Origin of the sequence: Streptomyces sp. NPDC048331 (assembly GCF_043201215.1) — a bacterium.
Taxonomy (GTDB): Bacteria; Actinomycetota; Actinomycetes; order Streptomycetales; family Streptomycetaceae; genus Streptomyces.
The window spans coordinates 1-56,677 of record NZ_JBICYT010000038.1; the positions used below are offsets into that span (position 1 = coordinate 1).

Genomic DNA, 56,677 nt, shown 5'->3' on the forward strand with positions numbered 1-56,677 from the left:
GGGGGGGGGGGGGCGGGGGGGGGGGGGGGGGGGGGGTGGGGGGCGGGGGGGGGGGGGGGGGGGGGGGGGGGGGGGGGGGGGGGCGGTTCCGTCGGGGCCGGGCGCGCGCCGGGGCGTCTCCTCGGGCGCCGAACGTGGCGAGGGGTCGCAGCGTCGGGCGGCAGTGTGTTCGGCGCCCTGCGGGGAGCGCCCCGACACACACCCGTCCCCGACGGAACCGCCCCCGACCTGGTCGGCCCCGGCCCCGGGCGCATCGGGGCCGGTCCCGGGATCGTCGGTGTCGGGTCCGTCGTCGTCGGTCCCGGTCTCCGGGTTTTCGGGGTCGGCGAGGTCTTCGGTTCTCGGGTGCAGGGTCATGTCAGGCGCCCTTGTTGTAGAGCTGGGTGACCAGGGAGGAGAGGACCTGGTCGGTGCGGGGGCCGTAGTTGAGGAGGACGCCGTCGTCGATCGTGACCACGCGGCGGTCCATGCCGGCCGGAGTCTGGGCGACGCCCGGGATCTTGACCAGGCCGTCGACGCCGCCGACCGATTCGAGGCCCTTGGACATGACGAGGATCGCGTCGGGGGCGGCGGCCGCCAGGGCCTCGCTGGTGATCGGGGTGAAGTCCTTGCCGAGTCCGGAGTCCTTGCCGGTGTCGACCGCGCCGGCCGCTTCGAGGAGCGAGGCCGCTCCGGAGTCCGAGCCGCCCAGCAGATAGACGGAGGCGGTGCCGCGGAGGTAGAGGAAGGCCACCCGGGGCTTCTTGCCGGAGGAGGCCGGGATGTCCTTGCGGACGGTGGCGATCCGGTCGGCTGTGCGCTGGTTCAGCAGCGTGCCGGCGTCCTTGACGCCGAGTGCGGCGGCCACGGCGTCGATCCGCTTCGGTACGTCGTCCAGTCCCTTGGCGGGGGCGATGACCAGGACGGGTACGCCGGCGTCGCGGATCTGCTGGATCGCTTCGCCGGGGCCGCTGGTGGTCTCCGCGATGACGAGGGTCGGGCGCAGCGACAGGACGCTCTCCGCGGAGACGTCGTGTCCACGTGTCACCACCGGTAGCTGGGCGGCCTGTTCGAAGGTGGTCGTGATGTCCCGGGCGACGACCTGCCGGCCGAGGCCCAGCGTGTGGACGATCTCGTTGAGGCTGCCGCTGAGCGGGACGACCCGGTCCGCGGAGGTGATCGTGACCTGGGCGCCGTCGACCGAGGGCACGGTGACGGGCAGGGCGGGCTGTGGCGTCGGGAGCGGTTCCAGCCGGTCCGGGACCGCGGCTGCGCTGGGCGCGGATGAGCCCGGGGTGGTGGCCGTACCTCCGCAGGCCGTCAGCGCGAGTGCCAGTGCTGCCACGGCAACTGCGAGACGGGAGAAGCGGGTTGACGCGGCGGGCGTAGGCACGAAGGCACCGTCCTGATCGTCCGACTGAGGTTCTGGAGACCGGGGGGTGTTCAACCGGCCGTGGTTAGCTTAGGTTAGCCTAACCTTGCTCGCTAGACCTGAGGAGGGGGCATTCATGCCCACGAGACCCGTCCGTACGTTCGCCGTCGCCCTGTTGGCGGCCCTGCTGGGCGCGCTGCTCCCGGCGACCGCCGCTCGGGCCGGCACCGTACAGGGGGGTCGACTCGACTGGGGCATCAAATCGTCTTTCCAGAGTTATGTCACGGGTCCGGTGGCAAAAGGCGGTTTCAAGCTGAAGAGCGGCGCGGCCACCGTGGGCGGCAGCCTCTTCCGCTTCCACTCCGCCGCCGGTTCCTACGACCCCGGCTCCGGTGCCTTCGAAGCCTCCTACTCGGGCGGGGTGACCTTCCAGGGCCACCAGAAGCCCGATGGTGTCCACGAACTGGACATGACCATCAGTCGCCCGACCGTCAAGATCTCCGGCGGCAAGGGCACCCTGTACGTCGACGTCTCCAGCAAGGCCAAGGACACTGGCGCGGTCACCAACCAGTCGCAGGTCGCCTTCGCCTCGCTCGGCGTCGGCGGCATCGACATGAAGGGCGGCAACAGCCCGCTGTCCCTCACGAACCTCCCGGCCACCCTCACCGCGGAAGGCGCCAAGGCCTTCGCCGGCTACTACGGCGCCGGCACCCAGCTCGACCCCGTCTCGCTCTCCGCCGACGTCAAGAACCAGCCGGCCGCCGAGCCCGCGCCGTCGGCCCCGGCCGCGCAGCCGAGCGCCACCGCGGAAACCCCCCAGGCGCAGGGCGCCTTCGCCGACGCCGCCGTCGACTGGGGGGTGCGCCGCACCTTCCGTGAGTACGTCACCGGTTCGGTCGGCCAGGGCGGGTGGACCCTCGCCGAGGGCGCCCAGGACGGTGGCGCGCTGTTCCGCTTCCCGCAGGGCAAGGGGTCGTTCGACGGCGCGAAGGGCACCCTCGACGCGGCCTTCGCCGGCACGGTCCGGTTCACCGGCGCCCACCTGGACCTCACCCTCGGCAGGATGAGCGTGAAGGTGGAGAACGGCAAGGGCGTCCTGTCCGCGGACGTCACCACCGGCGGCGCGACGAAGAACGCCGTCCCGCTCGTGGAGTTCGATGCCAAGGGCCTGAAGACCGAGGGCAAGCTGGCCACCCTGACCGAAGCCCCGGCCACCCTCACCGAGGGCGGCTCCCAGGCCTTCAACTCCATGTACAAGGCCGGCACCGAGATGGACCCCGTCTCGCTCGCCGTCGCCCTGGACACCACCGCCCAGCTGCCCGCCCTGCCCGACCTGGGCTCGACGGCCTCGCCCGCCCCCGCGTCCGCGTCGCCGTCCGCCGAGCCCGCCGCCGCGCAGGCCGCGGAGCCCTCGAAGTCCTCGAACACCGGGCTCTTCGTCGCCCTCGCCGTGGCCGTCCTGGTCCTGGCCGGCGGCGGCACGTTCCTGGCGGTGCGAAGGCGTCGTACGGCGGCCGCCGCGCCGACGCCGACCGACGCGCCCCGGTAGGCACCCCCTTTTTCCCTTCCCCGTCCCCCTGTTCCTTCAGGAGTACCCAGCCATGTCGTCCATCCGACGCCCGATCTCCCTCGCGGCCGCGGTCCTGACCGCCGCGGCGCTCGGCGCCACCACCTTCGCGCTGCCCGCCACCGCCGCGGGCGGCCCGCCCACCGAACCGATGAAGATCACCGGCGGTACCCTCGACTGGGGCGTGCTCGCGAGCTACCGCACCTACGTGACCGGCATGGCCAAGGGCACCATCACCGTCGCCGAGGGGGCGCAGCAGAACCAGGACGGCACCCTGCGCTTCATCCAGCCGACCGGTGCGTACGAGCCGGCCAACGGGCACGTGGTGAAGGCCGCCTTCAAGGGCAGTGTCACCTTCTCCTCCCCCGCCCCGCCGACCGGCCACGGCTTCGAGGTCAAGCTCTCGGACATCCGTATCGACACCGGCACCAAGAAGCTCACCGCGGACGTCACCAAGGGCGGCACCACCACCCAGGACGTACCCATGGCCACCGTGGCCTTCACCGGACCGTCGATGAGCAACCTGGCCACCACGCTCACCCAGGAGGCCGCGGACGCCCTCGGTTCGGCGAGCTACAAGGACAAGCCGGGCGACCCGCTCAACGCCAAGCTGGAGTTCGAGACACCGGCGCCCGAGCCGACCCCGTCGAACACCACCAAGAACCCGACGCCGCCGGCCGACGACACGCAGAAGGTGCTCAGCGGCAAGCTGACCTGGGGCGTGAAGGAGTCCTTCCGCAAGTACGTGCTGAGCGCGGGCTCGATCACCCCGGCGGGCGGCGCGGCCAAGAACGGCGACACCTTCGACTTCGCCTTCGGCAAGGGTGACCTGGACGTCAAGAAGCAGAAGCTGAACGCCTCCTTCCAGGGCAACCTCCGCTTCCGGTACGCGGCCCACGGCATCGACATGACCTTCGGCAACCCCCGGGTCGAGGCCACCGGCAAGACCGGCACCCTCTACGTGGACGTCAAGAACGGCTCCGGCACCAAGGCGGGCCTCCGCTTCGCCACGCTCGACCTGTCGAAGACCGACTACAAGACCAAGAACGGCGTCCTCGCCCTGAACGCGGTCCCGGCCGTCTTCACCGCCGAGGGCGCGGGTGCCTTCGCCAACGAGACCACCGGCTCCCTGTACAAGGCGGGCGACGCGATCGACCCGCTCACCTTCGCCGTGGCCGTCGACAAGGACGCGACCCTGCCGAGCACCGGTGGCACGACCGGCGGTTCGACGGGCGGCTCGAACGGTGGCACCACCGGCGGCTCGACCGGCGGCACCACGGGCGGTACGACCGGCGGCACCGTCGGCGGCACCGGAGGTACGGGCTCCACCGTCGGCGGCAACCTCGCGAACACCGGCGCCGGGGTCCCGGCCGGTGCCCTGCTCACCACCTCCGGCGTGGTGATCGCGGCCGGCGCGGGCGCGGTGTACCTGGCGCGCAGGCGGCGTACGTCCCAGGTCTGAGCCGTGTTTGAATTCCCGCGTGAACGATCTCGACGTGTTGAAGGTCTTCTGCGCGGGTGACGGCCGCTTCGGCAACCTGCTCGGTGTCGTACGCGACGGTCGGACCTGCCCCGACGATGCGTCGCGGCAGGCGCTGGCCGCCGAACTCGGCTACAGCGAGACGGTGTTCGTCGACGACCCCGAGCGCGGGGTCGTCGACATCCGCACCCCCGGCACGCGGATGTCCTTCGCCGGACATCCGCTGGTCGGGGTCGCGTGGTTGCTGGACATCGAGGAGCTCCAGCCGCCCGCCGGATCCGTATGGGCCCGGGACGACGGGGAGTTCACCTGGATCACGGCCCGGCCCGAGTGGGTCGAGGGCAAGCGCACCGAGCGGTACGGATCCGTCGCCGAGGTCGAGGCGCTGCCCGCCCCGCCGTCCGGCGAGGGCTGGTTGTACGCCTGGGCCTGGGAGGACGAGGCCGCGGGCCGCGTGCGCGCCCGGGGCTTTCCGCGCCGCCCCGACGGGGTCATCACCGAGGACGAGGCCACCGGCTCGGCGGCGATCCTGCTGACGGCCCAGCTGAACCGCGCCCTGAACATCACCCAGGGCGCCGGCTCCCAGATCCTCACCGCCCCCGGCCCGGACGGCACCGTGGAGATCGGCGGCCGCGTCCGCTTCGCCCCGCCCCGGGACGCCTAGGGCCCGCCCTGGAGGAGACCCCGGATTTTTTACCGACAAGGCGTCGGGAACTCATTGACTTAGGCAAACCTAAGTAGGAGGATCAGGCGTGGCGGCATTGCCGTCACGCCTGTTTCCTCTTCCAGGAGGTCCGCCTTGGACGCCTTCTCCACGGTCATCCGCGTCGCCTCGCACGAGCAGCACACGGAGGCCGAGACCTCGACCTTCATGAGCGACCTGCTGGGCGGACGACTCGGCGTCGACGCGTACACGCGCTACACCGAGCAGCTCTGGTTCGTGTACCGGGCCCTGGAGGACGCGGCCGAATCCCTCAAGGACGACCCGGTGGCCGGCCCGTTCATCCGGCCCGAGCTCATGCGCGTGGCCGAGATCGAGCGGGACCTCGCGCACCTGGTGGGCCCCGACTGGCGGGAGAGCGTGGCGGCCCTGCCCGCGACGCGCGCGTACGCCGACCGGGTGGCCCGGTGCGCCGCCGAGTGGCCGGGCGGGTACGTCGCCCACCACTACACGCGCTACCTGGGCGACCTCTCCGGCGGCCAGATCATCCGCGACAAGGCCGAGCGCACCTGGGGTTTCGAGCGCAAGGGCGACGGCGTCCGGTTCTACGTCTTCTCGGACATCTCCAACCCGGCCGCCTTCAAGCGGACCTACCGCGAGCTGCTGGACGCCATCGCCGCGGACGACCTGGAGAAGCAGCGCATCATCGACGAGTGCAAGCGTGCCTTCGACTTCAACGGCGCGGTCTTCCGCGAGCTGGGCGAGCAGTTCCCGCTCAGCGCGTAGCCCCCGGGGAGGTCCGCGGAAGCGACGGAAACAGGGCCGGGCCCGGTGCACAGGTGCACCGGGCCCGATCGCGTACCGGTAGAGCCGGAAGAGCCCCGAGGGACGGAAGGTCCGGAGGGGACGGCTTAGGGGAGGGTGAGGATCTCCGCGCCCGAGTCCGTCACGACCAGCGTGTGTTCGAACTGCGCCGTGCGCTTGCGGTCCTTGGTGACGACCGTCCAGCCGTCCTCCCACATGTCGTACTCGTGGGTGCCCAACGTCAGCATCGGCTCGATGGTGAAGGTCATGCCGGGCTCGATGACGGTGGTGGCGTGCGGGCTGTCGTAGTGCGGGACGATCAGGCCGGAGTGGAAGGACGAGTTGATGCCGTGGCCGGTGAAGTCACGGACCACGCCGTAGCCGAAGCGCTTCGCGTAGGACTCGATGACCCGGCCGATGATGTTGATCTGGCGGCCCGGCTTGACGGCCTTGATGGCCCGGTTCAGCGCCTCCCGGGTGCGCTCCACCAGCAGCCGCGACTCCTCGTCCACCTCCCCGCACAGGTAGGTCGCGTTGTTGTCGCCGTGCACGCCGCCGATGTACGCGGTCACGTCGAGGTTCACGATGTCGCCGTCGCGCAGGACGGTGGAATCGGGGATGCCGTGGCAGATGACCTCGTTCACGGAGGAACACAGCGACTTGGGGAAGCCCCGGTAACCGAGCGTCGAGGGGTAGGCCCCGTGGTCGCACATGTACGCGTGGGCGACCCGGTCGAGCTCGTCGGTGGTCACCCCCGGCGCGATCAGCTTCGCGGCCTCTTCCATCGCCTGGGCGGCGATCCGGCCGGCGATGCGCATGGCCTCGATGGTCTCGGCCGTCTGCACCTCCGGTCCGGTGTACGGAGTGGGCGCGGGCTTGCCCACGTACTCGGGCCGGCGGATGTTTCCGGGAACGGAACGGACGGGAGAGAGCTCGCCTGGTACGAGCAGCGACTGGCCAGACATGCGAGCGAGTGTATCCAGCGGGGATGGGGCAGCATGGCGGGACAGAGCGGTATGAGAGGAGCCCGACGACGATGGCCCTGTTCAAGAAGCGTCAGGTGGGGAAACCCGGCGAGTGGTACTACTGCCTGGTCCACAAGAAGGTCGAGGAAGGCCCCGACTGTCCGGCCAAGGACCGGTTCGGGCCGTACGCGAGCCCCGAGGAGGCGAACCACGCCATGGAGACGGCGCAGGAACGCAACCTCGAATGGCAGAACGACCCCAAGTGGAACGACAGGACCCGCGAGGACGAAGAGGGCGCCACGGGTACGGGCACGGGCGGGGCGTAGGCCGCCGGCTTACCAGCGGCTGGTCGGCGGCGCGGTCAGGTGGTCGGCCAGCCGCGCCAGCCGGTCCCGGAAGCGGCGCGGTCCGCGCTGCGCCGGCGTGCCGTTCTCCCCGGCCGCCGCGCTGACCAGGTGCTGCACGGTGTCCAGGTCCATCTCGCCGTCGGGTTCCGGTACCGACAGGGTGTCGTGCGCGAGCGTGCCCAGGTCCGGGTCCCCGCCGTCCAGGGACAGTACGGTCGCCCCCGCGCGCCGCGCGTCGTGGACGCGCTCCAGCAGACCCTCACCCGGCGCCCCGGGCGCCACCACCAGCAGCGTGTGCCCGCGTCGGGCCGCCGCCAGCCGGCCCAGGCCCACCGACAGGTGCGGCGGCTCCCCGGGCCGCACGTGGTGGCGTACGAGCGTGGGCGCCAGCTCCGGCAGCCCCGACCAGGCGGACTCGTCCACCAGGTGCGCCGCCAGATGCCAGGGCTCGTACCCCTCGGTCCCCACCAGCAGCAGCCGGCCACCGGCCGGTTCGACGGACCGGCGCAGCGACCCGGCGAAGCGGCGCGCGGCGCCCGGCCACTGCGTACCGGCGAGCACCTCGCGCAGCAGCGCGACCCTCACGGCGTCCATATCGGCATCCTGCCGCATGCGGGGGACATGGGGAGCGGTTCCTTCCCCTTCGACACACTTCGACTGTGGGCTACCCGGCAGTACCCTCGCCCCCATGACTTCCTCAGACAACACGCAGAAGCCGCCGGTCAAGGACCCGTGGGAGCTGCCGGACGTGTCCGGCCTCGTCGTCGGCGTCCTCGGCGGCACTGGCGACCAGGGCCGTGGCCTGGCCTACCGGCTCGCCAGGGCCGGCCAGAAGGTGATCATCGGCTCCCGCGCCGCCGACCGCGCGCGGACCGCGGCCGAGGAACTGGGCCTGGGCGTGGAGGGCGCGGACAACGCCGAGTGCGCGCGCCGCAGCGACATCGTCATCATCGCGGTGCCGTGGGAGGGCCACGCCAAGACCCTCGAAGCGCTGCGCGAGGACCTCGCGAGCAAGCTCGTGGTCGACTGCGTCAACCCGCTCGGCTTCGACAAGCAGGGCGCGTACGCCCTCCAGGTCGAAGAGGGCAGCGCCGCCCAGCAGGCCGCCGCCCTCCTCCCGGACTCCCGCGTCACCGCCGCCTTCCACCACCTCTCGGCCGTCCTGCTCCAGGACGAGTCGATCGACGAGATCGACACCGACGTGATGGTCCTCGGCGAGGTCCGCGCCGACACGGACCTCGTCCAGGCCCTGGCCGCCCGTATCCCCGGCATGCGCGGCGTCTTCGCGGGCCGCCTGCGCAACGCCCACCAGGTCGAGTCCCTGGTGGCCAACCTCATCTCCACCAACCGCCGCTACAAGGCCCACGCGGGCCTGCGCATCACGGACGTCTGACCCCGGTCCGTCCGGTCCCGCCCTTCCCGGCCGGGACCGGACCGCCCCGTACCCGGATCAGCCCCGGCGGCCGCCACGCGCCTCGACGGCGCCCAGGTGGGCCACCACGCCGTGGTAGAAGCGGTCGACCGCCGCGTCCACACCGCGGATGAACCCGGACTCCGTGTTGCCCCGGGTGCTTCCCATCCCCTTGATCAGCGACAACCGGAACCCGGTCGGCGCGGCCCCGTCCTTGGGCAACAGATCGCCGGGCTCCGGGCGCAGCCGTTCCAGGGTGCCGCGCGGCCCGTTCCCACCCTCCACCAGGCTCTGGACGTGCAGGTCCGCCGGCGCTTCGGCCAGTGCCCTCAGCAGTCGCTTCACCATCGCCAGCGGGTACGAGCCTTCCGGGGCGGGGATGTCCACGGAGGTCCGGACCTTGCCGGTCCGCAGGTCGGCGGTGACGGCGATGACGGAGCTCGTCCCGTCGATGCGCAGTTCGGCCGAAAGCCGCCCGTCGACGCAGAGCACCGAGGCCGCCGCTATCCGGCGGGCCCGCGGATCGCTGTCGCGCCGCGTCCGCTGCACCGGCAGGGCCTTCTGCCCCAACTCGCCGCCCAGGCGTAGGCAGACCTGGCGGATCAGCCGCTCCCAGCTGTTGATGACGTCGACGGCGCGCCCGTCGTCCGGGCTGATGGTCTCGTCCTCGATGCCCTTGCGTACGGGCACCCAGGCGGGGCCCATGTTCTGGAATCCGTGGCAGCCCGAGTTCTCGTGCTGGAGGTACTCCAGGAGTTCCTGGAGGAGCCAGGCGTGGGCGGCATTGCCGACCCCCTCGTGGCGGATCAGCATCTGGGCCTGGTGGGCCACCTCCGCCCAGGACAGGTGCCAGAGGCTGACCTTGTGCTTGCGTCGCCCGTCGATCTTGACGTCGACCACGGGTGAGCCGTCCAGGGCCACGTCGTTGGAGAGCGTGATCACCGCCTCGTAGCCGCGGCGTGCGGCGATGTCCATGTATTGCTGTACCTGCTCGTCCTTGAGCGGGTTGCCGTGCGTCTTCGTCTCCACGAGGGCCGTCCACAACTTGCCCGCGCGTTCGACCCGGATCACCCCGTCCGGCCGCCTCGGGGTGTCGCCGTGGGGGAGGGGGACCTCGGTGAAGGTCTGCATACGACCGGCGGGTGCCCCGAACCCGGCGGTGAGACGGCGGCCCAGCTCGGGGACCTCCGCCATGACCGACAACAGGACGGAGGTCGCCCGGACCTCGCGCTCCTTGTCGCTCTTGAGGGTCGGCACGGGGAAGAGCCGCGCCGTGCGCCACGAATCGTTCTCGGCGAGGGACTTCTTGGCCACCTTGGGCAGGGTGACCTTCTTCCTCGTCGTGCGGGGTGCGCGGCCGCGGGTCTGGGCGGGCACGGTGGCGCTCGTCGTAGCCGTGGCCGTGGCCGCGGGGGCGGGCGCGGGCACGGCGGCTGTCGCGGCTTCCGGCGCGGCCGTCGGCTCCGTTCCCGCTGCCGCCGTCGTCGCCGCCTCGGTCGCCGGATCGGCGTCCTCCAGTACCTCGATGCCGAAGTCCGTGGCCAGCCCGGCGAGGCCGGTCTCGTACCCCTGCCCCACGGCCCGGAACTTCCACTCCTCGCCGCGCCGGTACAGCTCACCGAAGATGAAGGCCGTCTCCACGCTCGCGTCCTCGATGGAATACCCGACGAGCGGCTCCCCCGACCTGTCCGCGATCGTCATCCGCAGATCGTCGAGATCCCCGAAGCGCGCCCCGCCGTACTGGCTGGCCGCCACCACGATCCGCGCCACGTCCTCGGGAACGGCGGTGAGGTCCACGCTGATGCGGTCCTCGTCGCCGTCCGAGGTCGGCGTCTTGCCCAGGAGCTGGACGCTTCCGTCCGCGGCGGCCGGGTGGTTGTAGAAGTAGAAGTCGTTCTCGCTGCGGATCTTGCCGTTCTCGTCCAGGAGCAGGACGGAAACGTCGGCATCGCCCGCTCCGGTGGCACTGGTCCAGCCCAGGCTCACGACGACCGCCCCGGCGTCCTCGCTGAGGGCGTTCAGGCTGACGTTCGCCCCCTTGGAGATCTCCTGCATGCGTGCTCCCCCCATCACCCGGCGTCGTCCGTCGCGGGCCGAGCGGACCGGGCTGTTCGTTCTGTGACGCGCGCAACACGGCGCGTATCCGCCGAACCGTAACGCCAAGGGATACAGAAGGTCAGGTAAAGCCGAAAACGAACCCGACGCGATCGCCGGTGCCCTTACGGCAGCACTGCGGGGCATGGGGGACACTGGAGGGGCTCGGCCCCGTTCAGTGTTTTTCGAGGAGCTCCCCCCATGCCCCGCCTTGCCGTCTTCGCCATTGTCGTCTGCGTCTGTGCGGTGGTCGCGGCCGTCGTCGCCTTCGTCGAGGGCAGCTTCCTCGGGATCGTCTGGGTGCTGCTGGCCGGCCTCACGTCCAACATGGCCTGGTACTACCTGCGCAAGGCGAAGGCCGACAAGGCCTCCGCCGCGCGCCAGGTCGGCTAGGGAGCGGGCCCGCAGGGTCGGGACGTCCTCCCCCGCGCCCGGTCCGTCCGGCATCGGCCCGTCAGTCCTGCGGGACCGCGCAGACGCCGTTGCTCTCCCGCCAGAAGGTGTAGAGGTCGCGGCCGCAGTACGTCTCCAGGTCGGACACGCCGAGCGCGGACATCAGGCCGTCCACCGCGCCGAAGAAGAACGCGTTGACCCCCGGGATCCACAGCAGCGCGAACACCGCCAGCAGGCCGAACGGCGCCAGCGGCTCCACCTCCCGGCGGATCCGGTACGACAGCCAGGGTTCGATCACCCCGTAGCCGTCCAGGCCCGGAACCGGCAGGGAGTTCAGGATCGCCGCCGTGACCTGCAGCATGGCGAGGAAGGCGAGCGCGAAGCGGAAGGCCAACGGCACCCCGTCGAGCGCGCCCAGCCAGAACGGGGCCGTGCACACCACGGCGAAGGCCACGTTCGTCAGCGGGCCCGCCGCCGAGATGAGGCTGTGCTTCCAGCGGCCCCGGATACTGCCGCGCTCGATGAACACCGCGCCGCCGGGCAGGCCGATGCCGCCCAGGATCACGAAGATCACCGGCAGCACGATGCTGAGCAGCGTGTGCGTGTACTTCAGCGGGTTCAGCGTCAGGTAGCCCTTCGCGCCCACCGTGAGGTCGCCGCCGTGCAGCGCCGTGCGGGCGTGGGCGTACTCGTGCAGGCACAAGGAGACGATCCACGCCGAGGTCACGAAGAGGAAGACGGCCAGCCCCGGGCTGGCGGCGTACCCCGTCCACACCGCCCAGCCGGTGACGGCCATGACCGCGACGATGCCGAGGAATACCGAACTGATCCGCCGCTCGCTGCGGCTGCCCTGATGACCCATGCGGGCAACCTATCCCGCGGGCCCGACGGAAAACGGTGCGGGTCCTGAGCCGGGTACGGGGACAATGGGCCGGTGCGTTACGCGATTCTCGGAACCGCCCAGGCCATCCACGACGACGGGACCCCCGTGGCCGTCGGCGGAGCACGCCTTCGGGCGCTCCTGACCGCGCTCGCGCTGCGGCCGGGGCGGGTGGTGCCCGCCCGGCTGCTCGTCGCCGAGGTGTGGGACGGCGACCCGCCCGCCGACGCGGTGGCGGCCCTGCAGGCGCTGGTCGCCCGGCTGCGGCGGGCGCTCGGTCACGCGGCCGTGCGTTCCGCGGAGGGCGGCTACCAACTGGCCGCCGAGCGGGAGGACATCGACCTCTACCGCTTCGAGCGGCTGGCCCGGGCCGGGGACACCGCGCCGGACCCGGCCGAGGCGGCGGCCCTGTACGAGGAGGCCCTCGCCCTGTGGCGCGGTCCGGCCCTCGCCGATCTGCCGGACCCGGCCGCGGAGGCCGCGCGCTGGGAGGCGGTACGGATGGACGCGCGCCGGGGTCGGCTCGCGGCGGCCCTGGCGCTGGGCGAGGCGGAGCGTTCCCTGCCGGAGCTGACCGCTCTGTGCGCGCGGCACCCGCTGGACGAGCCGCTGCACACCCTGCGCATCCGGGCCCTGCGCGACGCGGGCCGCCCGGCGGAGGCGCTGGCCGCCTACGACGGCGTCCGCCGGGAGCTGGCCGACCGGCTGGGCGCGGACCCGGGGCCGGAGCTGCGGGCCCTGCACGCCGAGCTGCTGACCTCGGACGCGCCGCCGCCGGCCGCTGCCGTCCCGGCCGCTGCCCTCCCGGCCGCTGCCCTCCCGGCCGCAGCCGTCCCGCCCGCGGCCGCCCCCGCCGCACCCGCCGCACCCGCCGCACCCGGCGCACCCGCGTCCGCGGGCAATCTGCGAGCCCGCCTGACCACCTTCGTCGGCCGCGAGGACGACATCCGCGTCATCGGGGACGATCTCGCGCGGGCCCGCCTCGTCACGCTCCTCGGGCCCGGCGGCGCCGGCAAGACACGGCTGTCCCAGGAGGCCGCCGAGGCCCAGGACGAGAGCGCCTGGCCCGACGGGGTGTGGCTCGTCGAACTCGCCCCCATCGACGGGCACGGCGACCCGGAGGACGTCGCCGAAGCCACCCTCGCGGCGCTCGGTGCCCGGGAGACCAAGCTGCGCGGCGCCGCCGCCGAGGAGTTGCGGGCCCTCACCGAACGCGCCGGCGACGACCCTCTCGACCGGCTCGCCGAGCACTGTGCACGCCGGCGGCTCCTGCTGCTGCTCGACAACTGCGAGCACGTCATCGGCGCGGCCGCCGCCCTCGCGGAGCGGCTCCTCACGCACTGCCCCGACGTCCGGATCCTGGCCACCAGCCGCGAACCCCTCGGCGTCCCGGGGGAGTCCCTGCGCCCTGTGGAACCGCTGCCCGACCCCATCGCGCTACGGCTGCTCGGCGACCGCGGGGCCGCGGCACGGGCCGGGTTCACCGTCGAGGAGGACCCGACCGCCGCGGCCGAGATCTGCCGCCGTCTCGACGGGCTGCCGTTGGCGATCGAGCTGGCCGCGGCCCGGCTGAGGCTGCTCACGCCGCGCCAGATCGCCGACCGTCTCGACGACCGGTTCCGGCTCCTGACCGGCGGTGCCCGGACCGTGCTGCCGCGCCAGCAGACCCTGCGCGCCGTCGTCGACTGGTCCTGGGAGCTGCTCGACGAGGCCGAACGCACCGTCCTGCGCCGCCTGTCCGTCTTCGCCGGCGGCTGCGACCTGGCCGCCGCCGAGGCCGTCTGCGCCGACCCGGCCGACCCCGACCCCTACGACGCCGCCGACGTCCTCGGCTCCCTCGTCGACAAGTCCCTCGTCGTGGCCGCCCCCGGACCCGACGGCGCCGGCATGCGCTACCGCCTGCTGGAGACCGTCGGTGAGTACGCCGCCGAACGCCTCGCCGAGGCCGCGGGCGACCGCGAGGCCACCGAGCACCGCCACCTCGTCCACTACCGCGAACTCGCCCGCACCACCGAGCCGCTGCTGCGCGGCCACGGCCAGCGGGCGGCCGCCGACAGGCTCGCCACCGAGTACGAGAACTTGCGTACCGCCCTGCGCCGGGCCGTCGCCGCCCGCGAGGCCGACGAGGTCCTGTGCCTGGTCCACTCGCTCGGCTGGTACTGGCACATGCACGACCTGCGCTCCGAGGCCCGGCACTGGGCCGAGGCCGCCGCCACCCTCGGCCCCAACCCCTTCGAGCCGCCCTTCGTCGCCGCCGAGCCCGTCCACGAACGGCTCGTCGACACGCCGCCGCCCTACTCCGGCGAAACACGCACCGAGGGCTGGCGCGCCCTCAACCTGGTCCTGCTGGCCTCCCGCGACCAGACCAACGAGACCTGGAACACCCCCTCGGTCCGTGCCCTGATCGACGGGGTCCTCGCCACCTACCGGCCCGGACTGCCGCAGACCTGCCGAACCCCCGCCTCCCTGTGGATCTACGCCGTCATGATCGCCGGCGACCCGGGACTGCTCCAGCGGGTCGTCGACGCGACCGTCGAGACCACCCGTGAGCTCGGCTACCGCTGGGAGCTGGCCTCCGCGCTCCAGCTGCGCGCCAACATCCTCGCGAACCGGGCCGACTGGGCCGGGGATGCCTCGCGCGACGCCGACGAGAGCCTGGCCCTGTTCCGTGAACTCGGCGACGCCTGGGGCTGCGCCGAAGCCCTGGCCGCCCGTGCCGAGGCCCGGGAGAAGCGCGGCGAGTACGCGCCGGCCGCCCGCGACTACCTGGAGGCCATCGCCTACGCCGAACGCCTGGGCGCCATGGCCCAGGTGACGGTGCTGCGCGTACGGATGGCCGGGACGCTGACCGAGGCCGGCCGGATGGAGGAGGCCGAGCGGATCCTCACCGAGATCAGCGCGACCACGCAGCGGTACGGCAACGAGGCCATGCCCGCCGCCCGGATGTTCCTCGCGGGCATCCTCGGCCGCACGGGACGGATCACCGAGGCGCGCGCCCAGTTGCAGGTCCTGCGGGAAGAGTTCGCCTTCGGCGCGTTCGCCATCTTCGACGGTTTCCTGCTCGCCACGATGGCCTGGCTCGACAACCGGCAGGGGCTGTACGAGGACGCCCTCGACCGGCTGCGCCAGGGCATGGCGACGGCCATGGACCCGATGGCACGGATGGTGGCCCCGCAGATGCCCGCGGTCTACCTGCTGACCGCGGCGCTGTCCCTGGTCTCGCTCGGGGGCGCGCGCCGGGAGTACGACGCGGCGCGGCTGCTGGGCGCCTACCGGGCGTTGCTGCCGCCCGCGCACTTCCCCGTGACGACGGAACGCGAGGACTACGCCCGTGCGGGGGAGCTGGCACGGGCGGCGCTGGGCCCCGCCGACTACGAGAAGGCGTACGCCGAAGGCGGCGGCCTCTCCCTGGAGGAGGCCACCGCCCTCATCTGACCCGGCCCCCGGCCGGTGTCCGTCCGGGACGCGATCCGAACGGATCGGTCCGCGGGTCAGGTCTTCTGGCGGAACTTCCGTACCGCGAGCGGCATGGTGACCGCGGTGATGGCCAGCGACCAGACCAGGGTCATCCACACCGAGTCACCGACCGGAGTGCCGTTGATCAGGGCGCGGGCGGCGTCCGCCAGGTTCGACAGCGGGTTGTAGTCCGTGAAGGACTGCAGCCAGCCCGGCATCGTGGTCGGCGGGGCGAAGATCGAGCTGCCGAACTGCAGCGGCATCAGGACCATCATCGCCATGCCCTGGACGGCCTGCGGGGTCTTCATGGTGAGACCGAGCAGGACGAAGATCCACATCAGCGAGGCGCCGAAGACGGCCGACAGGCCGATGGCGAGGAACAGGCCCATCACCGGACCCTTGATCGACAGGCCGAGCAGGAAGCCCACGGCGAGCAGGATGGCGATGGCGACCATCATCCGGCCGAGCTCGACGACGATCTTGGCGATGAGGACCGACGACCGGGCGATGGGCATGGACCGGAACCGGTCCATCACGCCCTTCTTGAAGTCGTCGTTGACGCCGGTGCCGACACCCATGGCGATGTTCATGCCCATCATGGCCATGAGGCCCGGGACCACGTAGTTGACGTAGTCCGCCTGGTTCCCCTTGCCGGAGATCGCGCCGCCGAAGACGAACACGAACAGCAGCGTGAAGATGATCGGCATGAACACGACGTCGAACATCGACTCGGGATCCTGCTTGATCTGCAGGGCGTTGCGGCGCACCAGGGCGCCGATGTGCCGCAGGTTGCCCCGCAGGCCGATCCGACCCTCACCGTGCGGGGCGGCCACCGAGGCCGGACCGGTCGCGGTGGGAGCGGGCTTCGTCGTGGTTACGGTGCTCATGCCGCGACCTCCTCGATCTTCTCGGTGGGAACGCCCGCAGGTGTCGTCGCCTCGACGGAGGTGGGCTTCTGGCCGGTGATGGCCAGGAACACCTCGTCGAGGCTGGGCAGATAGGTGCCGAGGTCGGCGATCGCGTACCCGCGGGCGGCCAGCAGGCCGACCACGGCCGTCAGCTGCTCGTCGCTCAGGATCGGGACCAGCAGCACGCCCTCGTCCGGTACGGCCTGGCTGCCGGCCACGCCGTCCAGTCCGGCCTCGGCCAGCGAGCGGGCCATGCCCGGCAGGTCCGAGGAGTCCACGGGGCGGATCCTCAGGGTGCGGCCGCCGACGCGCGCCTTCAGCTCGTCGACCTTGCCGTTGGCGATGACCTTGCCGCGGTCGATGACCGTCAGCTCGCTCGCCAGCTGCTCGGCCTCCTCCATGTACTGGGTGGTGAGCAGCACGGTGGCGCCCTCGGCCACCAGGCGCTGGACCTCGTCCCACACCTCGTTGCGGGTGCGGGGGTCGAGACCGGTGGTCGGCTCGTCCAGGTACAGCACGGCCGGGTTCCCGATCAGGGAGGCGGCGAGGTCGAGCCGCCGGCGCATACCGCCGGAGTAGTTCATGACGGCCTTCTTGGCCGCCTCGGTCAGCGAGAACCGCTCCAGCATCTCGTCCGCGCGGCGGCGGGAGTCCTTGCGGGAGAGGTCGAGCAGCCGCCCGATCATGTAGAGGTTCTCCCAGCCGGAGAGCTTCTCGTCGACCGAGGCGTACTGGCCGGTGAGCCCGATGGTGCGGCGCAGCTGCCGCGGCTGGCGGACCACGTCGAAACCGGCGACGGTCGCCGTTCCGGAGTCCGGGACGATCAGGGTGGAGAGGCAGCGGACCAGCGTGGTCTTGCCGGCGCCGTTGGGGCCGAGGACCCCGAGGACCGTGCCCTCCCGGACGTCCAGGTCGACACCGTCGAGGGCCTTGGTCTCACCGTAGTGCTTGACCAGCCCCCGTACCTCCACGGCGTTGGGCTTGTTGTCGTTTCGCGTCATGCCCCCTATGGGAGCAGCCGCCACTGACAAAGCACCGACAGCCGACCGACAAACGTACGACAGACATACGACAGCCCGCCGGCACGCGGCCGGCGGGCTGTCGGGACGTCGCTCACCTCATCAGTGGAAGGCGTGCTCCGCCTGCGGGAACGTTCCGCCGACCACGTCCTCGGCGAAGGCCCTCGCCGCGCCCGTCATGGTCTCGCGCAGCTGCGCGTACTGCTTGACGAACTTCGGCATCTTCCCGCCGGTCAGGCCCATCATGTCGGTCCACACCAGCACCTGCGCGTCGCACTCCGCGCCCGCGCCGATGCCGACCGTCGGGATGTGCAGGGACCGCGTGACCTCGGCGGCCAGCTCGGCCGGGACGAGCTCCAGCACCACCGCGAACGCGCCCGCGTCCTGCGCCGCCTTCGCGTCGCGCAGCAGCTGGTGCGCGGCCTCGTCGCCGCGGCCCTGCACCCGGTAGCCCATGGCGTTGACCGACTGCGGGGTCAGGCCCAGGTGGGACATGACGGGGATGCCGGACTGCACGATCAGCTCGGTCTGGGCCAGCGAGCGCTCGCCGCCCTCCAGCTTCACCGCGCCGACCCCGGCCTCCTTGACGAGACGGGTGGCGCTGCGCAGGGCCTGCACGGCGCCTTCCTGGTACGAGCCGAACGGCATGTCGCCGATGACCAGCGCACGGCTCGTGCCGCGTACGACGGCCGCCGAGAGCATGGTCATCTGGTCCATCGTCACCGGGACGGTGGAGTCGTAGCCGAGGTGGCAATTGCCCATGGAGTCGCCGACGAGGATGACCGGGATACCGGCCTCGTCGAAGACGGACGCGGTCATCGCGTCGTAGGCGGTGAGCATGGGCCACTTCTCGCCGCGTTCCTTGGCGAGGGTCAGGTCGCGGACGGTGATGCGCCGGGTGCCCGTGCCTCCGTACAGGGTGGGGGAGGCCGCGGCGGCGGGTTCGCGGGCAGGCGAAACGGCATGCGTCATTGCAACTGCTCCTTGTGTCATCTCGAGGCGCCCTTACGACGTCCCCGGACTCACCCCCCATGGTGGCATCCGCGCGGGCAAAGGCGGAAGTGGTCCGTGGTGCGAGCCTGACCACGGGATCCAATGTGCGCGTTTCGTGACAAGCGGAACCCGCTGCGTACGGCCGTTCGTCATCCCGGACACACGACCGTGACCGATGGTCGTGACGTACGGCACGGAAGGCTCCGGTTCATCGCCTAGGGTCAAGGGGCGGGGACGGAGCGCGAGCGCGGCAGTGAGGGCAGTGGTATGGCACAGGCGTACATGACGGAGTCGGGGAACGGCGGCTCGGAACCCGAGCCCTCCGGATCCCGCCTCCGGCGCCGGCTGACCGTACTGCGCAAGGATCCGGGGATCTGGCGGCGCGGCTGGGTGCTCGCCGGGATCGCCGTGCTGATCTCGCTCATCATGATCATCCACGCGGACCTGCCCAACGACGTGGGCAACCTCGGAAGCCTCACCGAGACCTTCCTGCCCTGGTTGGGCCTCGCCGTCCCGCTCCTGGTCGTCGGGGCCGTCTACCGCAGGTCCGCCACCGCGCTCCTCGCGATACTGCTGACGGCCGCGGTCTGGGCGAACCTCTTCGGCGGCCTGGTCACCGACAAGTCCGGCTCCGGCGGCAACCTGGTGGTGGCCACCCACAACGTCGACGCCGACAACCCCGACCCGCACGGCACCGCCCGGTCGGTGGCCGGGTCCGGAGCCGACGTGCTGGCCCTGACCGAGCTCAAGGGCAGTGCCGTCCCCGTCTACGAGAAGGCCCTCGCGGCCACGTACAAGTACCACTCCGTCGAGGGCACCGTCGGCCTGTGGAGCAAGTACCCGCTCACCGCGAGCGCGCCCGTCGACATCCGGATGGGCTGGACCCGGGCCATGCGCGCCACCGTCACCACCCCCCAGGGGCCGGTCGCCGCCTTCGTCGCCCACCTGCCCTCCGTCCGGGTCAAGCTGAACGCCGGCTTCACCGCCAATCAGCGCGACGACAGCGCCGACGCGCTGGGCGCCGCGCTCGCCGCCGAACCGCTGAAGAAGGTCATCCTGCTCGGCGACCTCAACGGAACGATGAACGACCGTGCCCTGTCCGAGGTCACCTCGCAGATGCGCTCGACCCAGGGCGCTGCGGGCGACGGCTTCGGCTTCAGCTGGCCGGCGCAGTTCCCGATGGCCCGGATCGACCAGATCATGGTCCGCGGGATCAGGCCGGAGGCCTCCTGGACCCTGCCCCGCACCGGGAGCGACCACCTTCCCGTGGCCGCCCGGGTCACCGTGAAGCCCTGACGGACGCGGCGCCGCGAAGGCCCCGGTCGCTCTCCTGGGAGAGCGGCCGGGGCCTTCGCCGTCCTACGCCTGCTCGCGCCAGCCGTTCGTGATCGGCAGCCGGCGGTCCTTGCCGAAGCCCTTCGCGGAGATCTTCGTGCCCGGCGGGTACTGGCGACGCTTGTACTCCGCCGTGTCCACCATCCGCAGGGTCCTGGCCACCAGCTCCGCGTCGAAGCCCGCCGCCACGATCTCGTCGAGGCCCTGGTCACGGTCCACGTACATGGCCAGGACCGCGTCGAGCACCGGGTAGTCCGGCAGCGAGTCCGTGTCCACCTGGCCCGGGCGCAGCTCGGCGCTCGGCGGCTTCACGATCGAGTTCCGGGGGATGGGCGGGGTCTCGCCGCGCTCGACCGCGGCCCGGTTGCGGTACTCCGCGAGCCGGAAGACGTCCGACTTGTAGACGTCCTTGATCGGGCCGTACGCACCCACCGAGTCGCCGTACAGGGTGGAGTAGCCGACGGCCAGCTCCGACTTGTTGCCCGGGGCCAGCACGATGTGGCCCTCCTGGTTGGACAGGGCCATCAGCAGGGTGCCGCGCAGCCGGGACTGGAGGTTCTCCTCGGCCAGGCCGGTCAGGCCCAGCGAGCCCATGTAGGCGTCGAACATCGGCTCGATGGAGACGGTCCGGAAGTTCAGCCCGGTGCGCTCGGCCAGGTCGGCCGCGTCGCTCCGGGAGTGGTTCGAGGAGTACTTCGAGGGCATCGAGACGCCGTACACGTTCTGCGCGCCGATCGCGTCGCAGGCGATGGCGGCGACGAGCGCGGAGTCGATGCCGCCGGAGAGGCCGATCAGGACGGAGCGGAACCCGTTCTTCCTGACGTAGGCGCGCAAGCCCACGACCAGCGCGTCGTAGACCTCCTCGTCGGCGTCGAGCCGGTCGGCGTATCCGCCGGTGACCACCGGCTCGTACGGCTCCACGGGCTCCTCGGAGAGGATCACGCGCTCGATGCGCAGCCCGTCGTCCACCACGCCCTCGGGCGCGTCGGCGCGGGCGGCCGGCAGGTCGAGGTCGACCAGGACGCACCCCTCGGAGAACTGCGGGGCGCGGGCGATGACCTGCCCGTCGGCGTCGACGACGATCGAGTCGCCGTCGAAGACCAGCTCGTCCTGGCCGCCGATCATCGCCAGGTAGGCGAGGGTGCAGCCGGCCTCCTGGGCCCGCTTCCGGACCAGTTCGAGGCGCAGGTCGTCCTTGTCGCGCTCGTACGGGGACGCGTTCACGGAGATCAGCAGACCGGCCCCGGCGGAGCGGGTGGCCGGGACCCGGCCGCCCTCCTGCCACAGGTCCTCGCAGATGGCCAGGGCGACGTCGACCCCGCCCACCCGGATCACCGGCTGCGTGTCACCCGGTACGAAGTACCGGAACTCGTCGAACACGCCGTAGTTGGGGAGGTGGTGCTTGGCGAAGCGCAGGACGACCTGCCCGCGGTGCAGCACGGCGGCCGCGTTCTCCGGGGAACCGGCCGGGCGGCCCAGGCGGGGTACGGCCCGCTCGGTGCGGTCGAGGTAGCCGACGACGACCGGCAGTTCGCCGAGGCCCTCGGCCGCCAGCCGCTCCGCGAGCTCGCGCAGGGCGGTGCGGGAGGCCTCCACGAAGGAACCGCGCAGGGCGAGGTCCTCGACGGGGTACCCGGTCAGCATCATCTCCGGAAAGGCCACCAGGTGGGCGCCCTGCTCGGCGGAGTGCCGGGTCCAGTGGACGACCGAGTCGGCGTTGGCGGCGATGTCGCCGACGTGCGAGTCGATCTGATTCAGAGCGAGTCGAAGTTGAGGCACGGATCCAGTGTAATCGTCTTTCTGACGCGATGTCCTGGGTGCCGCCTGTTTCCGGCGTGGTGAGGCTCCGTCAGCCGATGGGGCCGGCGTACTTCACCTTGTCCATCAGGAACCCGGGGGAGAAGTCCACGGTGACGCGTTCGGTGCCCTTGGGGAGCTCGAACGACTCGACCCCGTCTGCGGTTTCACCCGGCATCAGGGCGCCCGAGATCGTCTTCGGCATGTCGAAGCCGTACACCGGTTCGGCGGGCACCCCCCGATCGTCACGGACGTCGGGGTGGACGTACCTCACGTCGAACGGGGCGGTCGAGTGGTTGGTGACGGTGACGGTGAACTGGACCGCGTTCTTGACGCTCTTGCGGTCGTACGCGTTCTTCGGCACGTACTTCGTCGGAACGGAGAGGCTCACCTTGACGCCGTTCGGGTAGGTGAAGGTCTCGCCGAACGGCAGCGGGCTGGTCAGTCCGGGGACCTGGGTGGGCGTCGCGGACGGGGACGACCGGGGCTCGATGCCGGGCGGCCGCTCGTCCGTCTGCCCTTCCTCCTCGACCTGCCGGTCGCTGCGACTGTCGACCTTGTCGACGATCAGGACGGAGAGGAAGAAGCCGCCGACCGAGGCGAGCAGGCCGAGCACGGAGAGGACGACGCCGACGACGGCCGTCGACTTGTTCGGGGCGCCCTGGTTGGCGCGGACGACGCCCCCGATGCCGAGGCCCAGCCCGACGGCGGCGATCAGGGTGCCGGCCCAGAAGAAGAACGGGAGGACGCCCAGCACGATCCCGAAGCCGCCGGTGACGAGGGCGGCGACGGCCAGGCCGTTGCCGCTCCGGGCGGACTGCGGGTAGCCGGGGCGTCCGGCGGGGCCGGGATACCCCGGGTGGCCGGGATACCCGGGGTGGGAGGCTCCGGGGTCGTGGGTGGTGGGCCCGCCCCACGGGTTGTCCGGTGCGGTGGGAGGGCCGGGGGCGCCGGGGGCGCTGAAGCCCGTGGCCGCGGGGGTGGGGGTCGACGCCGGGGCGGCCGCCGAAGGCGCCTCGGGGGCCTCGGGGGTGGCGGGTGCCTGGGGTGCCGCGGGGGCCTTCGCCGGCGCGAGCGGCTGCGCGGGCGCCGGTACGGATTCCACCTCGGGGGCCGCGGGTACTGCGGTCCCTCCGTGTGCCGCGGGTATCTCCGGTGTCCCGGGTGTCGGAGTGCCCGCCGGCTCGGTCGGCGGACCGACGGAGGTGCTGGGCGGGTTCGGCGGGGTGCTCATACCGGCGGGGTCGTCCTCTTGTCGCGGCAGTCGTGATCCCCGCAAGAGTGCCATGCCCGCGCCCGGGGCCCACCCCGCTTCCGGCCCGCCCGGCACCGGGCCCGGCACCGGCCCCGGTGTCGGTGCCGGGGCCGGGCGGGCGGCGGTGCCTACAGCTGGTAGCCGAGCACCGTCATCATCCCGGACTCCGAGTGGTAGACGTTGTGGCAGTGCGTCATCCACAACCCGGGGTTGTCCGCGTCGAAGTCCACCGTCAGCCTGCGTCCCGGCAGGAGGATCGCGGTGTCCTTGCGCGCCCCTCCCTCCTGATCGCCCAGCGCGAAGGTGTGCCCGTGCAGGTGGATCGGGTGCCACATGGGCGTGTTGTTGGCGAACACGAGCCGGACCCGTTCGCCCGCCTTCACCGGGTGCCGCTGGTCGGGGGTGTACGGCTTGGCGTCGAAGGCCCAGTTGTACGCGTTCATGTTGCCGGTGAGCCGGATCTGCACCGTACGGTCCGGATCCCGCGGGGCCAGCGCGACCGGTCCGGCGGCCTTGAGCGCGTCCGCCATCAGCGGCGGCGCGTCCAGTTCGGCCGGTCGGGTCGCGGCCGTGGGCGCCGTCCCCGATCCGGTGCGCAGCACCGCGAGCGCCGAGCCCTCCTTGCCCTCGGCCAGCGCGGTGAGGGGGAAGACCCCGTCCTTGGCGGTGACCAGCACGTCGTACCGTTCGCCCATGCCCAGGAGCAGCGAGCCCGTCCTCGTCTGCGCCACCGGGTAGCCGTCGGAGTGGGTGACCGTCAGTTCGTGGTCGCCGAGGGCGATACGGAAGGCGGTGTCCCCACCGGCGTTGATGATGCGCAGCCGGATCCGGTCGCCGGGCTTCGCCGTGAGGACCGAGGGGTCGTCCGCCACCCGCCCGTTGATCAGGTAGTGCGCGTAGACGACGTCGCCCGCGTCCCCGCCGAGGTAGTCGCTGTGGCCGCCCATGGCGACGTACGAGCGCTTCTTGCCGGCGCCGGGGGAGGTGGAGGTGGGAGCGGAGGGGGAGGCGCTCGGGCCGTGGGCCGCGTGGGCCCCGCCGTTGCCGCTCATGCCCTTGCGGAGCTCGGCGAGGACCGCGTCGGGGGTGGCGCCGTCCACCCCGTCGATCCAGTCGTCCAGGACCACCACCCACTCCTTGTCGTAGGAGAGGGGCTCCTTGGGGTCCTCGACGACGAGCGCGCCGTACAGGCCGCGGTCCTGCTGGACCCCGGTGTGCGGGTGGAACCAGTACGTGCCGGGGGTCGGGACGGCGAACCTGTACGGGAAGGACCCGCCCGGGGCGATGTCCCGCTGGGTCAGTCCCGGGACCCCGTCCATGTCGTTGCGCAGGGCGAGGCCGTGCCAGTGCATGGAGGTGGCCTCGGGGAGGTTGTTGGCCAGGGTGAGGGCGAGCGTGCCGCCCGCGGTGGCCCGGACCTCCTGGCCCGGCAGCTTGTCCCCGTACGCCCAGGAGCGGACGGTGATGCCGGCGCCGAGGTCGAGCGGGGTCGCGGTGGCGGTCGCCTTGACCTCGGTGAGGGGGCCGGTGGCCTTGCGGGCGGCCTCGGCGGCCCGCACCTCGGGCCCGGCCGGGTCGACGTACCCCTCGGGCAGGCCGGCGGCGGAGCCGCCGTGGTTCATCGAGCCGTGGCCGGTGGCCCCGGATCCGCCGGAGTGCCCCGAGGACCCGGAGGATCCGGCCGATCCTGAGCAGGCGGTGAGCAGTCCGGAGCCGAGGACGGCGGTGGACGCTCCGAGCACGGTGCGACGGGTGGGAAGAGAGCGCATGGGAGCACCTCATGGGTGTGGTGTTGCGGGTACATGGGCACGGTGGGCGCCACCCCGGGCACGCGCGGGCACGCAGGCACGCAGGGGCGTGCGGGCACGCGCGGGCATGCGGGGGCGGCGCGGCCGCCCTATACCCGCAGGACCGCCAGCCGGGTGAGGAGCTCTCGGGCCGTGGGCGGGTCCGGACCTCCGCCGGACCGGCCCGGTATACGGGCCGCGCCCCCGAGCGGCGCGGCGCGTCGGGATCCGGTCCGGCCGGTGCCGATGAGCAGCACGACGAGCCCCGCGAGCACGGCGAGGCAGACCGACATGGGGTCCATCTCGGTCGCGGGCATCTCGTACCCCCACGCGGGGAACGCGGGGGAGGGCACTCCGGCGGCCGTGGCCGCGGTGTGGCGAGTGCCACCGTGCGGGGGCGGGGCCGGCTGCTCCGCCGAGGCAACGGAGTGGGCCGGGGACACGTCTTGCATGGCGTGGGACTCAGTCGGATGCCCCAAGGTGTGCATGGTGACGATGCCCAGCAGCAGTGCGGCGAGCAGCAGCAACCGGGATCCCGGGGCGGCTCGCCGAGCACTGCGCGTCATGACGGGAACCCTACCGGGGGTGGGTATCCGATCGGAGGACCGACCCCGAGTCTGCTTAGGATTAGTCACACTATGTCCGCACATGGACTCTCATCGCGAACCGCCTGGCCGGTCGCCACCCTGATCGGGCTCGCCGCCGCGGCCTACACCGCGTGGGTGCTCGAAGTCGTCCTCTCCACGGGCCTGAACCCCATCGAGACGTACGTCAGCGAGCTCGCCGCCCAGGACCAGCCGCTCGGCGGCCTCTTCCGGGCCACCGACTTCACCGCCGGGCTGCTCGCCTGCTCCGGAGGGCTCCTGGCCCTGGTCCGGCTGCTGAAGTACGCGGAGTCCCGCCGCTCCTGGGCGGTCATCGGCTGGGCCGGCGTCGCCCTCTTCGGCGCGGCCACCGCCGCCGACGCCTGGCTGCCGCTGAGCTGCACCCCCACCGTGGATCCCGAATGCGCCGCCCGGGAGACCGCCGGACTGGTCCCCGCGACCCACCAGGCCCACGCCGTCAGCAGCGGCCTCGCCATGACCGGAGCCCTCGTCGGCCTGGTGGCCCTCACCGTCGCCGCCCGCCGCTACGGCTGGTTCGCCCCGCTCGCCCGCTACGGTCCCGCCCTCGTCGCCCTCGAACTGCTCGCCACCGTCTGGACGCTGTCCGCGATAGCCCTGTTCACCGCCGGGCGCGGGACCTGGGCCCTCGGCGCCGGCCAACGGCTCCAGGTGCTCCTCGTCGCGCTCTGGCTGGGTCTGCTCGCCTATTCCGTCCACAAGGAAGGCCGTACGTGAGTGTCACCGGCCGGTTCGTCCGCGTCGGCTCCGGGGCCGACGGGGTTCCGCTGCATGTCGTCGTCGAAGGCCGCGGACCCGTGTGCGTGCTCAGCGCCGGGCTCGCCATGGCCTGGTTCGACTGGGACCCGGTCGTCGCGCCGCTCGTCGCCGCGGGCCGCACCGTCGTCCGCTTCGACCGCCCCGGCCACGGTCTCAGCGGCCCCGCCACCGAGCCGCCCACCACCGCCGGGGAGGCCCACCGGATCGCCGGGCTGCTGGACGCGCTGGGTCTCGGCGCCCGCGACGCCGGCCCCGTCACCGTCGTCGGGCACTCCATCGCCGCGTTCCACGCCGAGGCCTTCGCCCGCCTGTACCCCGAGCGCACCGCCGCACTGGTCCTGGTCGACGGCAGCGTCGAGGAATCCCCGCGTACGGCCCTGCCCGCCGCCCTGCGCACCGGCGCCACCCGCGCCTTCGGCCGGGCCCTGACCGCCGCCGGACTACCGGCCGCGCTGGGACCGGCGGCCCGGCGCGCCACCGTACGGGCCTCCCGCACCGGCGGGTCCGACCCGGCCCCGCGGGACCTCGTACGCCGCTGCTACCGCACCGGCCGGGTCTGTCGCGGCATCCTGCTGGAGAACTCCCGCTACCTGGACATGGCCGCCGAGCTGCGGACCCTGCGCGGGACGCACGCGCTCACCGCACCCACCACCGTCCTCGCCGGCCACGACGGCTCGGCCGGGCGCTCGGCCCTGCGCTGGCTGTCCCGGCAGGCGGACCTGGCCGACCTGCTCGGCGCCCGCTTCGAGGTCGCCGAACCCGCCGGACACCTGGTCATGCTGGACCGCCCGGGCCAGGTGGCGCGGACGGTCCTGGCAACGGCCGGGCAGGAGGTTCCCCGTCCCGGTCAGACCCGGGCGTAGACCTTCTCCACGAAGGTGGCCATCTGGGGGTCGGTGAGGTGCACGGCGAGGTCGGCCTCGCTGATCATGCCCACCAGCTTCTTGTTCCGGATCACCGGCAGCCGGCGGATCTGGTGGCTCTGCATCTCGTCCAGCACGTCGCCGACGTCCGCGCTCGCGTCGATCCAACGCGGGGTGCCCCGGGCCATGTCACCGCAGGTGACCTTGGCCGGGTCGTGGCCCCTGGCCACACAGTTCACGACGATGTCGCGGTCGGTGATGATGCCGCACAGCCGCTCCTCGGCGTCACTGATGGGCAGGGCGCCCACATCGAGCCGGGCCATCAGCTGGGCTGCCCGGTCGAGGGTCTCGGTGGCGGCAATCCACTGGGCCCCGGGGTGCATGATGTCTGCGGCGGTGGTCATCGCTGAACCTCCTGAGCACGCCGTCCGACACCGGGCGCGGACGCGTCCGGTGCGGCGTCCCCACCGGCGGAGCACACGCCCGTACGGGTGAGAGGGCGCCTCTCACCACGGTACGGGCGTGTCCCGTCACCCGCGCGGCGCGGCTCCGCGCTGCCGCAGCATGTCCTCCATCAGGGTGAGCTCCGAGCGCTGCGCGTCGACCATGCCCTGCGCCAGCGCCCGCTCGACCGGGGTCTCGCACTGCTGCGCACAGCCCTCGGCCATCGCGACGCCGCCCTTGTGGTGGTCGGTCATCAGCTGGAGGAAGAGCACCTCCGCGTCCCGGCCGGAGGCGGCACCCAGTCGGCCCAGCTCCTCCTTGGTGGCCATGCCGGGCATCAGCGCGCCGGGCTTGGCGCCGCTCGCGCCCGCGCCCGCGGCCGCGCCTGTGCCCGCGCCGTGTCCGGCGTGGCCGCCCGAGGACCCCATCCAGGACATCGGCGGCTCGTCGGCCACCACCTTCGGCAGCCCCCACAGGTCAAGCCAGCCGAGCAGCATGCCCCGCTGGTTGGCCTGGGTGTTGGCGATGTCGAAGGCGAGGGTGCGTACCGCCTCGTCCTGGGTGCGGTCGCGGACGATGAAGGACATCTCCACCGCCTGCTGGTGGTGCACCGCCATGTCCCGTGCGAAGCCCGCGTCCGCGGACCGGAGCCCCGGGGTGCGGGGCGCCGCCTTACCGGCCGACGGACCGGAACCGGCGGAACCGCCGCCGTTCGCGGCGGCCACCGTGGCGGCCGCCGCGAACAGCAGGGCCAGCAGGACGGCCGTGCCCGCGACCCAGTACGTACGGGGGACGGGGCGGTCGGAGCCGGCCGGGCGGCTCACTTGCCGGCCAGCCCGCTCGTGCAGGCCGCGCCCGGCTCCGGGGTCTGCTCACCCTGCACGTACTTCGTGAAGAACTTCGACACCCGCGGGTCGTCCGCGCTGTCCACGGTCAGCTGCTTGCCCCACGCGCTGAGCATGATCGGGCCGGTCTGCTCCTTGACCGGGCTCATCAGCGTGTACGGGGTCTTGCCGACGGTCGCGGCGAGCTTGTCCACGTCGGCCTGGGGAGCCTTCTCGTTGTACGTCACCCAGACCGCGCCGTGCTCCAGCGAGTGCACGGCGTTCACCTCGGGCACCGGGTTCTTGTAGACGTCACCGTCGCAGTTCATCCAGCGGGGGTGGTGGTCACCGCCGACCGGCGGGTTCATCTCGTACTTCACCGGCGTCTCGACGTGATTGCGGCCGAGCTTCTTCACGTCCCAGAGCTGCTCGCCCTCGACCGGCTGCTTACGGATCTCCTCGGCCTCCTCGCGGATCTTCGCCGCGGCCGCCTCCTTGCGCTGCTCGGCCTGCTTCTGGTCGATCAGCACCCAGGCGCCGAAGCCGACGAGGCCGACGACGACGGCCGACGCGGCCGTGATCGCGATGGCCTTGTTGCGCCGCTCCCGGATCTGCTCGGCGCGGCGCATCTCGGCTATGCGCGCCTGGCGTGAGTTCGGGTCGGTGTGCTGGTTGGTCCTGCCGGACTTGCTGGCCATGTGCCCTGGTTCCTTCTGCTGAGGGGGGTGGATGAACACGAAACCGAACCGGACCGCTCAGGTCCGCAGCACCTGGAGGGCATACAGGTCAGGGGCGCGCGGCGGAGCCCCGTACAGCGGGATCCGCGACGCCCCGGAGACGATCGCGGCGAGCGCCGGCGCGCCCACGGGGCCGGTCACGGCGGGCGGCGGCACCGGCAGCACACCCGGAGTGACGCGCCCCAGCGGCAGGCAGCCGGGCAGGTCGTACGGAGACACGCAGACGGCGTGCGCCGGCGCCCCCGCCCGTACCTCCGGACCCGGCGACGCGACGTGCGACTCGCCCGAGCGCGCGCACAGCAGCACCACGCCGGCCAGCACCCCGAAGACGATCAGCAGGACGGCACGCCGAAGCTCGGGACGTCCGCGACGCCCCGGCCGCGTGTGCTGCCGACCCCCCATGGGCGCAGATGGTAATGCTCATGACGGCTCCCAGGTCAGTGCGGGGTGCCGCGAGCTTTACCAGGTGCGTAATGTGGCGGAAACCACGACTGGCGATACTGGGCGCGCCCGACTGTGCCCCGACTGTCGAGGCGGTGGTGCACAGGCCGTCTGAACTGCGAGGATGAAGGCATGGACAAGCAGCAGGAATTCGTCCTCCGGACGCTTGAGGAGCGCGACATCCGCTTCGTGCGCCTGTGGTTCACCGACGTACTGGGCTTCCTCAAGTCCGTCGCGGTCGCGCCGGCGGAGCTGGAGCAGGCCTTCGACGAGGGCATCGGGTTCGACGGCTCCGCGATCGAGGGCTTCGCCCGGGTCTACGAGTCCGACATGATCGCCAAGCCGGACCCGAGCACGTTCCAGATACTGCCGTGGCGCGCGGAGGCACCCGGGACCGCCCGGATGTTCTGCGACATCCTGATGCCGGACGGCTCGCCGTCCTTCGCGGACCCGCGCTACGTCCTCAAGCGCATCCTGGCCAAGACCTCCGACCTGGGCTTCACTTTCTACACCCACCCGGAGATCGAGTTCTTCCTGCTGAAGGACAAGCCGCTGGACGGCACCCGCCCGGTCCCGGCCGACAACTCCGGCTACTTCGACCACACCCCGCAGAACGTGGGCATGGACTTCCGCCGCCAGGCGATCACCATGCTCGAATCCATGGGCATCTCGGTGGAGTTCAGCCACCACGAGGGCGCCCCCGGCCAGCAGGAGATCGACCTCCGCTACGCCGACGCGCTCTCCACGGCCGACAACATCATGACGTTCCGCCTCGTCATGAAGCAGGTCGCCCTCGAACAGGGCGTCCAGGCCACCTTCATGCCGAAGCCGTTCTCGGAGTACCCCGGCTCGGGCATGCACACCCACCTCTCGCTCTTCGAGGGCGACCGCAACGCCTTCTACGAGTCGGGCGCCGAGTACCAGCTCTCCAAGGTCGGCCGCTCCTTCATCGCGGGCCTGCTGCGCCACGCGGCCGAGACGGCGGCGGTCACCAACCAGTGGGTCAACTCCTACAAGCGCATCTGGGGCGGCTCCTCCCGCAGCGCGGGCGCGGGCGGCGAGGCCCCCTCGTACATCTGCTGGGGCCACAACAACCGCTCGGCCCTGATCCGCGTCCCGATGTACAAGCCGGGCAAGACGGGCTCCTCGCGCGTCGAGGTCCGCTCGATCGACTCGGGCGCCAACCCGTACCTCACCTACGCCGTCCTCCTGGCGGCCGGCCTGAAGGGCATCGAGGAGGGCTACGAACTCCCGGCGGGCGCCGACGACGACGTCTGGGCCCTCTCGGACGCCGAACGCCGCGCGATGGGCATCGAACCCCTGCCGCAGAACCTCGGCGAGGCCATCTCCCTGATGGAACGCAGCGAACTCGTCGCGGAAACCCTGGGCGAGCACGTCTTCGACTTCTTCCTGCGCAACAAGAAGCAGGAGTGGGAGGAATACCGCTCGGAGGTCACCGCCTTCGAACTCCGCAAGAACCTCCCGGTCCTGTAACCGCAGGTCAGAGCGCCTGCGGGCAGCGTCCGACAATCCGGGCCGGTGGTCACTGACCACCGGCCCGGAGTCGTGTCGGACGTCCGCCACCCGGCGGCCATGACCCTCCGACCGCCCGCGGCCGCCGATGCCCACGAGAAGCCGGGGTATTTCGTTTCTGTGCGTTCGGGGGGTGGGGGACCATGGGCGGTGTGGAGATCCTTTCGTCCGTCAGCGACTTTCGTGTCATGTTCGTCGCGCCGCATCCTGACGCCGTCATCAGCCCGTGGGGCGAGCTGCGGGTGGTGATCGACGGGCGGGACGTGCTGGCGGAGATCCATCCCGACGGGGTGTCGAGCTGCACGCGCGGGGAGTGGTTCGGGCCGGCCGAGGAGTGGCCGTTGGCTGCCGCGGACGAGCCGCGCAGGGTCGAGCTGAGCAACAACGACTGCGTCACCGACTGTTGCGGGGGCACCTTCGTCACCATCCGACGCCGGGCTGATCGGGTGGTGTGGACGGGCTGGGAGAACACGGAGGACGTCCGGGTCCCCGTTCCCCTCGGCGACTTCCATTTCGACGCCGCCCGGTACGACGCCGAACTGGCGCGGGCCGTGGCGGACGACAGCTGGGAGGAGCCCGTGGACGGTGTCGCTCGGCTGCTGACCCTGGGGCTCACCGAATCCGACTGCTTCGCGCGGTGGGGGTGGGGCGTGAACCTCGTCCTGCCGCAGCGGCGGCATCGGCCCGCACGGGTGGAGGTGCACTTCAGCCCTCTTGAGGCGCCGTACTCGATCGGGAGCATCTTCGTGGACGAGGTTCCGGTGGTGGGCGATGTGCCCGCCGAGGAACAGGTGCGGCGGTACATCGACAGGGTCATGGCCGACGACCCTCGGAAGACGGCCAGGCCCAGGGGTTGAGTCTCCCGTCGGGGGAGACGGCAGGCTGGGGGCCATGGACGGCAAGATGTTGTATTCGATAGGGGAGTTGGCCCGGCGGACCGGTCTGACCGTGAAGACCGTCCGGTTCTACTCCGACCAGGGCATCGTCCCGCCCACCGAGCGGAGTCCGGCGGGATACCGGCTCTACGGGCCGGACGCGCTCGCCCGCCTCGACCTGGCCCGCACGCTGCGCGAGCTCGGCCTCGATCTGGAGACCGTACGCAAGGTGCTGGACCGGGAGGCCTCCGTACCGGAGGTCGCGGCAGCGCACGCCGACGCCCTGGACGTACAGATCCGCACCCTCCGCCTGCGCCGCGCCGTGCTCCGCGCGGTTGCCGGACGCAGCGGCCCCACCACCATGGAGATGGACCTCATGCACCGACTCGCCGCGCTCTCCCGGAACGAACAGCGCCTTCTGATGTCCGACTTCGTCGAGGGAGTCTTCGAAGGGCCCGCCACGAACGCGGAGTTCGTGGATCTGATGCGGTCCGTCGTGCCCGAGTTGCCCGACGATCCCACGCCCGAACAGGTCGAGGCCTGGGTGGAACTCGCGGGGCTCTGCCAGGACGAGGAGTTCCGGGCCGTCATCCGCCGCATCGCCGAGGACCAGGCGGTGGAGCCCGACCAGCGGGACATCGGCAGCGTGCAGGACGCGCTCGACCGGACCGTGCGGGAACGGATCGACGAGGCCGTGTCCGTCGGGCTCGTGCCGGCCACGGCCGGGGGCGCCTCGCTCGGCAGCCTCTATGCCCACGCGTTCGAGCACGCCGACGAAGGCGGACTGCGCCGCTGGCTCCTCGCCCGCCTGCAGGCGACCGCCGACCCGCTCGCCGAGCGGTACTGGCTGCTGCTCGCCGCCGTCAACGGGTGGCCCGCCGCGCCGGCGCTCGCCCCCGTGCACGCCTGGTTCACCACCGTCCTCGCCCCGGGGGCGATGCGATGAGAACGCGCGTGGTGCGGTTCGGCCTGTACGCGGACGAGCGGGGCCTGGCCTGGGTCCAGGGGCTCGTCGCGGACGCCGTGGGCTCGCGGAGCGCCCGGATCACGCGAACGAGCGTCCTGCGGACCCTTCCCGGGAGCGGGATGCCGGCCGCCGAGATGTACGAGCACCTGGTGGAGCAGTGGGGCATCGAGCATCCCGGTGAGGGGAGTGGGGCGCGGGAGCCGGTCGAGCTGCGGGTCGACCTGGACTGCTCCTTGCGGACCTGGCGGGCTGTGCGTGCCACGGTCGTCAAGGGGCTGTGCCCGGAGGGGACGGCCCCGCACACCTGCCGCGTCCCCTGGGCGGTCGGCTGACACCGATCGGCCCCGCCGTCGGTGATCGCCCGCCGTCAGTGGACCGCCCGGTGCCAGGTGGGGCGGTCGGGGGTGAGGGGGGTCGTCGTCGTGTGGAGTTCGGCGTCCAGGCCCAGCACCGCCGTCGTGGTGGTGCCCGAGGGTTCCAGGACGGCCGACGGGGCGCCCGCGAAGAGCATGCGGGACTGCTCCCACGCCGGGGGGCCACCGAGGCCCGTGGTGCTGACGGTGCCGCTGTCCGCGCGCCCCACCATGAGGCGTCCCGCGGCGCAGACCGCGCCGTATCCGGCGCGGCCGCCCGCCTCCGTGACGCTGGAGACCTGGGGCCGGACGGAGGGGCCCGCCGTGACCAGGGCGGTACGTACGACCCCCGAGTCCGGGCGGCGGAAGAACAGGCGCACGCCCGCGCCGTCCGGGGCCGCCGTGAGCGGGACGGTGGTGGCGGGCAGGCCCGTCGGTGCGGGGCCGAGCAGGGGGGTGTCCGGGGTGCGCTGGGTCCAGGCCAGGACGGACGTGGTGGTGGTCGCGTACACGTGCCGCCGCCCCGCCGCGTCCAGCGCCGTCACCGGGTCGCTCTGCAGGTCCTCGCCGCCGAGCCGCTCCCACGGAGAGAAGCCGCCGTCCGGCTGCTGGGTGGTCGCGCGCAGGGTGCGGCGCGCGTCGCGGACGTAGACGGTCAGGCCGCCCCGCGCGTCCACGGCCACCGCCGGGGCACTGATCGCCGAGGTGCCCTCGTCGTCGGTGCGCTCCGGGGTGCCGAGCGATCGCCACGGGCCGAACGGGCCGTCGGGCGCGGACTGGACGGCGTACACGACCTCGCGCCGGTACTCGGCGGGCGCGGAGCCGAGGGTGGTGCGGGTGGCGAGGACGCCGACGCGGCCGTCGGGGAGGCGGGTGGCGGTGGCGCCCGGGTCGATGCCCGAACCCGGAAGGAACATCGGGCCCGCCCAGTCGCCGCCGGCGGTGCGCGTCCAGTACGCCGTCCGGCCGTCCAGCGTGGCGAAGGCCCACAGTCGGCCGGGTGTGCCCTCCGTCAGCCAGGAGGTGGTCTCGGCGCGGGTGTAGCGCAGCGACTGGGCCCAGTTGCGCCCGGTCGGGTTGCCCGCGACCTTGCGGTCGCCGCAGCCCGACGGGCTGCCGCAGTAGTCCTGGCGGTCCTGCCAGGCGTAGGTCTTCAGGAAGCCGGTCTTGGTCTCGGCGGTCTGCGGGTCCAGCGAGTGCGGGAGGGTGCTGTTGTGGTAGCCGAGGTAACTCTGGACCGTGAAGTGCGGGCGCCTGCTGACCTGTTCGGCGTAGGCGGTGGTGGCGGCCTGCACGAAGCGGGCGCCGTACATGTGGTCCTGGTGGTCGGTGTACCGGCCGGTCCCGTTCTCGCCGTACCGGTTCGGCGTCGGGTCCTGCATCCGTATCGTCGTCGGCCGGTACTGCTCCAGGACCCCGGCTATCGTCCGGACGAGCTGGTCCTTCGTGTACGTGAACGGCTGCTTGACCGGGGTGCCGGAGGTGAGCTGGGCCTCCAGCGCGGGTATCCGGCCGTTCCACAGGCCGCGCAGGCTCTCGGGGGTGTCCTCGCCGGTGGTGCGGGCCTCGCGCAGCATCAGCCACACCAGGTTGACCTGCGGCTTGGCTATGAGGACGTCGACCTCGGCCCGCCCACCCCCTTCGGTGGCCATGACCGTACGCTTCCACGCGCTCGTGCGGTCGCCGGTGGCCATCTGCGCGTACGCGGAGCGGATGCCGTTCTGCCGGGCCTCCGCGTAGTGGGCGCGGTCGGCGGGCTGTTCGGGGTCGGTGGCGGCACCGCCGTGGGCCTCGTTGCGGCCGTCGGACTCGCCGGAGGTGAGGTAGGTGGTGGTGACCTGGGTGCCGGACAGCAGGGACCGGCTGAGGTCCGGGTTCATGAAGAACAGGTCGTCGTCGGGGTGGGCGACGATCTGGACGACCGAACCGGAGGTGACGCTCGCGGGCCGGGCCGCGGCCGGGTTCTTCTCCTGGGTGGCTTCGGCGGTGGTCTGTTGGCCGGCCACGGAGAGCACACCGGTGGCGCCGGCTGTCAGCACGGTGAGCAGGGCCGCGAAGCGGCGACGGGTCACAGGCATCGGGTCACGCCCCGGATTCGGTCTCGCTCTGACGGAGGAAAGCGCGCGGAGGGAAGCACGGAGAAAAGCGTCGAACAGTCAGAGAGAGGGGAAATCGGCGGACTTGGTTCACCGAATCCGCAGATGAACGGCGCTGTTCCGGTACCGGATGCGGACGTTGTCCGTCCGCCTACGGAGCCGCGGGAGCCGCGGGAGCCGCGGGAGCCGAGGGCGTCGAAGCGGCGGGGGACGAGACCGGCGCCGGGGACGAGACCGGCGACGGGAGCGACGGGGGCGCGTTGCGCGGGCCCACCGGCTGCCACGGCGCCAGGTGCGCGTTCGGCACGTCCGCCGAGGAGGTCACGTACAGCCGTGCGTCGAGCCCCACCACCGCCAGGCTGACCAGGCTCTTGCCGGTCATCGTGGAGGAGGGCGCGCCGACGAACATCAACGGGGACCGTTCCCACGGCCGCCCCGACCCGGCCTCCGAGCCCAACTGCCCACCGGCCGTCCGGCCCGCCAGTACGTGCCCGCTCGCCGTCACCGAGCCGAAGCCCTGGAGGCCGCCGAGGTCGGTCATCTGGCTCACCTTCAGTCCGCCCTCACCCGTGATCAGGGCGGTACGGACATTGCCCGAGCCGGGCTTGCGGAACCACAGCCGTACGCCGCCCTCGCGACCGTCCGCGGTCAGCGGGAGGGTGGTGTCCGGCAGCCCGGTGGCCGTGACCCGGCCCAGCGGGGCGCCCGGCGCCGGCTGCGCCCAGCCCACCACCGACGTGGAGGTGGCGGAGAACACCATGCGCCGTCCGGCGCCGTCGGTCGCGGTGGCCGGGGAGCCGTGCAGGTCGGTCCCGCCGTACTTCTCCCAGGGCCCCCAACTGCCGTCCGCCTGCTGCACCCGGCCGCGCAGGCTGTATGCGCCGTCGCGGACGTACGCCGCCAACTGCCCGGTGCCGTCGATCGATACGGCCGGGGCGCTGATGTCGGAGGTCCAGGTCTCGTCCGCGGTCTCGGGCGTGCCGAGCGACTGGCACTCCGTGAACTCCTCCGATCCCGGTTGCTTCTGGACGACGTGGACGACCTCGCGCTTGTAGTCGGTGGGCTTCACACCGAAGGAGGTACGCGTACCGAAGACGGCGATCCGGCCGTCCGCCAGCGTCACGGTGCTCACGCCCGGGTCCATGCCGGTACCGGGGAGCAGGCTCGGGCCCTTCCAGCGGCCGGTGGGACCGGGCCGGTGCCAGACGGCCACCTGGCCGTCGAGCGTCTTGAAGGCCCACAGTCCCTGCTGGGCGTCGGAGGTCAGCCAGTCGGTGCTGGTGCCGCGGGCGTAGTTGATGGAGTCCGACCACCGGTTGCCGCCCGGCTGGTCGGAGATCTTGAGGTCGCCGCAGCCGGCGGGGCTGTTGCAGTGGTTCTGCCGGTCGAGCCAGGCGTAGGTGCCGAGGATGTCCAGCTTCTCCCGGGCCTCGTCCGGGTCCAGGGCGCTGGGGAGCGAGCCGTTGATGTAGCCGGCGTAGTTCTGCACCGCGAAGTGCGGGCGGTCCGTGACGTCCTTGGCGTACGCGGCGGTGGCGAGCTGCACGAACCGGGCGCCGTAGAAGTGGTCCTGGTGGTCGGTGTATCGCTTGGTGTCGGGATACCGGCCGGGGGTCGGGTCCTGGGAACGGACGATGGTCGGCCGGTACTGCTCCAGGATGCCGACGAGGGTCTGGACGACCTGGTCCTTGGAGTACGAGAACTTCTGCGTGACCGGGGTGCCGGACGCGAGCATGGAGTCCAGGCGGGGAACCTTGCCGTCCCACAGGCCGTGCAGGCTGTCCGGGGCGTTGTCGTAGACGGTGCCGGCCTCACGGAGCTGCAACCAGACGAGGTTGACCTGGGGCTTGGCGACGAGGACGTCGATCTCGGCGTGGCCGCCGCCCTTGGTCGGGACGACGGTACGGGTCCAGGGGCTGCCGCGGTCGCCGGTGGCCATCTTGGCGTAGGCGGCGCGTATGCCGTTCTGGCGGGCTTCGGCGTAGGCGGGCTTGTCGGCCTTGGTGGTGGCCGCCTTGGCGGCGCCGGCGTTGATGCCGTCGGCCTCGCCGGACGTCAGGTAGACGGAGGTGACGGGGCTGCCGGCGGATATGGAGTACCGCAGGTCGGGGTTCATGAAGTACAGGTCGTCGTCGGGGTGCGCGATGACCTGGAGCACCCGGCCGGGGTCGGGCGGCTCGGGGGCGGGCGTGGGGGTGCCGGCCGGCTTGTCGGGGACGGTGGAGGAGCCGAGGTGGCCGAGGAGTTCGTTGCCCCGCAGGAGGAGCAGGCTGCCGGTGGCGGTGACCACGCAGAAGGCGACGACCTTGACGAGGGCGGCCCGGCGTCGTCGCCGCCGGGGACGGGGAGCGGCGCCGACCTGGGCGCCGTCCTCGGCCGCATCCCGCGCGCCGTCCTTGGCACGGGCCCGGCGGCGCGCCTGACGGCGGCTACCGGACGCCTCGGCCTCGGGGGCTTCGGCGGCGGGGGCTTCGGCGGCAGAGGCTTCGGTCTCGGGCCCGGCCTCGGGAGCCGGGAGTTCCGCAGGCTCCGCGGGTTCCACGGGGGCCTCGGACGCTTCGGCGTGCTCGGCCGCGGCCGGCGGCTCGGATCGGCGCTCGGCCGACTCCGCCTGCGGCCGCACCTGGTGCCCGTGCCGGGGCGGGTGCGGGTGCGGATACGCGTGCTGCTGGGGCGGGTGCGCGTAGCCGTGCTGCTCCCACGGGTCGCCGCCCTGGTAGGGCTGCTCCGCCGGGTGTGGCTGCCCGCCCTGCCGCTCCGCCGGGTGCGACCGCTGCCGCGCCGGCTCGGACGGCCGGGCCTGCTGACCCCACCCCGATCCGGTCGGCCCACCCTGTGGGCCCCAGGCCTCGGGGCCCTGCCAGGAGTCGGACACGTGGCTCCTCCCGGCCGGACGGCGGGGTATACCCCCATGACGCGCTAAGTAATCCGATGATCAGATGAACCTTGGCATCGTATGCGCCGCCGGTCGAACATTTGCTCCGGACACGCCTAAATCTCCACCGCGGCCAGGGCGGCACTCCGCCGACAGGTCCCACCCCCTACGCTCAGGAGAGACTGGCATGCAGTGGCAGCGACAACCGCGGGAGGCGGCGGGATGACGGTCCCGGGACGCAGGAGCAGCACCTTCATCCGACTGCTCCGCAGCGGTTTCACCGACCCCTCCACCGCCGCCCGGCTGCTCGAGGCCGACGCGCTCGCGGCCGTACGCACCGATCCCGTGCTGCTCGACGCCCTCGGCGCGACCGCCGACCCCGACCTCGCCCTCCTCGGGCTGGTCCGGCTCGCCGAGGCCCAGCCGGACGGCGAGCTGCCCGGGCTCCTCGACACCCTCGTCAGCGCCAAGCCGCTGCGCGACCGGCTGCTCGGTGTGCTCGGCGCCTCCGAGGCCCTCGGCGACCACCTCGCCCGCCACCCCCGCGACTGGCTGAGCCTCATCACGTACGAGGCCGCCGACCTGCACCCCGGACTAGCGGAGTTCGAGCTCGGCCTCGCCGACGCGCACGACCCCGTCGGTCTGCGCGTCGCCTACCGCCGCTGCCTGATCTCCATCGCCGCCCGCGACGTCTGCGGCACCATCGACGTCGCCCAGACCGCCGCCGAGCTCGCCGACCTGGCCACCGCCACCCTCCGCGCTGCCCTGCGCATCGCCTCCGCCGCCGCCCCCGAGGACGCCGCGCTGTGCCGCCTCGCCGTCATCGCGATGGGCAAATGCGGCGGCAACGAGCTGAACTACGTCTCCGACGTCGACGTCATCTTCGTCGGCGACGCGGCCCCCGGTGCCGACGAGGCCAAGGCCCTCCAGGCCGCCACCCGCCTCGCCTCCCACCTCATGCGGATCTGCTCGGAGACCACCGTCGAGGGCACCATCTGGCCCGTCGACGCCAACCTCCGGCCCGAGGGCCGCAACGGCCCCCTCGTCCGCACCCTCGCCTCCCACCTGGCCTACTACCAGCGGTGGGCCAAGACCTGGGAGTTCCAGGCCCTCCTCAAGGCCCGTGCCGTGGCCGGTGACGAGGCCCTGGGCGCCGAGTACATCGCCGCCATAAGCCCGCTGGTCTGGCAGGCCGCCGAGCGCGAGAACTTCGTCGCCGACGTCCAGAAGATGCGCCGCCGCGTCGTCGACAACATCCCCGCCGCCCAGGTCGACCGCGAACTCAAGCTCGGCCCCGGCGGCCTGCGCGACGTCGAGTTCGCCGTCCAGCTCCTCCAGCTCGTGCACGGCCGCAGCGACGCCACCCTGCACTCCGGCACCACCCTCGACGCCCTGCACGCCCTCGCCGCGGGCGGCTACGTCGGCCGCGCCGACGCCGCCCAACTGCACGACGCGTACCGCTTCCTGCGCGCCATGGAACACCGCATCCAGCTCTACCGGCTGCGCCGCACCCACCTCGTCCCCGAGGACGAGAACGACCTGCGCCGCCTCGGCCGCTCCATGGGCCTGCGCACCGAACCCGTCGCCGAGCTCAACAAGGCCTGGCGCCGGCACGCCTCCGTCGTCCGCCGCCTGCACGAGAAGCTCTTCTACCGGCCGCTGCTCGACGCCGTCGCCCAGCTCACCCCGGGTGAGACCCGGCTCTCGCCGCGCGCCGCCGGCCAGCGCCTCGAAGCCCTCGGCTACGCCGACCCGGCCTCCGCCCTGCGTCACCTCGAAGCCCTCGCCTCCGGCGTCACCCGCAAGGCCGCCATCCAGCGCACGCTGCTGCCGGTCATGCTCGGCTGGTTCGCCGACTCCGCCGACCCGGACGCCGGCCTGCTGAACTTCCGCAAGGTCTCCGACGCCCTCGGCAAGACCCCCTGGTACCTGCGGCTGCTGCGCGACGAGGGCGCCGCCGCCGAGAACCTCGCCCGCGTCCTGTCCGCCGGGCGCCTCGCGCCCGACCTGCTGATGCGCGCCCCCGAGGCCGTGGCCCTGCTCGGCGACCCCGAAGGCCTGCAACCCCGTACGCACGAGGCCCTGGAGCAGGAGGTCCTGGCCGCCGTCGGCCGTGCCGAGACCCCCGAGGCCGCCGTCGCCGCCGCCCGAGGCGTGCGCCGCCGCGAGCTCTTCCGCACCACCGCGGCCGACATCATCGGCTCGTACGGTACGGAGGACAATCCGGCCGAGGAGGACCACGGAGCCCTCGTCGACCGGGTCGGCGGCGCCGTCTCCGACCTCACCGCGGCCACCCTCGCCGGGGCCCTGCGCGCCGCCGTGCACAGCCACTACGGGGACACGCTGCCCACCCGCTTCGCCGTCATCGGCGTCGGCCGCTTCGGCGGCCACGAACTCGGCTACGGCTCCGACGCCGACGTCCTCTTCGTCCACGAACCCCGCGAGGGCGTCGACGAGCAGGAGGCCGCGAAGGCCGCCCAGACCGTCATCGCCGAGATGCGCAGGCTGCTCCAACTGCCCACCACCGACCCGCCGCTGCTCATCGACGCCGACCTGCGCCCCGAAGGCCGCTCCGGCCCGCTGGTGCGCACGCTCGCCTCCTACGCCGCCTACTACCGGCGCTGGTCCCTGACCTGGGAGAGCCAGGCCCTGCTGCGGGCCGAACCGGTCGCGGGCGACGCCGACATCGGCGCCCGGTTCATCGAGCTGATCGATCCGCTGCGCTACCCGGTGGAGGGGCTCGGTGAGGACGCCGTACGCGAGATCCGCCGGCTCAAGGCCCGCATGGAGTCGGAGCGGCTGCCCCGCGGGGCCGACCCGACCCTGCACACCAAGCTCGGCCGCGGCGGCCTCAGCGACGTCGAGTGGACCGTCCAGCTGATCCAGATGCGGCACGCCTGGGCCGAACCGGGCCTGCGCACCACCCGTACCCGCGAGGCCCTGGCGGCCGCCCACGCGGCCGGGCTGATCCCGACCGAGGAGGCGCAGATCCTGGACGAGGCCTGGGTGCTGGCGACCCGGGTCCGCAACGCCGTGATGCTGGTGCGCGGGCGGGCCGGGGACACCTTCCCGGCCGAGGCCCGAGAACTGGGGGCGGTGGGCCGCTACCTCGGCTACGCCGAAGGCACGGCCGGCGAGATGCTGGACGACTACCGCCGCATCACCCGCCGGGCCCGGGCGGTGGTGGACGAACTGTTCTACGGGGCGTAGGCGCGAGCGGGGCCCCGGAAGTCACGCACCGAGCCGCCCGACCGGCCGGGGTCGCCCCGGCCGAGATCGCCGACGCGTCGCCGGAGCGACTGCGCGCGTTCGCCGAAGCGGTGGAGGTGGTCCACCGGCCGGCTGGACCTGGCGCGGAGTGCTGTTCACGCTGTGACAGCCTCGGACGCGGCGGACCGCGAACCCTTCGAGGGTCCGCGGTCCACCGTGCGGCGTCGGGCAGGCGTCGGCGTCAGCGGGCGGTGCCGAAGTCCTGCGTCCAGTAGTTGCCGGGCTGCGCCAGGCCGATACCGATCTCCTTGAAGGAGCAGTTCAGGATGTTCTCCCGGTGGCCCTGGCTGTTCATCCAGCCCTCCATGACCTTCTCGGGAGTGCTGTAGCCGTAGGCGACGTTCTCGCCGTACGTGCTCCACGTGTACCCGGCGCGGGTGATCCGCGCGCCCGGGTCCGAGCCGTCGGAGCCGGTGTGGGACATGTTGCTGTGGGAGGCCATGTCGGCGCTGTGGTCCTGCGCGGCCTTCGTGAGCTTCGCGTTCAGGGAGACGGCCGAGCACCCGGCGGCGGCGCGCTCCTGGTTGACGAGGGCGAGGACCTGGGCGACGGAGCCGCTTGCCGGCGGGGCGGCGGGCTTGGACGGCTGGGGCGCCGTCGTCGGCTTCTTCGTGGCGACCGGCGGCTTCGCGGGCTTGGGCTGCGCGGGCGGGGTGGTCTCCTCGGCCGGCTGCGCGGGCGCTTCGGTGGGGCTGGGGGCGGCCTCGGAAGGGCTGCTGCTCGGCGTCTCGCTCGGGAGCGGCGCGTCCACGGGTGCCAGGGTGGTCGGCGCGGCCGACGGCGTCTGCTGCCACTGCCACGGCCGCTGCTGCTGGTGGCTCGCGGTCCGGGTCCGACCGTTGCCGTCGTCCTGACCGTCGAAGCAGGCCATGGCCGCGGTGGGAACACCCACGATGGCGAGCGCGCCGACACCGATGACTATTTTTTTGTAGGACGTCTTCTTCCGATGCTTCTGCATGCCTGACCTCATTCAGTGATCGCGAAGCTTTCGGCGCCGGAATCGCAGGGCACCGAAGAGGCCGCCATTCTTAAAAGCCTCTGAATGGCCTGGCAAGTTTCCGCTGATCACGAGCTCGCGGCGGTCGGCACGCGGCTTGAAACAGGGCAGTGATCGTGCATCATCACGATTTGGTCACTCCCGCAACCGTCTGATGAGAGATCAGAAACGGCTGTGACCTGGCCGGTCGGGGGCGGGCTCCTCGGCGTCGCACATTCCGTTTTCCGGCGGAGAGGGGAATGTCGATTCCAAAAGGGACAAATATCGAAATGTCGGCGGGTTAACGCTCCGTCAAGAGAGCCCGGCGCCGACGGACACACCGTGACGCATGTCACTGTTTCCCGCGCGCGTGCGCCCGTTTCCCGAGGTCGCCCGCGTCTTGCGCCGATGACGACGACGTACGCGGGTGGGGAGGGGAACGGGCGCTGCGATCGTGCGATCGATCTACCGCGGTTCCAGGGCCGCCGACCGGCAGGCGCCGTTCGCGGCGCCACCCGGCACCCCGGCCCCGGTCAGGCCGCTCACGCAACCCTGGAGATCACCGCTCACGCCCTGCCGACAGGACGCCGAGACGGCGTCCGTGACCTCGGCGCCCGCCTGCGCGGCCATGTTCGTACAGGCGGGGATGTCCGCGTGAGCGGCGGGGGCGATGAGGGCCGCGCCGGTGAGGGAGAGGAACAGGCCGGTGAGGACACCGGCGATACGGGTCGACGCGCGCGTGGAGTACACGGCACACACCTGCTCTCGGAATCGACGCCTGGGGAAGGAGCGACTAGGGCCTGTCCTGCGGATCAGGCCCTAGTCGGGGGCCACCCGGCAGGCGCTCACCGCGGTCCCGTTGGTGACACCTGATCCGGTCAGGCCGGACACGCACTGCTCGTGGTCGCCGGTCAGGCCGACGTAGCAGGCCTGGCGGACGGAGTCCGGGGCCTCGCCGCCCCGGAGCTCACGCTCGACCTGGTTGATGCAGGCCGTCACGTCCGCGTGGGCGGCGGGAGCCGCGAAGGCGGCGCCGCCGAGGGCGAGCGTCAGGCCGGTGAGGACACCGGCGATACGGGTCGACATGCGCATGGTGCGTACCTGCTCTCCGAATTCGTGCCGGATCGGTGGTCGGCGCGAGCCACGGGGCCACCGTCAGGGGCCGGCAACCCGCCTCGGCCCGCTCGGCGTCGACGGGCGGCGGCGCACCTACGACGGATCCGGCTCCCGCTGTTCGTACGCGCGCATCAGAGCTTTCCCCTCGTCGGGGGTCGTGGCGAGCCGCCCACGACACCCGGCTTTCGGGGGTGGCCGCCGTGGCGGCGGCCACGGGTGCCGCGGCCTGCGGAGGGGACGTGCCGCTGCCCACAGGCTCCTGCGTGGGGCACGCGCCTGCTTCCACCGTACGACCGGTGACACCTCCCCACGACCGGGGGAGGTCGGGAGGCCGGGAGGTCGAGAGGCCTGGGCGTCTTCGGTCATGGACGGCCGCCGACCCAGGCGGCCCGGCACGGCCCTCAGTCCGCCTTCGCCGCGGTGCGGGCCACGCCCGCCAGGTCGAGCAGCCGGTGCATCGCCTCGGGCGACAGCGTCGGGTTCGCCGCCGCGTACCAGGCGGAGCCGGGGACGGTGAGCCTGCGTACGAGTTCCTCGGTGGGCAGCCGCGGATCCGATACCGCCGAGCCGCCGACGTGCGGGTCGTCGATCAGCTTCATCACGAGCTCCGGGCCCGCGTCGGGATCGGCGAGGGCCGCTCCGCGCAGCCGCACGTTGGGGTGATCGGCGTAGCGGGCGAGGCCGGGCTTCGCGAAGTTCGGGTGGTGGCGCAGGAAGCTCCACGTCAGGCCGTGCCAGTAGGCGTACATCTCCACGACGAGCTCGTGCGGGGCCTGGTCGCAGTTCTGGCAGAGCGTGAGCTTGACGAAGAAGTCCTCGTCCCGGGCCAGCAGGTCCACCACATCGGCGGGGAGGTCCCGTCGCATGGCGATGCTCCGGCGCAGCAGGACATGCCCGGACGCGGCGGCCCGACGCGCGACGGCCGGCTCATGGCCGCGCTCCTCCATCCAGGGGGGCACCATGTGGTAGCCGTGCGGCACCACGTACGCGATGGCCGCTCGTTGCTCCTCGGTGAGGTCCTCGCGCATCGACAGCGCGAGGACGACCGCGTCGTCGGGGTCCTCGGCGAGCCGCAGCGCCAGCGCGGTCGGGACGTCCGGGTCCAGGGCCGCGTCCCGGCGTACGAAGCGGTCGTCGCTGCCCACCCGTTCCTCGGGGGTGAGCACCGGCTCCGGCTCCGGCAGGTTCTCCGTCCCGTCGGACAGGATCGCGGCGACGGCTTCCCGTACCTGAGGCTCAGGATCGGCGAGCAGGGCTTCCCGCACGGTGGCCGAGAGGTGCGGCCAGAGCTCCGGGGTGAGCACGCTGCCGCGCACCCGGGCGTCCTCGTCCTCGGCGAGGCGTGCGCGCACGTGCAGCGGGAGGTTCCCTTGCGTGGCCATCGCCCGCACCCGCGCCTCACTGTCTCCGGCGAGGATCTCAGGCACCCCGTCGGGCACGCGTCGACCGAAGTCACCAGCCATGGCGGCGTACTGGAACCTGATCCGAGGCGACGGATCCCGGGCGAGGCCGGCGAACGCGTCCACGTCGAGCCTGTCGTGCTCGATCAACGCGTGCCGGTGCTTGATCAGGGGGGAGGCGACCACGGCGGCCGTCATCTCACGGTCCAACGGGCGGAAGTTGAGCCAGTAGGTGAGATCGTCCTGGTCGTCGGCGGCCAGCAGCCGCTCGAACACCGGCATCGTCAGCGCGGGATTCCATTTCAGCCCGCCGACCCATGCCTCGGCGATCGTGTCGGTCACTCGGTCGCGCGGAATCAGGTCCCCACCCAGTTCGATCATCCGCCCATTGTCACCGGAGGCGTCGTCACGGGCTTCAGGCCGCAGGGGCCGCCGCCGCGCCCACACTCCCGGCACCGTCCTCGTCCGGGACTCCAAGCGTCCCGAGGACGCCCGGCTCACGCTCACCCCCCGCGCCTGGACCGGTTTCGTGGACTTCGCCGCCGCGTGAGAAGACTCGACGCCGCGACCGAGGCCGTTCTCCGATACCGGTGGCCTGAGCCGTGGTGCTGGGAACTCGTCGTCCGAGCCGTCTGCGACGACATGCACGACACCTGGGAGGCCGATCACGCGCTGCTCCAGGCCGGTCCCGCCGTTTCCGCGCATGCCGATCGGATCGCCGCCTCCCTCAAGAGCCGGCTCGGCGTCTTCGCCCGCGCCTCCGCCCACGAGATCCAGACGCTCACGCTCGCCCTCGCCGGGATGGGCGACCTCCGGGCGCTGCCCGGCCTGCGGAGCCTCGCGCAGGGTGGACCGCTCCCGTACGGGCTGCGCCGCCCCCGCATCCTGGCCGCGCTGCCCGCCTCGGAACTGCTCCCCGTGGTCCTGTCCGATCTGCGGCGCGAGCCGGCGGACTACCACGCGAGTACCGCCGTGCTCGAACTCCTCGCCGGCTGGGGGCCGGACGCCGGACCCGCCCTGCCCGAGGTGGTCCGGCACCTGGACACCCCCTACGCCTACGACGCCCTGCGCGTCCTCGGCGGGATCGGTGCCCCGGCCGTCGCCGCCGCCGACCGGCTGGCCGCGTTCGCCGCCGGCCGTGACCCGCACTCCGGTCGGCCTGCCGTTCCTCGCCGATCTCGGCCCACTGGCCGCCGCCCACACGGACGCCGTGCGCGCTCTGATGAAGTCGCCCGGCGCGTGGACCCGGGTCGCCGCGGCGCACGCGTACTGGCGGATCACCGGAGACGCGGAGCCCGCCGTACCCGTCCTGCCGGCCGAGGTGGACCCGGACTGGGCCGGGCGTTCGGCCATGCCGGTGCGGGAGGCCGTCCACCGGCTCGGGGAGATCGGTGCCCCGGCCACCACCGCCGTGCCCCTGCTCGGCCGGATCCTCATGCGGGAGGAACGCCTCAGCCATCCCGACGAGAGGGAACGGATCCTGCTGGACACGGTCTACGTCCGTACCCTCACCGAAGCCCTGGAACGGATCGCTCCGGGCGCGGCCGGTTCCGTACCGGCGGCGGCGCCCTCGAAGGAACTCGTACCGGCGTCCGCCCCCTCGCTCGGCCGGGCCGGGGTTCCTGCGGAGATGGCTGCGTTGACCGGCCGCACGCCCCCTGTTGTCGACATGAGGCAAGGTGGGGGCATGCTTGTTGATCACCAAGAGTGCGATGTGGTCGTCACGGCCGTGGCCCCCGTGGGGTGCGCCGTGGACGCGGACGGGCACGACGGTTTCATCGACCAGGTCAAGCACCCCTCCTGGTGGGCGGATGTGCCGCGCGCCGAGGTCGGCGACCGGATGCGGGCCGTGGTGCTCGACCCCACCAGAACGCCGGTCCGGTTCAGTGCCCTGCCGGTCGACGTACGGATCGCCCGGAGCCTGCGCCACACCGAACCGCTGCAGCGCCTGTGTCCGGCGCCGCCGCCCGGCGAAGTCCGTGGCGTGGAGTGGGCCGTCGTGGAGGAGGCGCTGGGCACCGCGCTCCCGGCCGACTACAAGCGGCTCGTCGACACCTACGGGGGCGGGGTCTTCGCCGGAACGATCTGGCTGCTGGAACCGGACTGCCCGGAGAAGATGTACGACCTCCTCGCCCAGACCGCGGAGCGCGAGGAGATCCTCACCCGTTTCTGGGAGGCGGGCGAGGCCAAGCCGGCGGAAATCCTGGACGGCGACATCCGACTGGTGCCGTGGGGGTACGCGGAGGGTTCGGGACACGTCCTGTACTGGGTGGTCCCGCCCGGGGTCGAGCCGGAGGAGTGGACGGTCATCCTCCATGAGGGCCGCGGCCCCTTCTGGGAGGCGCATGAGGCCTCGTGCAGCCAGTTCCTCCTCGACGTGGTGGCCGGCACGACGACCTCGTTCTACTTCAGCGACGACGACCACCAAGACGACCACGACGACGACATCGACGCGGAGGACAGGTTCCGCTTCATCCCCGGCTCCCGGTTCCACGGCGGAACCGGCGGAACCGGCGCACCGCCCGCCGCCCGCGGATAGAGTGCTCGGATGTTCACAGTTCGGCGCGCCGGCCCGCACGACGGGGACGCCCTCGGCGAGATCCACGCCGCGGCCTGGGAGGCGGCGTACGCCCCCTTCTTCGATCCCGAGTTCGCCGCGGACGGTGTCCGGAGCCGGCGAACGCGTTGGCACGACCGGGTCGGCCGGGCGGACACCCCGATCCTGCTCGCCGAACACGACGGCCGCCCGCTCGCGCTGAGCGCCTTCCGGGCGTCCACGACCCGGCCGGGGCCGGCCGAGATCCTCTCCTTCTACACCCACCCCGACGGCTGGGGCAGCGGCATCGCGGCCGCGCTGATGACCGAGACCCTGGCCCACCTGCGCGACGACGGGTTCGCCCGCGCCCACCTGTGGACCCTGCACGACACCCCGCGCTCCCGCCGCTTCTACACCAAGTGCGGCTTCACCGAGAGCGGTGGCGTACGCCCCTTCGACTTCGGCGACGGGCAGCCCCTCACCCAGGTCGAATACGAGCGGACCTGCTGATACCCCCCGGACTTCCCGTTCCTCGGTGCCGGTCGGCGGATATGCGCCGGCGCCGACAGAGCGACCGCTGGTTGGATGCCGGGATGAGCGACGACCTTCCCGACGGATACGAGATCTCCACCGACGCCGCCCGACTCGATGTCGGGCTCGTCCACCGCTGGCTGTCCGAAGACGCGTACTGGGCGCTCGGGCGCAGTCGGCGGAAACAGGAGGACGCCATCGCGGGCTCCTTGAACTTCGGCCTCTACGACCAGGCCTCCGGAGCCCAGCTCGCCTACGCCCGTGTCGTCACCGACCGGGCCACCTTCGCCTGGCTCTGCGATGTCTACGTCGATCCGGGAGCCCGCGGCAAGGGGCTCGGAGGGGCCCTCGTCGACGCGGTGCGCGCGCACCTGGAGCCGTACGGGCTGCGGCGGGTGCTGCTCGCCACCGCGGACGCGCACGGCGTCTACGCGCGATACGGTTTCGAGCCCCTGGCCACGCCGGAGAAGTGGATGGCCTACGGAGAGCAGTAGGGCGGCGGTCGCCTCAGGCGCGGGTGCGGACCCGGTTCAGCAGTGCGGTGGCCGGGTGCGGGCCCGTGTGCTCGGGGTGGCGGGGCAGGTGGTGGGCGAAGGAGCCGTACCAGGACCGCGAGACCGTGTAGCCGAAGGCCAGGCAGATCATGCCGCCCACAGCGTCGAGCCAGAAGTGGTTGGCGGTGGCCACGATGACGACGAGCGTCGCCGTCGGGTAGAGCAGGCCCAGGATCCTGGCCCAGGGGGCCGAGGCGACCGCGAAGATCGTCAGGCCGCACCAGAGCGACCACCCTATGTGCATGGACGGCATCGCGGCGTACTGGTTCGACATCTGCTTGAGGTTGCCCGAGGCCATGGAGCCCCAGGTGTGGTGGACCAGCACGGTGTCGATGAAGTTCTGCCCGTCCATCAGCCGGGGCGGCGCGAGCGGGTAGCAGTAGTAGCCGACCAGGGCCACGCCGGTGGTGGCGAAGAGGACCATGCGCGTGGCGGCGTACCGCCCCGGATGGAGACGGTAGATCCAGACCAGCACGCCGATCGTCACGACGAAGTGGAGCGTGGCGTAGTAGTAGTTCATGCCCACGATCAGCCACGTCACGGAGTTGATCGTGTGGTTGACCGACTGCTCGACGGCGATGCCGAGGGTCCGCTCGACGCTCCAGATCCAGTCGGCGTTGGCGAGGGCCGCCGCCTTCTGTTCGGGCACCGCGTTGCGGATCAGCGAGTACGTCCAGTAGCTGATCGCGATGAGCAGGATCTCGAACCAGATACGGGGCCGGCGCGGGGCACGCAACCGGGAGAGCAGGGTGCGCTCGGGCCCCGGGCGGGTCTCGGTCTCGACCACGGTGGGTGATGAGACGTCCGTCCGGGTTTCCAGTGTCTTCACGCTCGATTCACCCATGGGGAGAGAGTCTGCCAGATGCGTTCCCGCCTCCGATCATCCCTCGGGACGGTCTTCTGCGCCTCCGGTCCGCCTTGGGTACGACACGGGACGCCTCAGCCGGGACACCCGGTCACCCCGGTGCGGTCACACCCGCCTCGGAAGCCGGTCAGTTCCCCACATTCCCGGCGACGATCTGCTGCCCGCGGGTGGCATCGACCACGATGGGGACCCCGTCGGGAAGGTGCCCTCGGAGGTCGTCGAGCAGGTCCTCGATCGGTGGGAGGCCGCCGGGGCTGCGCACGTGGATGTAGAAGGTCCGGGACTGCGCGTCGACGCCGGTGACCGCCGCGCCCGGAGTCTTCGAGAGCCAGCTCTCCGCCGCGGTCCAGGTCCGCGCGGTCCACGCGTTCAGCAGGACCGTGGTGACCGTGTTGGCGCCCAGCGGGAGCAGGACCGCGGTGAACAGCAGCCCGAGCATGATGTAGGCCCGGCGCGACGCCCCGGCCCGCTCGGGGTGTCCGGCGGCCCGGGTGTATCCCAGTACGGCGAAGACCACCATGCCCGCGAAGACCATGGCGAGGAGGTTGGACACGAAGAGCACCAGCGCGCCCAGCGCGAGCCACCACGAGGTCTGGCCGGCGCACACGCCTGTCACCACGAGCGGCGGTACCAGCGAGATCGCGATCGCGACCCCCGGCAGGACCGCGGCGACGTCCTTGCGTGACAGCGCCACGGCGCCGGCGAAGCCCGTGGCCAGAGCGGCGATCAGGTCGAGGAGGCCGGGGGAGGTCCGGCCGGCGATCTGGCTGTCCGACAGCAGGTCGTACGAGGTGGGCACCACCAGAGAGGCCGCCGCGCCGATCAGGAGCACCAGCAGGCCGCCGAGCGCGACGAAGCCGAGGGCCGTGGAGCGGCGACGTTGTACGGCGCCGAGGGCGATGCCCATGATCGGCGTGGAGAGCGGGGCGATGATCATCGCGCCGATGACGGTGGCGGTGGAGTCCGTCAGGACCCCGCACGCGGCGATCACGGCGGACAGCGTGAGCATGGTCCAGAACGCCGACTGCTTCGCCCGGCTGTCCCCCGACGACAGATCGAGATCCTCCTGGAGGTCCTCCAGGGAGCGTCGCTTGTGGTCGGGCAGGATCCTGTCGCGCATGCGGCCGGGGAGGGGCATCTGCCCAGTATCGGGACCGGGGTCGCTCCGCCACCGCAGGGACACGTGCCACTGCCCCGGGGACCGGCCACCGATGCCGATGCCGATGCCGATGCCGGTACCGGTCCTGTGCGAGCGGCGTCGGCCGGGTGCTAGGCCGTCTCTTCCGGATCTTGTCGGGGCCCGCGCCGCCCGGCACCGCACCTCGCGGCGTTGTCGGAGCACCCCAGTACGTCCAGTACAAGGGAGCCCCTCCGCCTTGCGAGGCACGGCACCGGACAACGCGGGCCCGACCGACAAGATCCGGAAGAGACGGCCTAGTCCCGGCGGCGCTGGCCCGGGCCCGAGGCGGTGGAGCCGCGTACCACCAGCTCGGGCAGGAAGACGAACTCGCTGTGCGGGGCCGGCGTACCGCCGATCTCCTCCAGCAGGGTCCGGACCGCGGCCTGCCCCATCGCCTGGACGGGCTGGCGGATGGTGGTGAGCGGCGGGTCGGTGAACGCTATGAGCGGGGAGTCGTCGAAGCCGACCACCGACACGTCCTGCGGCACCCGCAGTCCCTGCTGTCGGGCCGCCCGGATCGCACCGAGCGCCATCATGTCGCTCGCGCACACCACCGCCGTGCAGCCCCGCGAGATCAACGCGGCCGCGGCGGCCTGGCCGCCCTCCAGCGAGTAGAGGGAGTGCTGGATGAGCTCCTCGATCTCGGCCTCGCCGAGTCCGAGCCGCTCCTTCATCCCGAGCCGGAAGCCCTCGATCTTGCGCAGGACCGGCACGAAGCGCTTCGGTCCGACCGCGAGCCCGATGCGGGTGTGGCCGAGGGCGGCGAGGTGGGTGACGGCGAGCTGCATCGCGGCCCGGTCGTCGGGGGAGACGAAGGGGGCCTGGACCTTCTCGGAGAACCCGTTGATGAGGACGTACGGGACGCCCTGCCCGCGGAGTTGGTCGTAGCGGCCCATGTCGGCCGTGGTGTCGGCGTGCAGGCCGGAGACGAAGATGATCCCGGAGACCCCGCGGTCGACCAGCATCTCGGTCAGCTCGTCCTCGGTGGACCCGCCGGGCGTCTGTGTGGCCAGCACGGGCGTGTACCCCTGCCGGGTCAGGGCCTGACCGATGACCTGGGCGAGCGCCGGGAAGATCGGGTTGTCCAGTTCAGGAGTTATCAGACCGACGAGCCCCGCACTGCGCTGGCGCAGCTTCACGGGTCGCTCGTAGCCGAGTACGTCGAGGGCGGCCAGCACGGATTCACGGGTGCCTGCGGCCACGCCGGGCTTGCCGTTGAGCACGCGGCTGACTGTGGCTTCGCTGACCCCCGCCTGGGCTGCGATGTCGGCTAGCCGTGCGGTCACGGGATTGGACTGTACCGGTCGGACGTTCACCATGACCACCACGTGCACGAATCCGGTGGAAGCCGGACGGTACGGCCGTCCGTCTCCACCGGGGCGCTGGAGAGTACGGGTCGACCGGGCGCGGGAAGCTCGACCGGGTCGGAGCCGCTGTTGAGGGTGCAGGCGAAGCCGGGCCGGGTGAAGAGGAGGACGCCCTCGGGGGCGGAGTGCCAGCGCATCCCGCAGGGGTACGACTCCTCGTCCGCGGCCTCGGCCGCAAGCGCGGGGTCCGTACCCGCTTCCGGGGCGCCCAGGCCCGGCATCGCCCGGCGCAGTTCGAGGGCGGCGCGGTAGAGCTCCAGGGTGGAGTGCGGGTCGCCGGTCTGCGCGGCGACGCCGAGGTCGCCCCAGCCGGCGGGCTGCGGGAGCCAGCTGCCGGCCGGTCCGAAGCCGTACGGGGGCTCCGCGCCGGACCAGGGGAGCGGTACCCGGCACCCGTCGCGCAGCCCGTCCTGTCCGGCGGTGCGCAGGAAGGCCGGGTCCTGGCGCACCTCGTCCGGGAGGTCCACCACCTCGGGGAGGCCGAGCTCCTCGCCCTGGTAGACGTACGCCGACCCGGGCAGGGCCAGCATCAGCAGCGCGGCGGCCCGGGCCCGGGCCAGGCCGCGGGCCCCGCCGCCGTAGCGCGTCACATGGCGTACGACGTCGTGGTTGGACAGCACCCAGGTGGTGGGGGCGCCGACGGCGGTGGTGGCGGCCAGGGACTCGTCGATGACGGTGCGCATCGCGGCGGGGTCCCACGGGCAGTTCAGGAAGCGGAAGTTGAAGGCCTGGTGCAGTTCGTCGGGGCGCACGTACAGGGCGAGCCGCTCCGAGGTGGGCGCCCAGGCCTCGGCGACCCCGATGCGCTCGCCCGCGTAGGAGTCGAGGAGGCGGCGCCAGGAGCGGTGGATCTCGTGGACCCCGTCCTGGTCGAAGAAGGGGAGCGGCTCGGTGCCGATGAGGGTGGCCTGGGCGCCGCGGCCGATGTCCGGCAGGCCGGGGGCCTTGACCATGCCGTGGGCGACGTCGATGCGGAAGCCGTCGATGCCGAGGTCGAGCCAGAAGCGCAGGACGGAGGCGAATTCGGCGGCGACCTCGGGGTGGTCCCAGTCGAGGTCCGGCTGCTCGGGGGCGAAGAGGTGCAGGTACCAGTCACCGTCGGCGACGCGGGTCCAGGCCGGGCCGCCGAAGATCGACTCCCAGTCGTTGGGCGGCAGCTCCCCGCGAGCGCCCCGCCCGGGACGGAAGTGGTAGCGCTCGCGGGCTCCCGGCTCCCCGGCGAGGGCGGCCCGGAACCACGGGTGCCGCTCGGAGGTGTGGTTGGGCACCACGTCCACGATGACTCGCAGCCCCAGCGCGTGGGCGGCCCGGATCAGCTCGTCGGCGTCGGAGAGGTCCCCGAAGAGGGGGTCGACGGCCCGGTAGTCGGCGACGTCGTAGCCGCCGTCCGCCTGGGGGGAGACGTAGAAGGGGGTGAGCCACACGGCGTCGACCCCGAGGCGGGCGAGGTGGGGGAGGCGGGAGCGGGCCCCGCGGAGGTCGCCGATGCCGTCGCCGTCGCCGTCGGCGAAGGAGCGTACGTAGACCTGATAGATGACGGCATCGCGCCACCAGCCACTGCTCGTGGTCGCGTTGCTGGAAGATCTTGCAAGCTGGACGGCCGTCGAGTCGTGGGTCATATCGGGGTCAACGCGGGTACATGCCCCCTGGTTGCGGGCCCGGGCAGTCGAAGGTGACTCGAACTAACAGCAAGCTGCGGCAACCGTACGGACACACGGATGTAACGATCGCCTCCGCTTGCAGAAAGTTTGCGCAAGGTCTTTCGGTCCTCTTTCAGTCTTGTTACGTTCCTGGCAACTCGGGACCGCGAGGGCGCGGCCGGGATCATCGAAGGAGTTCATATGCGGCGTGGCATAGCGGCCACCGCGCTGGTCGCGACCCTGGCGCTCGCGGCGACGGCTTGCGGTGGGGACGACAAGGACGCGGCCGACGGCACCAAGGCGGGCGGCGAGCTCTCCGGCACGGTCACGTGGTGGGACACCTCGAACGACGCCGAGAAGGCCAGCTTCCAGAAGATCGCCGAAGCGTTCACGGCGAAGCACCCGAAGGTGACCGTCAAGTACGTCAACGTCCCGTACGGCGACGCGCAGAACAAGGTCAAGAACGCCTTCAGCAGCGGCTCCGACGCGCCTGACGTCATCCGTGCCGACGTCGGCTGGGTCGCGGACTTCGCCTCCCTGGGCTACCTCGACGAGGTCCCGGCCGAGACGGCGAAGAAGGTCGACGCCGAGTTCCTCCCGCAGGCTGCGGCCAGCGGCAAGTTCGAGGGCAAGACCTACGCCGTTCCGCAGGTCATCGACAGCCTCGGCCTCTTCTACAACAAGAAGATGCTCGCCGACGCCGGCGTCGAGCCCCCCAAGACGCTGGAAGAGGTGAAGACCGCCGCCGCCGCCATCAAGGCGAAGACCGGCAAGGCCGCCCTCTACCTGCGTGGCGACGACTCCTACTGGTTCCTCCCGCTGATCTACGGCGAGGGCGGCGACCTCGTCGACGCGAAGAACAAGACGGTCACCGTCGACAACGAGGCGGGCGTCAAGGCCTTCAAGACCGCTCGTGACCTGGTCAGCTCCGGTGCGGCGATCACCAACGCCACCGACGGCTACGCCAACATGCAGACGGCCTTCAAGACCGGCGAGGCCGCCATGATGATCAACGGTCCGTGGGCCGTCGCCGACACCTACGCCGGCGACCAGTTCAAGGACAAGGCCAACCTCGGCATCGCCGCCGTCCCGGCCGGCTCCGCCAAGGCCGGTGCCCCGCAGGGCGGCCACGACCTCGCGGTCTACGCCGGTTCCAAGAACACCGCCGCCGCGCACGCCTTCGTCGAGTACATGACCTCGCAGGAGGTCCAGGTGCAGTCGACCAAGGACCTCAGCCTGCTGCCGACCCGGACCGCCGCCTACGAGCAGCCGGACGTCAAGGGCAACGAGATGGTCCAGTTCTTCAAGCCGGCCGTGGACAAGGCCGTCGAGCGCGCCTGGATCCCGGAGAACGGCTCCCTCTTCGAGCCGCTGAAGGTCGAATACACCAAGGCGATCACCGGGGCGTCGAGCCCGGAGGACGCGGCCAAGGCGGCCGGCGTCGAGTTCCGCAAGATCCTCAAGGGCTGGAAGTAACGAAACCATGGCTGCTCACACCAGCCAGTCGGTGGCGAAGGCCGCGGGCGACGACGTCGAGAACGACGTCGCCGCCCGCGGCCGGAGCCGCAGGACTGACAGCGACAGCGGTAACCGCGGTGCGAACCGCGGTGGAAAAGGCGCGTCCGGTCTCCGGCGCGCCGTCGGCACGCACTGGTACGCCTGGGCCATGGTCGCCCCGGTGGTGCTCGTCCTCGGCGTGATCATCGGCTGGCCGCTGGTCCGGGGCGTCTACCTGTCGCTGACCGACGCCACCGAGCGCAACGTCTCGCGCACCATCGGCGCCCGGCACATCGAGGCCACGTACCAGTTCGTCGGACTCGACAACTACGTGGACGTGCTCAGCGACCCGGTGTTCCTGCAGCGGCTGGTGTGGACGGTGGTGTGGACCGTCGCCTGCGTGTCCATCACCTTCACGCTCGGTCTGATCCTGGCCAACATGCTCAACCGGGACTTCCGGGGCCGCGCCGCCTACCGGATGGCGCTCATCCTGCCCTGGGCCGTTCCCGGCTTCGTCTCCGTCTTCGCCTGGCGGTTCCTCTTCAACCGCGACAACGGCATCCTCAACAAGCTCCTCGACGGGGGCGGCATCGCCGCGATCCCGTGGCTCGACGACCCGACCTGGGCCAAGTTCTCGGTCGTCGCCGTCAACGTCTGGCTCGGCGTCCCCTTCATGATGGTCGCCCTCCTCGGCGGCCTGCAGTCGATCCCCGGCGAGCTCTACGAGGCCGCCGAGATGGACGGCGCCTCCTCCTGGCAGCGCTTCCGGCACATCACCCTGCCCGGGCTGCGCGCGGTGAGCATGACGGTGATCCTGCTCTCCACCATCTGGACCTTCAACATGTTCCCGGTGATCTTCCTGCTGACCCGGGGCGGACCCGGCGACTCCACCGAGATCCTGGTGACCCAGGCCTTCCGCGAGGCGTTCGTGTCGAGCCCGCGCGACTTCGCCGGCTCGGCCACGTGGGGCGTCCTGATCCTCGCCCTGCTCATGATCTTCGCGCTGGTCTACCGGCGCTCGCTGCGCAAGCAGGGAGAGGTGTGGTGACCATGTCCACTGCGAACACCGCCCGTCCCCGGGGCAGCCGTTCCCCGCTCGCCTCCGTCGGTCTGCACGCCACCCTCGTCGTGGCGTCCGTGATCGCCGTCTTCCCGGTGCTGTGGATCGTGCTGACCTCGCTCAAGCCGGCCAAGCACGCGGTCACCACCGACTTCGTCAAGGAACCGACGCTCAGCAACTACACGTACCTGCTGGAGCAGAGCCACTTCCTCAGCTGGTTCGCGAACTCCGTCCTGGTCGCCGGCGTCACCACCGTCCTCGGTGTCTTCATCGCCGCCACCACCGGATACGCGGTCAGCCGCTTCAAGTTCCCCGGCATGAAGCCGCTCATGTGGACCCTGCTCATCACGCAGATGTTCCCGATGGCGATCCTGATCGTGCCGCTCTACAACCTGATGGGCGACCTCGGCCTGCTCAACCAGCCGATCGGTCTGATCATCACGTACCTCACCATCGCCGTGCCGTTCTGCGCCTGGATGATGAAGGGCTTCTTCGACACCATCCCGGTGGAGATCGACGAATCCGGCCGCGTCGACGGGCTCAACCCCTTCGGCACCTTCTGGCGCCTCATCCTGCCGCTCGCCAAGCCCGGCCTCGCCGTCACCGGCTTCTACGCCTTCATCACCGCCTGGGGCGAGGTCGCGTACGCCTCCGCCTTCATGGTCGGCGAGGAGAACCTCACCCTGGCCGGCGGACTGCAGACCTTCGTCACGCAGTACACCTCCAACTGGGGAGCCATGAGCGCCGCTTCGGTCCTCATCGCCATCCCCGCCGCGATCTTCTTCGTCTTCG

The 56,677-nt window shown here is 72.1% G+C and carries 49 protein-coding genes (1 of these 49 cut by a window edge); 23 read left to right on the forward strand and 26 right to left on the reverse strand.

Features of this window, described 5'->3' with window-relative positions; translation table 11 throughout:
• Positions 1-358: 358 nt before the first annotated feature.
• Entirely contained in the window at positions 359-1,372 is a 1,014-nt protein-coding gene (locus ACGFYY_RS34610; protein WP_393715565.1) for a hemin ABC transporter substrate-binding protein, read from the reverse strand.
• Between the two features lie 115 nt (positions 1,373-1,487).
• Between ACGFYY_RS34610 and ACGFYY_RS34615 the strand changes: the two genes are divergently transcribed.
• The 4 genes from ACGFYY_RS34615 to ACGFYY_RS34630 all read left to right on the forward strand — a co-directional run bounded on the left by ACGFYY_RS34615 (position 1,488) and on the right by ACGFYY_RS34630 (position 5,845).
• Entirely contained in the window at positions 1,488-2,900 is a 1,413-nt protein-coding gene (locus tag ACGFYY_RS34615; protein ID WP_393715567.1) for an HtaA domain-containing protein, read from the forward strand.
• A 52-nt stretch (positions 2,901-2,952) separates the two neighbouring features.
• Entirely contained in the window at positions 2,953-4,380 is a 1,428-nt protein-coding gene (locus ACGFYY_RS34620) for an HtaA domain-containing protein (protein WP_393715569.1), read from the forward strand.
• Between the two features lie 19 nt (positions 4,381-4,399).
• The gene (locus ACGFYY_RS34625; protein WP_393715571.1) at positions 4,400-5,062 is read left to right on the forward strand and encodes a PhzF family phenazine biosynthesis protein; all 663 of its coding nucleotides are present in this window, start codon (positions 4,400-4,402) and stop codon (positions 5,060-5,062) included.
• 135 nt (positions 5,063-5,197) lie between these two features.
• A complete protein-coding gene (locus ACGFYY_RS34630) occupies positions 5,198-5,845 on the forward strand; it encodes a biliverdin-producing heme oxygenase (RefSeq protein ID WP_365275392.1) in 648 nt (215 codons plus the stop codon).
• 125 nt (positions 5,846-5,970) lie between these two features.
• Here the strand turns inward: ACGFYY_RS34630 and map are convergent, their stop codons facing one another.
• Positions 5,971-6,828, reverse strand: coding sequence for a type I methionyl aminopeptidase (gene map / locus ACGFYY_RS34635; protein WP_109778670.1), 858 nt, complete (start codon positions 6,826-6,828; stop codon positions 5,971-5,973).
• 71 nt (positions 6,829-6,899) lie between these two features.
• On the opposite strand from map, the gene ACGFYY_RS34640 reads away from it, so the two are divergent.
• On the forward strand, positions 6,900-7,154 hold the full coding sequence (locus ACGFYY_RS34640; protein WP_365275388.1) for a hypothetical protein: 255 nt from the start codon (positions 6,900-6,902) through the stop codon (positions 7,152-7,154).
• A gap of 9 nt (positions 7,155-7,163) precedes the next feature.
• On the opposite strand, the gene ACGFYY_RS34645 is transcribed toward ACGFYY_RS34640, so the two are convergent.
• Positions 7,164-7,769: a hypothetical protein gene (locus ACGFYY_RS34645; protein ID WP_365275385.1), complete on the reverse strand. Its 606-nt coding sequence runs from the start codon at positions 7,767-7,769 to the stop codon at positions 7,164-7,166.
• 94 nt (positions 7,770-7,863) lie between these two features.
• Here ACGFYY_RS34645 and npdG point away from each other — a divergent pair, with 94 nt between their 5' ends.
• Positions 7,864-8,568: an NADPH-dependent F420 reductase gene (gene npdG / locus ACGFYY_RS34650; protein WP_393715574.1), complete on the forward strand. Its 705-nt coding sequence runs from the start codon at positions 7,864-7,866 to the stop codon at positions 8,566-8,568.
• Positions 8,569-8,625: 57 nt separating this feature from the next.
• Here the strand turns inward: npdG and ACGFYY_RS34655 are convergent, their stop codons facing one another.
• Positions 8,626-10,641, reverse strand: a complete 2,016-nt coding sequence (locus ACGFYY_RS34655) for a TerD family protein (RefSeq protein ID WP_393715576.1) — start codon at positions 10,639-10,641, stop codon at positions 8,626-8,628.
• 240 nt (positions 10,642-10,881) lie between these two features.
• Here ACGFYY_RS34655 and ACGFYY_RS34660 point away from each other — a divergent pair, with 240 nt between their 5' ends.
• Complete coding sequence (locus ACGFYY_RS34660; protein ID WP_365275376.1) at positions 10,882-11,073, forward strand: hypothetical protein; 192 nt, start codon at positions 10,882-10,884, stop codon at positions 11,071-11,073.
• Positions 11,074-11,134: 61 nt separating this feature from the next.
• Here the strand turns inward: ACGFYY_RS34660 and ACGFYY_RS34665 are convergent, their stop codons facing one another.
• Complete coding sequence (locus tag ACGFYY_RS34665) at positions 11,135-11,935, reverse strand: site-2 protease family protein (RefSeq protein WP_393715579.1); 801 nt, start codon at positions 11,933-11,935, stop codon at positions 11,135-11,137.
• 72 nt (positions 11,936-12,007) lie between these two features.
• Between ACGFYY_RS34665 and ACGFYY_RS34670 the strand changes: the two genes are divergently transcribed.
• Entirely contained in the window at positions 12,008-15,388 is a 3,381-nt protein-coding gene (locus tag ACGFYY_RS34670; protein ID WP_393715583.1) for a BTAD domain-containing putative transcriptional regulator, read from the forward strand.
• A 56-nt stretch (positions 15,389-15,444) separates the two neighbouring features.
• Here the strand turns inward: ACGFYY_RS34670 and ACGFYY_RS34675 are convergent, their stop codons facing one another.
• The 3 genes from ACGFYY_RS34675 to panB all read right to left on the reverse strand — a co-directional run bounded on the left by ACGFYY_RS34675 (position 15,445) and on the right by panB (position 18,308).
• Entirely contained in the window at positions 15,445-16,296 is an 852-nt protein-coding gene (locus tag ACGFYY_RS34675) for an ABC transporter permease (RefSeq protein ID WP_365265751.1), read from the reverse strand.
• Positions 16,293-17,318, reverse strand: coding sequence for an ATP-binding cassette domain-containing protein (locus ACGFYY_RS34680; protein WP_393715586.1), 1,026 nt, complete (start codon positions 17,316-17,318; stop codon positions 16,293-16,295). The genes ACGFYY_RS34675 and ACGFYY_RS34680 overlap by 4 nt, the downstream gene beginning before the upstream one ends.
• 120 nt (positions 17,319-17,438) lie before the next feature.
• The gene (gene panB / locus ACGFYY_RS34685; RefSeq protein WP_030730758.1) at positions 17,439-18,308 is read right to left on the reverse strand and encodes a 3-methyl-2-oxobutanoate hydroxymethyltransferase; all 870 of its coding nucleotides are present in this window, start codon (positions 18,306-18,308) and stop codon (positions 17,439-17,441) included.
• Positions 18,309-18,596: 288 nt separating this feature from the next.
• Here panB and ACGFYY_RS34690 point away from each other — a divergent pair, with 288 nt between their 5' ends.
• A complete protein-coding gene (locus ACGFYY_RS34690; protein WP_393715588.1) occupies positions 18,597-19,625 on the forward strand; it encodes an endonuclease/exonuclease/phosphatase family protein in 1,029 nt (342 codons plus the stop codon).
• Positions 19,626-19,688: 63 nt separating this feature from the next.
• Here ACGFYY_RS34690 and ACGFYY_RS34695 read toward each other — a convergent pair whose 3' ends face one another.
• The 4 genes from ACGFYY_RS34695 to ACGFYY_RS34710 all read right to left on the reverse strand — a co-directional run bounded on the left by ACGFYY_RS34695 (position 19,689) and on the right by ACGFYY_RS34710 (position 25,069).
• Positions 19,689-21,443, reverse strand: a complete 1,755-nt coding sequence (locus tag ACGFYY_RS34695) for an NAD+ synthase (protein ID WP_393715590.1) — start codon at positions 21,441-21,443, stop codon at positions 19,689-19,691.
• Positions 21,444-21,513: 70 nt separating this feature from the next.
• Entirely contained in the window at positions 21,514-22,695 is a 1,182-nt protein-coding gene (locus tag ACGFYY_RS34700) for a hypothetical protein (protein ID WP_393715592.1), read from the reverse strand.
• Between the two features lie 149 nt (positions 22,696-22,844).
• Positions 22,845-24,485: a multicopper oxidase family protein gene (locus tag ACGFYY_RS34705; protein ID WP_393715594.1), complete on the reverse strand. Its 1,641-nt coding sequence runs from the start codon at positions 24,483-24,485 to the stop codon at positions 22,845-22,847.
• Positions 24,486-24,613: 128 nt separating this feature from the next.
• Positions 24,614-25,069 carry a hypothetical protein gene (locus ACGFYY_RS34710; RefSeq protein ID WP_393715596.1) on the reverse strand — a complete coding sequence of 152 codons (456 nt, stop codon included), beginning with the start codon at positions 25,067-25,069 and terminating at the stop codon, positions 24,614-24,616.
• Positions 25,070-25,141: 72 nt separating this feature from the next.
• Here ACGFYY_RS34710 and ACGFYY_RS34715 point away from each other — a divergent pair, with 72 nt between their 5' ends.
• Together ACGFYY_RS34715 and ACGFYY_RS34720 are read left to right on the forward strand one after the other, a co-directional pair.
• Entirely contained in the window at positions 25,142-25,843 is a 702-nt protein-coding gene (locus ACGFYY_RS34715; protein WP_393715598.1) for a DUF998 domain-containing protein, read from the forward strand.
• Positions 25,840-26,748 carry an alpha/beta fold hydrolase gene (locus tag ACGFYY_RS34720; protein ID WP_393715600.1) on the forward strand — a complete coding sequence of 303 codons (909 nt, stop codon included), beginning with the start codon at positions 25,840-25,842 and terminating at the stop codon, positions 26,746-26,748. Before ACGFYY_RS34715 ends, ACGFYY_RS34720 begins: the two co-directional genes overlap by 4 nt.
• Here the strand turns inward: ACGFYY_RS34720 and ACGFYY_RS34725 are convergent.
• The 4 genes from ACGFYY_RS34725 to ACGFYY_RS34740 form a co-directional block, all read right to left on the reverse strand.
• Entirely contained in the window at positions 26,733-27,152 is a 420-nt protein-coding gene (locus ACGFYY_RS34725; protein ID WP_393715602.1) for a CBS domain-containing protein, read from the reverse strand. The two genes, ACGFYY_RS34720 and ACGFYY_RS34725, sit on opposite strands and share 16 nt — an antisense overlap.
• Positions 27,153-27,278: 126 nt before the next feature.
• A complete protein-coding gene (locus ACGFYY_RS34730) occupies positions 27,279-28,016 on the reverse strand; it encodes a DUF305 domain-containing protein (protein WP_393715604.1) in 738 nt (245 codons plus the stop codon).
• Positions 28,013-28,714, reverse strand: a complete 702-nt coding sequence (locus ACGFYY_RS34735) for a DUF3105 domain-containing protein (protein WP_393715606.1) — start codon at positions 28,712-28,714, stop codon at positions 28,013-28,015. Before ACGFYY_RS34735 ends, ACGFYY_RS34730 begins: the two co-directional genes overlap by 4 nt.
• Positions 28,715-28,771: 57 nt before the next feature.
• Positions 28,772-29,155, reverse strand: a complete 384-nt coding sequence (locus ACGFYY_RS34740; protein WP_365265726.1) for a hypothetical protein — start codon at positions 29,153-29,155, stop codon at positions 28,772-28,774.
• 171 nt (positions 29,156-29,326) lie between these two features.
• Here ACGFYY_RS34740 and ACGFYY_RS34745 point away from each other — a divergent pair, with 171 nt between their 5' ends.
• The 4 genes from ACGFYY_RS34745 (at position 29,327) to ACGFYY_RS34760 (ending at position 32,901) form a co-directional block, all read left to right on the forward strand.
• On the forward strand, positions 29,327-30,688 hold the full coding sequence (locus ACGFYY_RS34745) for a glutamine synthetase family protein (protein WP_030772013.1): 1,362 nt from the start codon (positions 29,327-29,329) through the stop codon (positions 30,686-30,688).
• 191 nt (positions 30,689-30,879) lie between these two features.
• Entirely contained in the window at positions 30,880-31,584 is a 705-nt protein-coding gene (locus ACGFYY_RS34750) for a hypothetical protein (RefSeq protein WP_393715609.1), read from the forward strand.
• A 34-nt stretch (positions 31,585-31,618) separates the two neighbouring features.
• On the forward strand, positions 31,619-32,548 hold the full coding sequence (locus ACGFYY_RS34755) for a MerR family transcriptional regulator (RefSeq protein ID WP_393715611.1): 930 nt from the start codon (positions 31,619-31,621) through the stop codon (positions 32,546-32,548).
• The gene (locus tag ACGFYY_RS34760) at positions 32,545-32,901 is read left to right on the forward strand and encodes a hypothetical protein (RefSeq protein WP_365265716.1); all 357 of its coding nucleotides are present in this window, start codon (positions 32,545-32,547) and stop codon (positions 32,899-32,901) included. The genes ACGFYY_RS34755 and ACGFYY_RS34760 overlap by 4 nt, the downstream gene beginning before the upstream one ends.
• 35 nt (positions 32,902-32,936) lie before the next feature.
• Here the strand turns inward: ACGFYY_RS34760 and ACGFYY_RS34765 are convergent, their stop codons facing one another.
• Positions 32,937-35,000: a PIG-L family deacetylase gene (locus tag ACGFYY_RS34765; protein ID WP_393715614.1), complete on the reverse strand. Its 2,064-nt coding sequence runs from the start codon at positions 34,998-35,000 to the stop codon at positions 32,937-32,939.
• Positions 35,001-35,169: 169 nt separating this feature from the next.
• Positions 35,170-37,893 (reverse strand): PIG-L family deacetylase, encoded by a 2,724-nt coding sequence (locus ACGFYY_RS34770; protein ID WP_393715616.1) that lies wholly within the window; start codon positions 37,891-37,893, stop codon positions 35,170-35,172.
• 222 nt (positions 37,894-38,115) lie between these two features.
• Here ACGFYY_RS34770 and ACGFYY_RS34775 point away from each other — a divergent pair, with 222 nt between their 5' ends.
• On the forward strand, positions 38,116-41,103 hold the full coding sequence (locus ACGFYY_RS34775) for a bifunctional [glutamine synthetase] adenylyltransferase/[glutamine synthetase]-adenylyl-L-tyrosine phosphorylase (protein WP_365265710.1): 2,988 nt from the start codon (positions 38,116-38,118) through the stop codon (positions 41,101-41,103).
• A gap of 241 nt (positions 41,104-41,344) precedes the next feature.
• Here the strand turns inward: ACGFYY_RS34775 and ACGFYY_RS34780 are convergent, their stop codons facing one another.
• The 4 genes from ACGFYY_RS34780 to ACGFYY_RS34795 all read right to left on the reverse strand — a co-directional run bounded on the left by ACGFYY_RS34780 (position 41,345) and on the right by ACGFYY_RS34795 (position 44,997).
• Positions 41,345-42,121, reverse strand: a complete 777-nt coding sequence (locus tag ACGFYY_RS34780) for a CAP domain-containing protein (RefSeq protein WP_393715618.1) — start codon at positions 42,119-42,121, stop codon at positions 41,345-41,347.
• A 483-nt stretch (positions 42,122-42,604) separates the two neighbouring features.
• Complete coding sequence (locus tag ACGFYY_RS34785; RefSeq protein ID WP_393715620.1) at positions 42,605-42,889, reverse strand: hypothetical protein; 285 nt, start codon at positions 42,887-42,889, stop codon at positions 42,605-42,607.
• Positions 42,890-42,958: 69 nt separating this feature from the next.
• A complete protein-coding gene (locus ACGFYY_RS34790; RefSeq protein WP_365265704.1) occupies positions 42,959-43,231 on the reverse strand; it encodes a hypothetical protein in 273 nt (90 codons plus the stop codon).
• 425 nt (positions 43,232-43,656) lie between these two features.
• The gene (locus tag ACGFYY_RS34795; protein ID WP_393715623.1) at positions 43,657-44,997 is read right to left on the reverse strand and encodes a hypothetical protein; all 1,341 of its coding nucleotides are present in this window, start codon (positions 44,995-44,997) and stop codon (positions 43,657-43,659) included.
• Here ACGFYY_RS34795 and ACGFYY_RS34800 point away from each other — a divergent pair.
• From ACGFYY_RS34800 to ACGFYY_RS34815, 4 genes are all read left to right on the forward strand, one after another.
• Positions 44,987-45,205, forward strand: a complete 219-nt coding sequence (locus tag ACGFYY_RS34800) for a DUF397 domain-containing protein (protein ID WP_393715625.1) — start codon at positions 44,987-44,989, stop codon at positions 45,203-45,205. The genes ACGFYY_RS34795 and ACGFYY_RS34800 overlap by 11 nt on opposite strands.
• A gap of 588 nt (positions 45,206-45,793) precedes the next feature.
• Positions 45,794-47,194 carry a hypothetical protein gene (locus ACGFYY_RS34805; protein ID WP_393715627.1) on the forward strand — a complete coding sequence of 467 codons (1,401 nt, stop codon included), beginning with the start codon at positions 45,794-45,796 and terminating at the stop codon, positions 47,192-47,194.
• Positions 47,195-47,203: 9 nt separating this feature from the next.
• A complete protein-coding gene (locus ACGFYY_RS34810) occupies positions 47,204-47,701 on the forward strand; it encodes a GNAT family N-acetyltransferase (RefSeq protein WP_393715629.1) in 498 nt (165 codons plus the stop codon).
• Positions 47,702-47,784: 83 nt separating this feature from the next.
• Positions 47,785-48,216 (forward strand): GNAT family N-acetyltransferase, encoded by a 432-nt coding sequence (locus ACGFYY_RS34815; protein ID WP_393715631.1) that lies wholly within the window; start codon positions 47,785-47,787, stop codon positions 48,214-48,216.
• 13 nt (positions 48,217-48,229) lie between these two features.
• On the opposite strand, the gene ACGFYY_RS34820 is transcribed toward ACGFYY_RS34815, so the two are convergent.
• From ACGFYY_RS34820 to ACGFYY_RS34835, 4 genes are all read right to left on the reverse strand, one after another.
• On the reverse strand, positions 48,230-49,120 hold the full coding sequence (locus ACGFYY_RS34820) for a phosphatase PAP2 family protein (RefSeq protein WP_393715633.1): 891 nt from the start codon (positions 49,118-49,120) through the stop codon (positions 48,230-48,232).
• A gap of 148 nt (positions 49,121-49,268) precedes the next feature.
• Positions 49,269-50,279 (reverse strand): DUF389 domain-containing protein, encoded by a 1,011-nt coding sequence (locus ACGFYY_RS34825; protein WP_393715635.1) that lies wholly within the window; start codon positions 50,277-50,279, stop codon positions 49,269-49,271.
• A 296-nt stretch (positions 50,280-50,575) separates the two neighbouring features.
• On the reverse strand, positions 50,576-51,607 hold the full coding sequence (locus ACGFYY_RS34830; protein ID WP_301371573.1) for a LacI family DNA-binding transcriptional regulator: 1,032 nt from the start codon (positions 51,605-51,607) through the stop codon (positions 50,576-50,578).
• 26 nt (positions 51,608-51,633) lie between these two features.
• Positions 51,634-53,307 (reverse strand): glycoside hydrolase family 13 protein, encoded by a 1,674-nt coding sequence (locus tag ACGFYY_RS34835; RefSeq protein ID WP_393715637.1) that lies wholly within the window; start codon positions 53,305-53,307, stop codon positions 51,634-51,636.
• Positions 53,308-53,529: 222 nt separating this feature from the next.
• Here ACGFYY_RS34835 and ACGFYY_RS34840 point away from each other — a divergent pair, with 222 nt between their 5' ends.
• The 3 genes in view from ACGFYY_RS34840 to ACGFYY_RS34850 are tightly spaced (at most 7 nt apart) and all read left to right on the forward strand, a layout consistent with a single transcriptional unit that may run on beyond the window.
• The gene (locus ACGFYY_RS34840; protein WP_365265686.1) at positions 53,530-54,804 is read left to right on the forward strand and encodes an extracellular solute-binding protein; all 1,275 of its coding nucleotides are present in this window, start codon (positions 53,530-53,532) and stop codon (positions 54,802-54,804) included.
• 7 nt (positions 54,805-54,811) lie between these two features.
• Positions 54,812-55,873: a carbohydrate ABC transporter permease gene (locus ACGFYY_RS34845; RefSeq protein WP_393715639.1), complete on the forward strand. Its 1,062-nt coding sequence runs from the start codon at positions 54,812-54,814 to the stop codon at positions 55,871-55,873.
• A gap of 2 nt (positions 55,874-55,875) precedes the next feature.
• A protein-coding gene (locus tag ACGFYY_RS34850; RefSeq protein ID WP_393715641.1) for a sugar ABC transporter permease crosses the window boundary here: on the forward strand, positions 55,876-56,677 show its 5' portion. The gene runs 50 nt beyond the window's last position; only the first 802 of its 852 coding nucleotides appear in the window; it begins with the start codon at positions 55,876-55,878; its stop codon lies beyond the right edge, outside the window.

Bases quoted from the DNA above. Each gene is read 5' to 3' on its own strand.
- ACGFYY_RS34840 (WP_365265686.1), top strand. From the start codon at position 53,530: ATGCGGCGTGGCATAGCGGCCACCGCGCTGGTCGCGACCCTGGCGCTC.
- ACGFYY_RS34620 (WP_393715569.1), top strand. From the start codon at position 2,953: ATGTCGTCCATCCGACGCCCGATCTCCCTCGCGGCCGCGGTCCTGACC.
- panB (WP_030730758.1), bottom strand. From the start codon at position 18,308: ATGACGCATGCCGTTTCGCCTGCCCGCGAACCCGCCGCCGCGGCCTCC.
- ACGFYY_RS34675 (WP_365265751.1), bottom strand. From the start codon at position 16,296: ATGAGCACCGTAACCACGACGAAGCCCGCTCCCACCGCGACCGGTCCG.
- npdG (WP_393715574.1), top strand. From the start codon at position 7,864: ATGACTTCCTCAGACAACACGCAGAAGCCGCCGGTCAAGGACCCGTGG.
- ACGFYY_RS34745 (WP_030772013.1), top strand. From the start codon at position 29,327: ATGGACAAGCAGCAGGAATTCGTCCTCCGGACGCTTGAGGAGCGCGAC.
- ACGFYY_RS34810 (WP_393715629.1), top strand. From the start codon at position 47,204: ATGTTCACAGTTCGGCGCGCCGGCCCGCACGACGGGGACGCCCTCGGC.
- ACGFYY_RS34655 (WP_393715576.1), bottom strand. From the start codon at position 10,641: ATGCAGGAGATCTCCAAGGGGGCGAACGTCAGCCTGAACGCCCTCAGC.
- ACGFYY_RS34775 (WP_365265710.1), top strand. From the start codon at position 38,116: ATGACGGTCCCGGGACGCAGGAGCAGCACCTTCATCCGACTGCTCCGC.
- ACGFYY_RS34725 (WP_393715602.1), bottom strand. From the start codon at position 27,152: ATGACCACCGCCGCAGACATCATGCACCCCGGGGCCCAGTGGATTGCC.
- ACGFYY_RS34705 (WP_393715594.1), bottom strand. From the start codon at position 24,485: ATGCGCTCTCTTCCCACCCGTCGCACCGTGCTCGGAGCGTCCACCGCC.
- ACGFYY_RS34765 (WP_393715614.1), bottom strand. From the start codon at position 35,000: ATGCCTGTGACCCGTCGCCGCTTCGCGGCCCTGCTCACCGTGCTGACA.
- ACGFYY_RS34645 (WP_365275385.1), bottom strand. From the start codon at position 7,769: ATGGACGCCGTGAGGGTCGCGCTGCTGCGCGAGGTGCTCGCCGGTACG.
- ACGFYY_RS34640 (WP_365275388.1), top strand. From the start codon at position 6,900: ATGGCCCTGTTCAAGAAGCGTCAGGTGGGGAAACCCGGCGAGTGGTAC.
- ACGFYY_RS34845 (WP_393715639.1), top strand. From the start codon at position 54,812: ATGGCTGCTCACACCAGCCAGTCGGTGGCGAAGGCCGCGGGCGACGAC.
- ACGFYY_RS34710 (WP_393715596.1), bottom strand. From the start codon at position 25,069: ATGACGCGCAGTGCTCGGCGAGCCGCCCCGGGATCCCGGTTGCTGCTG.
- ACGFYY_RS34820 (WP_393715633.1), bottom strand. From the start codon at position 49,120: ATGGGTGAATCGAGCGTGAAGACACTGGAAACCCGGACGGACGTCTCA.
- ACGFYY_RS34615 (WP_393715567.1), top strand. From the start codon at position 1,488: ATGCCCACGAGACCCGTCCGTACGTTCGCCGTCGCCCTGTTGGCGGCC.
- ACGFYY_RS34735 (WP_393715606.1), bottom strand. From the start codon at position 28,714: ATGGCCAGCAAGTCCGGCAGGACCAACCAGCACACCGACCCGAACTCA.
- ACGFYY_RS34825 (WP_393715635.1), bottom strand. From the start codon at position 50,279: ATGCCCCTCCCCGGCCGCATGCGCGACAGGATCCTGCCCGACCACAAG.
- ACGFYY_RS34665 (WP_393715579.1), bottom strand. From the start codon at position 11,935: ATGGGTCATCAGGGCAGCCGCAGCGAGCGGCGGATCAGTTCGGTATTC.
- ACGFYY_RS34755 (WP_393715611.1), top strand. From the start codon at position 31,619: ATGGACGGCAAGATGTTGTATTCGATAGGGGAGTTGGCCCGGCGGACC.
- ACGFYY_RS34760 (WP_365265716.1), top strand. From the start codon at position 32,545: ATGAGAACGCGCGTGGTGCGGTTCGGCCTGTACGCGGACGAGCGGGGC.
- map (WP_109778670.1), bottom strand. From the start codon at position 6,828: ATGTCTGGCCAGTCGCTGCTCGTACCAGGCGAGCTCTCTCCCGTCCGT.
- ACGFYY_RS34790 (WP_365265704.1), bottom strand. From the start codon at position 43,231: ATGCGCATGTCGACCCGTATCGCCGGTGTCCTCACCGGCCTGACGCTC.
- ACGFYY_RS34680 (WP_393715586.1), bottom strand. From the start codon at position 17,318: ATGACGCGAAACGACAACAAGCCCAACGCCGTGGAGGTACGGGGGCTG.
- ACGFYY_RS34815 (WP_393715631.1), top strand. From the start codon at position 47,785: ATGAGCGACGACCTTCCCGACGGATACGAGATCTCCACCGACGCCGCC.
- ACGFYY_RS34740 (WP_365265726.1), bottom strand. From the start codon at position 29,155: ATGGGGGGTCGGCAGCACACGCGGCCGGGGCGTCGCGGACGTCCCGAG.
- ACGFYY_RS34660 (WP_365275376.1), top strand. From the start codon at position 10,882: ATGCCCCGCCTTGCCGTCTTCGCCATTGTCGTCTGCGTCTGTGCGGTG.
- ACGFYY_RS34835 (WP_393715637.1), bottom strand. From the start codon at position 53,307: ATGACCCACGACTCGACGGCCGTCCAGCTTGCAAGATCTTCCAGCAAC.
- ACGFYY_RS34700 (WP_393715592.1), bottom strand. From the start codon at position 22,695: ATGAGCACCCCGCCGAACCCGCCCAGCACCTCCGTCGGTCCGCCGACC.
- ACGFYY_RS34780 (WP_393715618.1), bottom strand. From the start codon at position 42,121: ATGCAGAAGCATCGGAAGAAGACGTCCTACAAAAAAATAGTCATCGGT.
- ACGFYY_RS34715 (WP_393715598.1), top strand. From the start codon at position 25,142: ATGTCCGCACATGGACTCTCATCGCGAACCGCCTGGCCGGTCGCCACC.
- ACGFYY_RS34690 (WP_393715588.1), top strand. From the start codon at position 18,597: ATGGCACAGGCGTACATGACGGAGTCGGGGAACGGCGGCTCGGAACCC.